Origin of the sequence: Schaalia sp. JY-X169, from assembly GCF_014069575.1 — a bacterium.
In the GTDB taxonomy this organism is placed as follows: Bacteria; Actinomycetota; Actinomycetes; order Actinomycetales; family Actinomycetaceae; genus Scrofimicrobium.
Genome location: NZ_CP059675.1, coordinates 689,227 through 746,897, shown reverse-complemented (window position 1 = coordinate 746,897; position 57,671 = coordinate 689,227). Strand labels below are relative to the sequence as shown.

Below are 57,671 nucleotides of genomic sequence, written 5' to 3'. Positions count from 1 at the left end.
GATCAAAACTGTCTCAACCTCGACGTCATCCATTCCCGCTAGCTCCGCCGCAGTCTCAAAGTTGAGGACGTCACCGGTGTAGTTCTTGACGATGTGGACCACCCCGGCGCCTCGGTCGGCAGCCTTCGTCGCCTCGACAATGGGGTCGGGAGTTGGCGAGGTGAATACGGCTCCGGGAACAGCGGCATCAAGCATTCCAAGTCCGACATAGCCTGCATGGAGGGGTTCGTGTCCTGACCCCCCACCGGAGATAACGCCTACCTTGCCGTCTGCTTTTGGCTCAGCGCGCTCAACCCAGTCGGGGTCAAAATGGACTTTTACCTGGTCGCCGTGAGCTGCCTGAAAACCCTCAAGGGTTTCGCGGACAACTGCTTTTGGATCATTGATGAGTTTCTTCATTGAGTACTCCAATTCTTGTGGGCGCGGGCTAAAGCCCGATCCCTCTCAATCTTGCCAGCCTGGAGCCCAGTCCGTAAGTCCCATGGCGCCCCCGCACGAAGTTGCGCGCCCGGAGATCTGGCCGCGCAACCGTGCACCGCACCCGCACCCCGCCCGCTGACCCGGCACCGCACCCGACCCCACCCACTGACCCAGCACCGCACCCTCAAATGTATACGTGGGGAACCAATGCGTGCCTGGGGTACGTACCCCAGAGGCGTTCTGGTTCCCCACGTATACATTTCGTGAGTGCCGCCGCCTGCCTGAGTGTTGGGAGTCGATGGATTGCTGTTTGCTTGTCGTTGAGGTTGGTACCGGCGCTACCCCGTGTCGTGAGGGAGCTACTTGAGCCATAGGGAGCCCGATAGGCCCAGCACAGCCAGGGATTACACCGTTATGCAAGCCTAACTGGCTCCGTGTGGCGTAGCAGGCTCCGTATGGCCGCACCGAGCTCCGTATGGCCGCACCGGCTCCGGAATGCGGCTCTTAGCAGAAGGGGCTGCGGGTATCCTTCCCGCCTCTACGACCGGTCACCGTTGCCGTCACTACCCACCTCAAACCGCGACATCGAATAGTATCGACACATTACACTGTTATTGGACCCGAAGCTGTCGATACTATTCGATTTCGCGGAGGCGGGGGCGGAGGCCGATGTGGGTGTGGGTCGCAGGGGCGGTGTGGGTGCCGCGCACCCGCACCCCGTTAGCGGCGCAGCAGGGCTGTGACCTCACCGACCAGCTGAATCGACCCGAATGCCACGATGCCGCGCGTCAATGTCGGATCCTGGGGTGTGTCAGCAAGTGCCGTGGCCCGATCGATACCGTCGGCTACGTTTTCAGCGACATGGACTCGGTCTGCGCCAAACACGTCCTCGGCAATCACTTTGAGATCTTCTAGATCTGCAGCCCGGTCCCCACCCATGGGAACGAGGACGATTTCGCTGAGGTCCGGCTCAATTTCAACCAGCATTTCTTCAATGGCCTTGTCTGCCATTGCTGAGAACAGACCGATCGTAACGTTGAAGCGGAAGGACTCGTCAAGAGCATCCCTCAAGGAGGCCACCCCGGCGGGGTTATGCGCTGCATCCACGACGACCGTTGGGGAGGTGCGTACCACCTCGAGGCGTCCGGGGGAACGAGCCGTCAAGAAGCCCTCCTCAACGACCTCGGCCGGAAGCACCTTACCGCCCATCATCGCCTCCGTAGCCACAAGGGCGGCCGCAGCATTATGCGCCTGATGCAGGCCGTGCAGTGGCACAAAGAGCTGCTCATAAACACCTGTTGGAGTGCGAACATCCACAATCTGCCCACCAACTCCTGGGGTGCGGCTTAGGACCTCCCAGTCACGACCTTCTAGCCAAAGTACCGAATCGGTTTCGAGGGCGCGGCGCTCGATGACCTCGAGGACTACCTCTTCCTGATGGCAGACAACGACGATCGACCTGTCCTTGATTATTTGTGCTTTCTCAAAGGCAATTTCGGTGAGGGTATTGCCCAGCCAGTTCTGGTGATCTAGCGAAATGGGGCTGATGATGACAACTCCAGCATCAATCACGTTGGTGGCATCCCAACGTCCCCCAAGCCCGACCTCCACAACGGCCGCATCCACGGGTGCGTCACCAAACCAGGCGAGTGCCATTATTGTCAGAGCCTCGAAATACGAAATCTGCGGCTGTCCCTGAGCAGCCGAAGCAGCATCAACCATGCCGATGTAGGGCTCCACATCCTTCCAAGCGGCCACGAACTCCGCCGGCGAAAGCGGCTCCCCATTGATGGCAATCCGCTCCCTCACATCCACAAGGTGCGGGGAAGTGTATGTTCCAACGCGAAGACCAAATGCATGCAGAAGCGCCGCAGCCATGCGGGTGGTCGATGTCTTGCCATTTGTTCCACCGACATGGATGGAAGGATAACTGTCCTGAGGATCCCCCAAAATATCCAGGACCTGCTGCATGCGGACCATCGACGGGTCGAAGTCATGCTCGGGGTTACGAGTCAGCAAAGAACGGTAGATTGCGTGTGCCTCACCGGTGGCGAGCGCCGCAAGCGCTACCTCATCGACCTCGCCCTCGGCTTCTTCGTCACCATCCTCATCTTCACCGAGTTCCCCCGCCAGAACAGCGTCGACCAGGTCCGGGTCTGCACCGGCCAGGAGGGTGTCGCGAACGATGGCGCGCAGAACATCGAGGTCGGCGTCACCTTCTTCCGCAACGGCATCCTCGCTACCGGGGGCGGCGTCGAGTCGTAGGTCGTCATCGTCTGCTTCGTCTTCCTCCTGGGCGGCGGCGAAGAAGGGGGCCATCTCCGGATCGATGCCCTGCGGTAACTGGAAGTCCTGCTCGTCATTAGCCATTGCGGCCACCTTCTTCTCTCTACTGCCTTGGGACATCTAGCGCTTCGAAATGGTCAGCGTCTGCTCATCACCGGCGCTGGCCGCCAGATCAATGGTGAGGGTTTCGTGCTTGATGAGGTCCTCGTGGACACCGAGGGCCTCGAGGCGGTCTTCAGGCACGGTTAGCGTGACATTGATGCGGTCTGCGATGTGCAGGCCCTCTGCCTTGCGCGTGTCCTGGATTTGTCGGATCAAGTCGCGCGCCCACCCTTCGGCTTCCAGTTCTGCGCTGACCAGTTTGTCGAGGACGACGAAGCATCCGGAGCCCAGCACCGTGGCGGCCTCGTCCCCTTCGGCTTCGACGCGCTCAACGAGGGAGAACTGGTTGCCAAACAACTCGACCGCGGCCCCGTCGACCTCCACGCTGGGGAATCGCACGCCTTCGCCCTCGTCAATCACTTCCCAGCCGCCTGTCTTTGCCGCTTGGAACAGTGCGGAAGTCTTAGGACGAACGGCGGTGGAGAACTCACGTGGGTTGAGTGTCAGGTCCTGACGCAAGACCAGGCCCGACCTATCCGGCGTCTCGAACTCCACTTCTTTGACGTTTACTTCCGAGGCGATGATGGGTGCGAAGCCCGCCAGAGCCTCGGCGTCACTGGAAACGACCCGCAGCTTCGCCAGGGGTTGGCGAACGCGGAGCTTCTCAGCCTTTCGCAGGGAGTGTGCTGCGGAGACGATCTCTTGGACTTCATCCATCCCCTCAACTAACGCCTCATCTTCCCAGGACGCAGGCAGATTCGGGTAGTCGACCAGGTGAATGGATTCGCCACCGGTGAGGCCGCGCCAGATCTCTTCCGTCACCAAAGGAAGTAGGGGTGCTGCAGCTTCGCAGAGGACGACGAGGGCGGTGTAGAGACTGTCGAAAGCGGCCTCGTCCTCGTCCCAGAACCGTTGACGCTGGGTCCGCACATACCAGTTGGTGATGACGCCGAGGTGGCCGACGATACGCGCGGAAGCTCGAGGCAAGTCGTATTCGTCCATCGCGACTCGCACCTCTTCGGTAACCTCGCGGGTGCGTGCCAGCAGGTAGCGGTCCATCTCAGGGAGCGCGGCAAATGCGGCCGCTGGATCTTCAACCTTATCCAGACGTGTCGGCGTGATGCCCGCGCCCTGGTTGGAGGCATTGCCGTACAGGGTCAGGAAGTAGTAGGCGTTCCACAGGGGTAGCAGCACCTGGCGAACCGCGTCACGGACGCCCTCTTCGGTGACGATCAGGTTGCCACCGCGCACCACTGGCGAAGCGAGCAGGAACCACCGCATCGCATCTGAGCCATAGGTGTCGAGGACGCCCTGAACGTCAGGGTAGTTGCGCAGGGACTTGCTCATCTTGCGCCCGTCGTTACCCAGGATGATGCCGTGGGAAAGTGACGTACGGAAGGCGGGCCGGTCGAAGAGCGCGGTTGCGAGGACGTGCAGCGTGTAGAACCAGCCGCGAGTCTGCCCAACGTACTCAACGATAAAGTCACCCGGGTAGTGGTTGTCGAACCACTCCCTGTTCTCAAATGGGTAGTGGACCTGAGCGAACGGCATGGAGCCCGACTCGAACCAGCAGTCCAAGACCTCGGGAACTCGGCGCATCATGGATTGACCAGTCGGATCGTCCGGGTTGGGACGTACGAGGTCGTCCACCATGGGCCGGTGCAGGTTGATCTCATCGGCTGGCACACCGAAGTCATCGGCCAACTTCTGGTAGGAACCGTAAACATCCATCCGCGGGTAGACGGGGTTGTCGGACTTCCACACGGGAATGGGGGCGCCCCAGAAACGGGTGCGGGAGATGGACCAGTCACGGGCACCTTCGAGCCACTTACCGAACTGGCCGTCTTTGAGGTGTTCGGGAACCCAGGTGATCTGCTGGTTTAGTTCAACCATGCGGTCGCGGAACTTGGTGACCTCGACGAACCACGACGATACGGCGCGGTAGATCAGGGGTTGGCGGCAGCGCCAGCAGTGCGGGTAGCTGTGCTGGTAGGAAGCCTGGCGCACCAGGATCGGACGCATCTCCTCACTCATCGACGCCAGCGGGCCGGAGCCTTCACGCAGGTCAGAGAGGATCAGACGGTTGGACTCGAAAACCTGCACGCCCACGTAATCGGGTACTTCAGTTGTGAAGCAACCTGAGTCATCAACCGGGACCACGGTCTTGATTCCGTTGGCCAGACAGACGTTCATGTCGTCTTCACCAAAGGCCGGGGCAAGGTGTACGAGGCCGGTTCCGTCCTCGGTCGTCACGAAGTCGGCCTGAAGTATCTGGAAGGCTTCGGGTCCGGGGGCCGCGTCCTCGTCAGAGTTAGCAAAGTAGGGGAACATCGGGGCGTAGCGACGACCAACCAGGTCGGCACCTTTGAAGCGGCTGACTATCAAGTCCTGCACCGAGGTCGGGAGCTCGCTTAGCTCCGAGGCTTCGGGAGCGATCTCCGGAGTAGCATCTGCGACTACCTCAATGCCGAACTCCTTGGCGTAGGACTCAGCAAGTGCCTCCGCGATCACGACAAGCTTGCCTGCAAGCGGGCCAGCCACCGGCAGTACCGTCACATAATCGACGTCGGGGCCGACAGCTATCGCCAGGTTTGAGGGCAGCGTCCACGGCGTGGTGGTCCAGATGAGGGCGACTTCGCCACTGGGACGCCCGTCCTCGCCCAAAAGCGCAACACCGACCGTGGCGGTCTGGTCGGTGCGGTCCTGATAGACGTCATCATCCATTTTGAGTTCGTGATTCGACAGCGGGGTCTCGTCGTTCCAGCAGTAGGGCAGAACGCGGTGTCCCTCGTAGATCAAGCCCTTATCGAACAGGGTCTTGAACGCCCACAGCGTCGATTCCATGTAGGTGGGGTCAAGGGTTTTGTAGTCATTGTCGAAGTCCACCCAGCGCGCCTGGCGGGTGACGTAGTCTTCCCACTCCTTCGTGTAGCGCAGAACGGAGCTCTTGCAGGCATCGTTGAATGCTTTGATGCCGATTCCGTCGGGACCCTCAATTTCAGACTTGTCGACGATGCCCAAGAGGCGTTCGGCCTCGATCTCTGCGGGGAGACCGTGAGTATCCCAGCCGAAACGACGTTCGACTCGGTGGCCCAACATGGTCTGGTAGCGACCGACCACGTCCTTGACGTAGCCGGTGAGCAGGTGCCCGTAGTGCGGGGTGCCGTTGGCAAAGGGAGGTCCGTCGTAAAAGACGAACTCATTCGAACCTTTGTTACCGGCTGCGCGATTTTCCACCGACTTCTTAAAGGTGTCGTCGGCGTCCCAATACGCGAGGGTCTCTTCCTCGACTGCTGGGAAGGAAGGTTTTGGGTTGACCTCTTGATCCCCGCGGTGGAGCGGGAAACGCTTCGTGGTGCCTTCTGATGCCATCTTCGTCCTCTTTCAAATCCACAACCGGTTCGAGGACGAAACGCCGGAGCCTTCCGCGGTACCACCTCGCTTGTGGCTACCGCTACGATCCTGGTTCTCCAGGTCAGAGGGCAACCACCGCTCATTAGGCTGTAACGGGCCACCCGTTCGGTTCTACTGGGATGGCTGACCGCGTGGCGCCACCTTTTCTTCCGAATGCTCCCCGGTGATACCCACTCCCCCGCATGCGCGGTGGTTTGGCCGGATCGATGCCCCTTCATGTTAGGCGACGCATGGCGCAGTTTGTAGCCCGGGGCGGCCGCTGAGAGCGTAATTGCTGTCACGTTTGCTTCAATCTTTGAGAGCAGTTGGTCGCAATTGGCGAGGTTCTGGTGGGACGGCTCGGCAATTTCCGTAGCTGTGCCGGGTTTTTCTGGGAACATTAGCCTTATGGTGACTGACAACCGCAAAATCTTTCCCGGAACAGAGTTCATTTCAACGGTGCTGCAGGCAGCAGATGCGAAGTCCTCGATGACAAAGCACCTGTCGCGTGTCTTCCTGATGCGTGCGGCGATGGCCGGGATCCTCATCGGTATTTTCTACCTGGCCAACTACTCCGTGATTGCTGCGTTTGTGGAGATCAGCCCGCGTGATGCCCGCCTTGGCTCAATCTTTGGTGCCGTGGTGTTTGGGTTCTGTCTTGTCTTCATCTACTACTCCAAGTCGGAACTGTTGACGTCCAACATGATGGTGACAACCATCGCCGTGTACTTCCGTCGCATGTCCGTGAGTCGCGCGGGGGTTGTGATGCTCCTGTGTTTCTTAGGTAACTTCCTAGGCGGGCTGCTTACGGCGATCATCGTCAAGTTCACGACACTCTTGGACGGGAGCGCTGGTGAACTTGTTACCGGCGCGGTTGAACACAAGCTGGCTTTCGTTTCTGGTGGGGCCAGTGGGATGGCAGATCTGTTCTTCCGCGCCATTCTTTGTAACTTTATGATCAACATCGCCATGTTGTTGATCTACAACGGGTTCGTCAAGTCCGATGGTGTGAAGGTTGCGGCCATGGTGGTATCAGTCCTGCTTTTCGCCTTCCTCGGCTTTGAGCACTCGGTGGCTAACACGGTCCTCTTTACCGTCGAAGGACTGAGGAACGGTATCGATGTCGGACTGGCACTTGGCAACGTGGGAATCGCACTGCTCGGCAACTTCGTGGGGGGTGGTCTGTTGATCGGGCTCTACTATGCCTATGCGAACGACTCTGAACGGCACCGTCGGACTCATCCGGCTTTGCGCGAAGAGTAGAAATACCTATCCACAGTGCACGGGAAGCGGAGTTTTCCCCAAGTTCACCGTTATTCCAGCAAAATGTCGGAACCTCCTCATAAGCTGAAGGCAGGAAATGAGAGGCGCGTCACCCCTCATCAGGTGTGATGGTGTGATGACCCGCTTCAGACTATTGAGGAGGACGCTCATGGCACTGCGAGCAGTGGCAACGGGAATGATTGCCGAACCTGTACTGCGCTGGACACCCCAGCAGAAGGCAGTGCTGGACCTACGGATTAACGCGACTGCTTCAGCGCGGGACAAGGCAAGTGGGCAGTGGGCCGACATTGGCGGTCCGCTGTGGGTTGGGGCAACGTTCTGGGATGATGAAGCGAAGCATCTTGCAGACATCCTCAGCAAGGGTGACCGCGTCAGCATTGAGGGGACGCTGGTTGTAGAGACGTTCCAGCGTCGGGACGGGACTGAGGGGCAGAAGCACATCATTCGTTTCCCACGCTTCCTCGGCATGATTCCCGGGCGCCGCCAGAGTGCGGAGGACGCTGGTGCATATGGCGGAGCCGCGCAAAGCCCCCAAAGCACATATGTAGACGCCGACCCACCGCAGTCGGGTCCCATACCTCGCGTCGACGGTGGCGGTCAGGGACCAGCGGAAGCTCCCTTCTAGGCGCGCTGATCGTCTCAGTCCACTGACTGCACCGGGGCGGCGGTAGCTGGGCATTCACCTCATCGCTTAGGAAGACAAGTGCTCCGCGCGGCGGCGCTAACATGAAGGCATGACAAGTAACAAGAACGAACTACGCGCCCACGTCCTCGAACCCGCACTGATGGACACCGCTGTCCGTCCCCAAGATGACTTCTACCGCTACATCAACGGAACCTGGCTGCGTGAGCACCAGATTCCTGCGGACCGGGCATCTGACGGCGCGTTCTATGCGCTGCATGACCTGTCTGAGAAGCGCTGCGATGAGATCGCTACGGACGCGGCAAAGGGCGCTCTTGAGGGTGCAGAGGCACGCCGGATCGGGATCCTCTACAAGCAGTTCATGGACCAAAAGACACTGAATAGCCTTGGGATCACGCCGATCCAGGGACTTCTCAACTCTGTTTCTGACGCGAAGAGCCACGAGGATCTGGCTCGCCTCTTGGGAAATTTGACCCGAAACGGAATCGGCGGCTACTTCAGTGTTGGCGTGTCGACAGACCTTAACGACACCACTAAGTACACGGCAAGCTTTGAACAGAGTGGGCTCGGCCTACCTGATGAGTCCTACTACCGGGAAGATGAATACCGGAACTACCGCGACAAGTACGTCCAGCACGTAGCGAAGCTGCTAACCCTGGCCGGTGTCTCGACTGAAGAGAAAGCGCCACTTGCAGCAGCCGAAGTCATGGAGTTTGAGACGGATCTTGCCGCTCACCACTGGGATGTTGTCCGCTGCCGTGAGATCGACCCGCAGAACAACCCAAAGACATGGGCCCAAGTCGTTGCAGAGAACCCTGGATTCGACTGGGAAGGATGGGACGCAGGCCTCGGCTTCCCCCTGGATGGAAAGAGCCTCAACGTTTCGCAGCCGGACTTCCTTGAAGCAGCATCAACCCTATGGAAGAACACCCACCTGCACACCCTGAAACTGTGGCTTGCCCGCGCCATCATCGATGGGTTCGGCCCCTACCTCTCAGATCCTTTCGCTGAAGAGACCTTCGACTTTTACGGACGTACCCTTGCCGGTATTGAAGAGATGCGCCCCCGTTGGAAGCGCGCACTGTCAATGATCGAAGGTGTCGTCGGTTTCGACATGGGGCGTCTCTACGTGGAGCGACACTTCCCGCCCGAGCACAAAGAACAGATGAGCCGTCTGGTCGACAATCTTCTGGATGCCTACCGTGATTCCATTCAAACACTAGATTGGATGAGCGAAATGACGAAGGAACGCGCCCTTGAGAAGCTCGACACCTTCATGCCAAAAATCGGCTACCCGGAAGAGCCACGTTCTTACGAGGGGCTGGATATCACCGCCGAGCGCACGCTGGTTGAAAACCTCATGGCATCGGCGCAGTTCGATATCGACTGGGAGCTCGCAAAACTGGGTAAGCCGGTTGACCGGACCGAATGGCTCATGACGCCACACACTGTCAACGCCTACTACTACCCGTCGATGAATGAGATTGTTTTCCCAGCCGCCATCCTCCAGCCACCATTCTTCAACCCGGAAGCTGACGACGCGGTGAACTACGCGGGAATCGGGGCCGTGATCGGCCACGAAATCGGCCACGGTTTCGACGACCAGGGCAGTCAGTTTGACGCCCAGGGTGAAGTGAATAACTGGTGGAGCGACCAGGACCGTGAAGAGTTCGAAAAGCGCACCAAAGCGCTAATCTCCCAGTACGACCAGTTCTCTCCCGAGGAGCTGGATGATGAGCAGAAGGTCAACGGAGCACTAACCATTGGTGAGAACATCGGGGACCTCGGTGGCCTGACAATCGCCTGGAAAGCCTGGAAGAAAGCCCTTGCAGAAAGTGGGGTTTCATCACCCGTAGATGCAGAGGTCATTGACGGCCTCAGCGGGCCCGAGCGCTTCTTCACGTCATGGGCGCGGATCTGGCGCGGGAAACAGCGCAATGACTACGCGGTCCAACTGCTCGCCATTGACCCGCACTCACCGGCCGAGTTCCGCTGCAATGGCGTCCTCGCGAACTTTGACGAGTTTGCAGACCACTACGAACTCTCCCCCGGCGATGCCCTGTGGATCTCGCCGGAGGACCGGGTCAAGATTTGGTAGATGCCGACCTTGACACCCCCCAAACCCAAGCACTTCAAAAGTAAGAAATAGAAAGGTACCCATGCCTGGCTTGAACCTAACCCGAGTCGAAGCCCGCGAACGCGCCGCGGTTATTACCAACGCTGAGAGCTACGAGGTCGCCCTCGACCTTACGACTGGCGACAAGACTTTCCGGTCGACCACAAAGATCACTTTTGACGCGGTGGAAGGTGGGGAGACATTCCTCGACCTGGTCGTCGACAGGATCCACACCGCATCCCTCAATGGCGAGGCGCTGAACCCGGCAGAGTACGCGGACAACCGCCTGCCTATCCGCGGCCTTAAAGCGAAGAACGTCGTTGAGATTGATGCAGATTTTATCTACATGCACACGGGTGAAGGCCTGCACCGCTCGGTTGACCCAGCCGACGGCAAGGTCTACCTCTACTCCCAGTTTGAAGTTCCAGACGCACGACGCGTCTACCCGACCTTCGAACAGCCTGACCTCAAGTCATCGTTCACTTTCACTTTGACGGTTCCGGAAGGCTGGACGACCTTCTCGGTCTCCCCCACGCCGCAACCAACCGCCCTCGACGACGGACGTCAGGTTTTCAAGTTTGCACCGACCCAACGTATCTCCACGTACATCACCGCGATTATCGCTGGACCCTACGAAGGGGAAACCAAGACGATCCGCTCCACGGATGGCCGTGAGATCGACCTCGGCGTCTACAGCCGCGCATCACTGGTGAAGTACCTGGATGCCAGCGACATCATGGACATTACCGAGGCCGGTTTTGCTTTCTTTGAGAATGCGTACGGAATTCCCTACCCATTCACGAAGTACGACCAAATCTTCGTGCCCGAATACAACGCGGGCGCCATGGAAAACGCGGGTTGTGTAACCTTCCGCGACCAGTACATTTTCCGGTCCAAGCCGACCGACTGGCAGTTGGAATCACGCTGCAACACGATCCTCCACGAGCTTGCGCACATGTGGTTCGGGGATCTTGTCACGATGGCGTGGTGGGATGACCTCTGGCTCAATGAGTCCTTCGCGGAGTACATGGCACACCTTGCAACGTCGGAAGCCACGCGTTGGAGTGACGCGTGGGTCGGCTTCCTGACTCGCAAAGAGTGGGGCTTGGCGCAAGATCAGAAGCCTTCCACACACCCGGTGAAAGCAGAGATCCGCGATCTGGCGGACGTTGAAGTTAACTTCGATGGAATCACCTACGCGAAAGGCGCAGCGGTTCTGCGCCAGATGGTTTCTTACGTAGGCCGCGACAACTTCTTCAAGGGGCTGCACCAGTATCTGACCAAGCATTCTTACAAGAACGCAACACTGTCCGACCTGATTTCTGAGTTGGAAATCGCATCCGGACGGGACATGAAGAACTGGGTCAGCGTGTGGGTTGAGGAAGCGGGTGTCACCACCCTGCGTCCTCAGATCGACGTTGACGAGGACGGAACACTGACCTCGCTCAACGTTCTTCAAGAGGCTTTCTCCCCGCAAGCGTCGCTACGTCCGCACCGCCTTGTCGTTGCGGGGTACGACTTGAACGAGGACGGAAGCAAGGTTGAGCGCGTCTTCTCCGAAGAACTTGATGTTGATGGGGCAAGCACGCTTGTTGCCAGTGCCGCCGGACTCAAGAGGCCGGCGCTGATACTCGTGAACGATGGGGACCTGGCTTACGCGAAGGTTCGCATGGATGATGATTCTCTGGCATTCGCCATTGCGAACATCTCCAAGTTTGATGACCCCCTCACCCGCAGAATCATCCTGGCATCTGCCTGGGATATGACCCGTGATGGGGAGTTCCCGGCATCGCGCTTCCTCAACCTGGTGTTTGAGGCAGCGCGTGTCGAGACGTCAATTGCGTCGCTGACTGCACTGCTTCGCCAGATCGACACCGCTGTGACCTCGTACGTGTCACCCGCTCACCGTCCTGCCCAACTTGGCGTTGTGGCTGACCGACTCCTCGAGTTGGCTCAGAATGCTGACCCGGGAACGGATGCACAAGAGATGTTTGTACTCGGTGCGACAAGGCGCGCTGTGACACACGCGCAGTACGAGCAGATTGAGCGCCTCTACAAGGGTGAGGACGTCCTCGATGGCCTGGTGCTAAGCGAGGACCTACGCTGGGCAATGCTCTTCGCCCTCGTACGTGGCGGTCTGGCTAATGAAGCGGATATCAACGCGCTACGCGAGGAAGACAACACTCTCACCGGAGAGCAGAACGCAGCCCGCGCCCGGGCGACCTTCAACTCTCCGGAAGTGCGCCTCCAAACTTGGGAAGCCGTGATGCACGACGTCTCGATCCCCAACGACACACGTTGGGCAATGGTGGCTGGGTTCTGGTCACATGTGACTACTTCCCCGGCGACCTACGCGCAATACGTGGAGAAGTTTTATGACCAGGTGGCACGAACCTGGGATGAACACACCTTCCACATTGCCTCCGGCATCGTCACCGACCTTGAACCGCTGCCGCTGGTCGGCTACCTCCCTGAGGTTGACGTAGTGGCACGCTCCCAGGACTGGTTGGATGAGCATAGGGAACGTCCTGACTCGCTGCGCCGCCTAATCGCCGAGGGTCGCGATGATGCTCAGCGCATGCTGCGCGCTCAGAAGGCGGACGCATAGGTATCCGTTTTCAAGACTCGGACTGCATGTGATAGGCAGCTCCTCGGTTTTACCGAGGAGCTGCTCACCTTTTGGGGATGCTCAAACGCCACCGTGCTACCTTAAAAACGCGTAGAGATTTCAGTGTCGAGGCTGCCGGGAGTTGGCCTTGGCGCGACATTAGTGAAACGGGGATCCCATGTCTCAGGCACAAGACATTCTTGCCGGACTAGGTGGCAACGAAAACATCGACAGTATTGAGCCCTGCATCACGCGCTTGCGCGTAGAGGTCGTCGATCCAACGTTGATTGATGAAAAGGCGCTCAAGCAGGCAGGAGCCTTCGGCGTTGTTCAGGTTGGGCAGACGGTGCAGGTTGTGGTTGGACCTATCGCTGACAACCTAGCCGATGAGATCAACGAGCTGAACTGAGCCCGGTGAGCACAGTCCTCGCCAAGTTCAGAACAGCTGAGCCAAGTTAGCGGGAGCGGCCCGGTAGGGGCATAGTCGCCATTGGAGGGCGCCTGGGACAGGATTGTTCCGGGCGCCCTCCATGCTTTTGGTAAGGGGCCCATGTAAGGCTGCCCCCCCTACTCCCCCATCGCCTCCCGCATCACAGCGAACAGATGGTTGCCTTCCTGGACTGCAAGATCCTCCATCCACACACGTCGGCCCTCGCCATCAGCGAGCGGAACACGCCAGTTTGGATACTCCGTGTTCGTTCCAGGGAGGTTCTGCGGCCGCTTCTCTCCGACTGCATCCACAAGCGCTGCCGCCACTAGCCTGGCGGGTGTCGCACAGATGTAGCGATGTAGGCCATCCATGAACTCAACGTCCGTCTCGTCCTCCGGAATCAAGCCATACTCCCGAAGGCGCACCGCCATCCGGTGTTGCTCCTCGCGATCCGCCGCGCGGACGTCCTCGACATCCTCAACGAGCAAACCAAGCTTGTCTCGAAGTGTCGTCTGAATTCCTTCAATGTATCCCTGCGTTGGGGGCAGGTCATGCGTGTTGACGGTGCCCAAAATATCCCGACGGTACTGGTCAGCGTGAAGCGGCCAACCTGACCCCTCTTTCTCGAACCACAGTACTGAGGTGCCCAAAATCCCCCGACTTGCCAGGTACTCACGCACCCACGGTTCCACCGTGCCCAGATCTTCACCAATCAAAACAGCATTGGCCCGGTGCGCCTCAAGAAGCAGGACTCCAACAGTTGCCTCGTGGTCGTAGTAGACATACGTTCCATCCGCGGGCGAGCCATCTTTAGGCAGCCACCAGAGTCGGAACAGACCAAGAATATGGTCAATCCGCAGCGCTCCAGCCAACTTCAGAGTCGTTGCGATGACAGTGCGCAACGGCTCGTAGCCGCGCACTGCAAGTTGCCGCGGGCTATAGGGAGGCTGGCTCCAACTCTGCCCCTGCTGGCTGTACATGTCGGGAGGCGCCCCCACATACATCCCTGGAGCAAACGCATCGCGATCTGCCCAGACCTCAGAACCTTCCGGATGTATACCTACTGCAAGGTCTGCCATCAACCCAATTTCCATACCGAGCTGCGTCGCGACGTGGTTACAGTCGGAAAGTTGGTCGAGGGCGATCCACTGCAGCCACTTGTGAAAGTCAATCTCCTCCTGGTGAGCTGCAGCGAATTGCGCTACAGCGGGTGCCAGAGGGCTTGAGAACTCGTCTGGCAAAGTCACGCTGCCAGTATCTTCGACAAGTGCTGACCAAAGTGCATAGTTCTCGAGTTGCTCACCACCGTCCATGCAGAAGCCCTGGAACAGTGCTTCACGATGAACCGATCGCGGCGCCGAGTAGATGATCTTGAGGGCAGCCAACTTCGCAGCCCAACACGAATCCCGGTCCAGCAGTACGTCGTCGTCCTCATTCATTACTGACGTTCGCAAGTCCTCTACGTCGTCCCGAACACCATCGGGAAGCATCGAGTACTCGGGAACAGATTCAGGACGAATGTACGAGACATTGAGCCACTGCCTCGTGACAGGTAAATAGGGAGAGTTCTCAATGGGCGCGAGTGGCTCTGCGGCATGCAGGGGATTGATTAGCAGAAACTGCGCGCCTTCACCGGCAGTAATGGCTGCTAGATCTGACAGATCAGAAGAGTCACCCACACCCCAAGATGAGTGGGACTGGATTGAGTAAGCCTGTGCGTTAACGCCCCAGAAACGCCGGTCGCCACGTAAAGCGGACGGATCAATGCGGTGTGGAACCACAATCAGCGGCGCTGAAACGGCCTCGGCCCCGTTCACCTCCGCAAAAACGGTGTGGTAACCCAGGGGGAAAGTACCTGGGATCTCAAAAGTGGCGCGCCCTCTCCACCGTCCGTCGACTTCCCTGGGTGGGACATAGCGGTCCAGCTGAGCTAGATCCCCTGTAGTGCCATCCTCAAGGCGGTACCAAACATGGACGGAATCACCATGGACCACGTGAACAGGCAGGTCACGCCAATCACCACGCCTCACCACGGTACAGATGGGGAGGGTGTCAAGCCACGGTGCGTCTTCAGTAGCGCGGATCGCCTCCACAACATCATGGTTGCTGGAGTGGGGGGAAACCGCCACACCCATCGCTTCCAAAACCCGTAGCAGGTTCCCCGGCTCAACCTGCTGCTGGGAGCCACCCCACGTCCAAAAGTACGTTGCGACCCCGTTTAGGTCTGCTAACTTCCTCACCAACTCGTGATCCACATCTGGGTTCACGTAGGCAGTTGTACTTTCCGTATCGGCATCTGGGCCGACTTCCAAAACGTCCTCGTTCATGGTCACCCTTTACTCCGGGAGATGGTCAACTCCTATAGATGATAGTCGCTTCTGATCATCCATGAACCCAAACCTGACCCTCACCTGGGAATTGTTCATCAAGTGGCAGAGCGAGAGAGAATAGACCTATGACTTCTCCCATTTCTGTTCCCCTGATCGATACGGAACCAGTTGCATCGGTTCTGCGGATTCTCAACTTATCTCCACTGGACGAGGACGTCTTTACCGCGCAGTCCCTCCCCCAGGTGCGGCGTGTCTACGGCGGTCAAGTTGTGGCCCAGGCGCTACTGGCAGCCGCGGCAACGGTCCCTGACCAGAACAGGTTGCCACACTCACTACACTCATATTTCCTCCGCGGAGGGAACCCCGATGAAGTCTTCGAGGTCTCTGTTGAGCGCCTCCGCGATGGACGTTCATTTTCCAACCGAAGAGTCGTTGCTCGCCAAGGTGAAAGAGAGATTTTCTCCATGATCACCTCTTTCCAAGCCACCGAGGACGGGCTGTCTTTTGCTTCTGTTGCCCCCGAAGTTGCCGGACCGGAAGAGCTGTCCAGCGCGCTCGAACTCTTCCGCACCATGGATCATCCCGTCGGAAAGTTCTTGGGCAAGACTGCGGCGTTTGATGTTCGCCACGTCCAGTCTTCCCTCTACACGGGAGCAGACCCATCAAGGAGCGGAGATCAGCAGTTGTGGATGAAGATTCGTTCTGATGTTGCCAGTGACACCCCGCAGGTTGTTCACCGCGCTCTACTGGCCTACGTTATCGACCAGGTAATGCTCGAACCCGCATTGAGGAGTGTTGGCCTCTCCTGGCTCACTCCGGGACTGTCGTTGGCGTCACTGGACCACGCCATGTGGTTTCACACAAATGTCAACATCAATGACTGGCTACTCTTCTGCGGTCATGTGGACTCAGTCGGTGGGGGGCGCGCCAAGGCACGCGCGGAGGTCTACAATCCGGACGGGCAGCCGATAGCAACCGCATCTCAAGAGGGAATGATTCGTGTCGCAAACCCGGACCATGGGGCCAACTCGCGTTGGGGCTTCAACTCCTAGAGAGGTCCCAAGGATCCCTGTCATCCCCAAAATAAGACACGACACCGTCCTCGGCTGCCCTGTGGAACAGGTCGATCCTTGACTCGACGTTGCGCCCATCTTGGCGGTACTTCTCACGAATTCGTGCCACCGACTTGTTCACGGTGTGAATGGAAAATGAGAGTCGTCTAGCGATCTGTTCCGCCGTCTCACCCGAGGCATAGAGAGCAAGAATCGCCGTCTCATTCTTCGTGAGATTCTCAGTAACGAAATCCCTATCTGCGTCGAGGGCGGCAGCCCAGTCCAACCCGGCACTCGGCCTCCCCTCGGACGCGGCCAAGATGGACTCAACCAGTTCGCTGGGGGGAGCAGATTTCCTCACGACTGCAAGAGCTCCCGCACCAATCGCTTCCCTCACCAGGACGGGGTTGTCTGCCGAAGTGTAAACGACAGTGGGCAAACCAAGTCGGTGCAAGTACCCCAGGGATTCGGCTGGTCTGGAGCCGTCATGCAGGCGAAGATCCAAGACAGCAACCGCTGGAAGTCTCAGCAGAGTTGGCACCTTATGCACCGAATCAGCATAGAAAAAATCGGCGCTGACTCCCGCTTCACTGAATGCGTGCTGCACACCAAGGAAAACAATCTCATGGTCGTCGATGACGACTATGGCGAGGGCGCCTGTACGCTCCCCATCAGGGATTTCCCGAGATATTTCGACCATGACCAATAATCTCACAAAGGTGCGGGGGGTTGACAATCCATGTCACCCCCCGTACCTTCGTACCCGCCCGAGTGTCTCTTAGTCCCGGGTCAGTTTGCGGTAGGTTACCGACTTCGGACGCGCAGCCTCGGCACCAAGACGCTCGACCTTGTTCTTCTCGTACGCCTCAAAGTTGCCTTCGAACCAGTACCACTGATCAGGGTTCTCCGCGGTTCCTTCCCATGCCAGGATGTGGGTTGCCACCCTGTCAAGGAACCACCGGTCGTGTGTCACGACGACAGCACAACCCGGGAACTGCTCAAGAGCGTTCTCCAGAGACGAGAGGGTTTCAACATCCAGGTCGTTTGTGGGCTCATCAAGCAGCAGGAGGTTACCACCCTGCTTGAGTGTTAGCGCCAGGTTGAGCCGGTTCCGTTCACCACCGGAGAGAACACCGGCTGGCTTCTGCTGGTCGGCACCCTTAAACCCAAATGCCGACACGTAGGCGCGGGACGGCATTTCAACATTACCGACCTGAATGTGGTCGAGGCCGTCCGAGACAACTTCCCAAAGAGGCTTGTCCGGGTCAATGCCAGCGCGATTCTGGTCGACATAAGAGATCTTGACCGTCTCGCCAATCTTGAGATCACCATCATCAAGCGGCTCAAGACCGACAATTGTCTTGAACAAAGTAGTCTTCCCAACACCGTTGGGGCCAATCACCCCGACGATGCCGTTCGGAGGCAGTGAGAATGACAAGCCATTAATGAGGACCCTGTCACCGAAACCTTTCTTGAGGTTCTTTGCCTCAATGACCGTGGAGCCAAGACGGGGGCCCGGCGGAATCTGGATCTCTTCAAAGTCAAGCTTGCGTGTCCGTTCGGCCTCAGTCGCCATCTCTTCGTAGCGCTCGAGGCGAGCCTTCTGCTTCGCCTGACGTCCCTTGGCACTTGTGCGAACCCAGTCGAGTTCGTCCTTGAGCCGCTTGGCCATCTTCTGGTCCTTCTTGCCCTGAATCTGCAGACGGCGCTGCTTCTCTTCAAGGTAAGTCGTGTAGTTCCCCTCATACGCGTAGAGGTGACCGCGGTCAATCTCAGCAATCCACTGCGCGACATGATCCAAGAAGTAGCGGTCGTGAGTAATCGCAATAACAGCACCGGGGTATTTCTGCAGGTGTTGCTCCAGCCAGAGCACTGACTCAGCATCCAAGTGGTTCGTTGGCTCATCAAGCAGAAGAAGGTCAGGAGCCTCAAGGAGGAGGCGACAGAGTGCAACGCGGCGACGCTCACCCCCGGAGAGGACGGACACAGGCGTATCCGGGGGCGGGCACCGCAGTGCATCCATGGCCTGAGACAGCTGTGAGTCAAGATCCCAGGCGTCCGCCGCGTCGATCTCCGTCTGCAGTTCACCCATCTCAGCCATCAGCGCGTCAAAGTCAGCGTCTGGGTCTGCCATCTCCTCAGAGATCTGGTTGTAGCGGTGAAGCTTGGACATGATGCCCGACACGCCCAGCTCGACGTTTTCAAGCACGGTCTTGTCTTCGTCCAACTTCGGTTCCTGCTCGAGAATCCCGACCGAGTATCCCGGTGTTAGTCGAGCCTCACCGTTCGATGGCTCATCAATGCCAGCCATAATCTTCAGAATTGAAGACTTACCCGCACCATTGGGGCCAACCATACCGATTTTGGCACCCGGCAGGAAAGCCATTGTTACATCGTCAAGGATCACCTTGTCACCGTGCGCCTTACGGGCGCGGACCATTGAGTAAATGTACTCAGCCACGACACTCCATTCATGGGGGAAGAAGACAACTTCCCCCATGGTAGGCGGACCTGCGGGTACGTGAAAGCGACCGGCTGAAGGTCACATCATGCGGCGTCAGAAATCTCTGTGGATTCGTCCTCCTCCGACTCCCCAGCGGCTAAGGCATCACCCTCCTGGATCACCTCCGGATCCGCTTGGTGTGCCACCTCCGTTTCAAGTTCGTCGTCGTTCCCCGCTTCTTCTTCGGAGTGTGGCTGGGTACTTTGAGACGGGATGATCCGGATGTCTGGCCCCTCGTCTTCGCCGGGCCGCACCGGAGCAAGACGCCGGTAGTTCGTTATCCCAAAGCCCATGTCATGTCCGGCCGTGAACGCGTTGATCGCAAGTTCCGTGCGTATCTCACCATCCTGGCCAACCCACGCATGAGCCGCGGGTCGTCCGATGACGACCAGGGGCTGCCCTTTTCGAAGAGAACTCGCCATATTCTCTGCCAGTGGACCCCACGCGCGGATGGTGTGCCATTTAGGTTCGCCATCCTCCCACTTGCCACTGTCATTCCGCCTGGCGCGGGGGATGACCATTCGGAAGCGGACGAAGCTTCGCCCTCCCCCGTCCTCGGGTCGATGCAGCGTCAGGTTGGTCCCCACACGCCCCCGCAACACCATCAGATCACTCATACTCATAGCAGCTCCCTTTCGTCCTGGCTTCCCCGTCTTTGCGGGGGCTTGTCCTAGCCGCCTTCAGTTTGGCGACAGAGGAGGAGGGCTGCCAGCGGGTCAGGAGAGATCTGGGGAAAACGCCGCAAGTGCTGAGCTGTGGAAAACTTACTCTTCGTCGCCCGCGAACGCGGCATCGGCAGCGCTGCGAACTTCCTCAGCCATGCGACGATACACACCCTTCTCTTCGATGAGGTCGTCGGGGAACAATGCTCGCCGGTAGTAGGCCAACTCAACTATCGAGTCCTGAATGTCCCCGAGCGCGCGGTGCCCTCCGTTCTTCTCAGGCGCACAAACGTATACCCGCGGGTACCAGCGCTTCGCCAACTCCTTGATTGTCGACACGTCGATGATTCGGTAGTGCATGTACTCGACCAGGTTCGGCATGTAGGCGCGGAGAAAGCGCACGTCCTGCCCGATGGAGTTGCCGGCAATCGGGGCCACGCCAGGCTGAGAGATAATCGAACTCACGTACTCAAGCACCGCGACCTCGGCATCTTTGAGCGGAATTCCGGAGTCGAACTCATTGATCAAACCCGAGTCCGTGTGCATCTGCGTGACAAAGGGGGACATCTGCGCCAGAGATGCAGCCGACGGCTTGATGACGATGTCAATGCCTTCGGCCAAGGGGTTGAGGTCGGAGTCCGTGATGATCACGGCTATCTCCACCAGTTCGTCAACCTCTGGGTCCAGACCTGTCATTTCGCAGTCTATCCAGACAATCGGGTTCTTTACGGGTTTGCTGTTGTCAGTACTCACCCCCTCACTTTACGTCGCCATATGGTCAAGGACCGCATTGTTTCAAGACCCTCCTAGACTGTCTGTGTGGAAAGCACGGAAGATACTCAGCAACACGCCCGCAGGCCCGGACATGAACGAGGGCGGAAGGACGCGGAATCATCCCCCCATGCCGTTTCTGCACGCGATGTTGATGAGGCTGCGCAACGCCTCTTGCACGTTGCACGGCTCACGGCGGTGGATGAAATCGACAGGCTCACAGAGGCAGCTGGGGTACGCGTTCTGGTAAAGCGTGAAGATCAGCAGGTTGTCCGCTCTTTCAAGCTGCGCGGCGCCTACAACCGAATGGCACAGTTGTCTGAGTCGGAACGGCAAGCGGGAGTGGTGTGTGCATCCGCTGGGAACCACGCGCAGGGTGTTGCGATGGCATGCGCCCAGCTAGGTATCCATGGCACCATCTTTCTTCCTTCCTCCACACCGCGGCAGAAACGGCGCCGCATCGCCACCATCGGTGGCCCCTGGATCACCATGCAGTTCGTGGACGGTACTTTCGACGAAACGCAGGCGGTGGCACTCGCGGCCGCTGAACGTTCCTGGAAGACCTACATCCACCCTTATGACGACCCGGCTGTTATCGCAGGTCAGGGCTCAGTTGCCAAGGAGATTGCCGAGCAGTTAGGCGACAGTCTTGCAACCGTGGTGGTACCGGTCGGAGGTGGCGGCCTCATCGCAGGTATGGCCGCGTGGCTCAGTGAGAACCGTCCTGATGTACGCGTTATTGGCGTTGAGTCCGAGGGCGCCGCTTCCACCTCAGCCGCATTGGCTGCCGGGGAGCCCGTCAAACTCCCGCAGGTCGACATGTTTGTCGACGGCACCGCCGTTGGGCTGGCGGGGTCCTGCACCTACGACCTCGTTCGTGACCTGGTTGACGAGGTCGTGGTGGTTCCCGAAGGTGCGGTCTGCACCGAAATGCTTGACCTCTACCACCTGGATGGAATCATCGCTGAACCCGCCGGCGCACTTTCAACAACTGCGATTTCTTTGGCGGCAGCGGGCCTGCTCCAAGGCCTTCCCCTCGATGGGGTCACCGTCGGCATTATTTCCGGTGGCAACAATGACTTGACTCGCTACAACGAGGTTCAAGAACGGTCCCAGGTTTATCGTAATTTGCGCCACTACTTCCTAGTGTCATTCCCGCAGAGGCCGGGCGCGCTTCGGGAGTTCCTCGATGATGTGCTTGGCCCAGAAGATGACATTCTCTACTTCGAATACACGAAGAAGAACAACCGTGAAACCGGTCCCGCCCTCGTTGGGATCGACACGGCCTCGGAATCTTCACTCACCGATCTGCGCGAGCGCATGGCGTCCTCGGACTTGAGGATCGACGAACTGGACTCAGATTCGGAGCTGTTGCGCTTCCTGGTCTAAGCCCCGCTCACGGTTCAGAAGAGGGGATCCTTGTCACCCCATGGCACAACCGCGAACCGGCGCGCCTCGGGGTTGGCGTCAAGGACACCCGCCACTGCGGTGAGGCTATCGGCCGTATCTGTGCCCGCCCTGAGGTAGCGACCCGACCATGCGTCCAGCTCGCCACGCCCAATCGCGCAGATCAGCTCAACTGTTGCTTCCACGGGCGTGAACTCCTCACGGCCAGCATGCGCTGCCATGGAAGTGGTCATGTCGGTACGCACCACTCCCGGCGCCACACCAAAGGCGCGGATTCCATGGGGCGCCCCGGCCTCGTCCACGTCCCCCACGTTGCGCAACTGTGCCGCTTTACTAGTTGTGTAGGCACTGGCAATCCCCCAGCTGTTAGCTCCGGCACCGGACACCAGGTTCACCACCCGACCGCGTACGCCTGAAGAGTCGCCCAGATTGTGATCGAGGACGGCTGAAAGAACCGCACGTTCGACGTAAAGCGTGCCGAGCAGATTCGTTTCCACAACTGCCCGCAACTGGCTCGGGTCTGCTTCCCACACAGGGACTTCGGTGTCGATGCGCCCAGCATTGTTTACCAGCAACAAGGGGACACCAACCTCGGCGATGAGACTCGTCACGGCAGTTGACACCGCCCGGTAGTCGCCCACATCTGCGGCAGCGACACTGACCCGAGAGCCTGTCGACGAGCGGATTTCAGCCGCCAGTTCAGCGAGCGCGTCCTCGTCCGTCGCGATGATGCCCAGGTTCCAACCTGACTCGGCAAGCCCGAGGGCGATCGCGCGGCCAATCCCACGGCTCGCTCCGGTAACGAATGCGGTCTGCTTGCTGGTTTTCATGATCGCTCCAATGCGTCAACCTGGAAGCACCCCCGACAGGACTCGAACCTGCAACCTACGGATTAGAAGTCCGTTGCTCTATCCATTGAGCTACGGGGGCTAGTGGGTTAGAAACCCGCTACAGAGGATAGTACTCAAACACGTCTTCGTGCCAACTGGTCGAAGTAGATGAGGCGAGTTCCCCACAGGGATCCCGTGGGATCAGGCTTCTCCGCCTCGGAGGGAGAAGGCTTTCCGTGTCCCCTTCCGCCCCCCCTGTCAGAACCAGGTAGCCACCCCCTGCGAGTGCCGCGAAGACCGCAGCACGGCCTACTAAACGCAACACGACATCTTTTGTTTCATGGGCGCGTAGAATTTGCCACCCATTGGCACGAGCATGGGCCCGAAGGGCGCGGTCCGGGTTGACTGCGACGGGGTGGCCAACGGTGGAGAGCATCGGAATGTCGTTGGCCGAGTCCGAGTAAGCCCACGACTGGCTCAGGTCTAGATTGTTCTCCGCTGCCACCTCGAGGACAGCAACGACCTTCTCTTCACCGTGAACGATTTTCCCGTCAAGTTCGCCAATCAGGTAGCCATCAGCAACCTTGATCTTGGTGCCGATACCTCCGACTGCCCCGATCTGTCTGGCAATCTCCTCAGCTATCAGCCACGGCGTGGCTGAAATGAGGTAGACCGTGTGGCCAGCAGCGACGTGTGCTTTCAAGAGTTCGTATGTTGCCCTGTAAACCTTGGGAACGAAGTACTTCTCAAAAATGTCCTCGCCTAGGCGCTGCATGTCTTCAACAGAGTTACCTGCTACCAGCTGTGCGGCTCTGGAAGAAAAACTGCCGATCTTGTCCGTGTTCTCCCCAAACAGAATGAACTTGAAGGACTCCTTTGCAGCAAATCCCAAATCCCGGAAACCAAAAAGCGAGCGGCGAAACATCTCTTTCGCGGCCCAGTAGGCACTGGCGCCACGAACCAGCGTTTCATCGACATCAAAGAATGCTCCTATTCGGGAAGGTTCAATCTCTGCCTCAGCGTGGATTGCTTCGCGAAGTGTCGCTCGAACCCCGGGAACTTCTTCCTGCGGACGGTTACTCATAGCTCCATCTTACGGATGGTCGTCAAGAGATGTCCCCAATGCAAGAGATTCGGCGTTATCCCCAGATTGAGATTTCTGAGATGTGCCGACTGTATTTAGTTGGAAACGTAGGTGTTCAGCCAGTCATCAGGTCGCAACCGCGGCAGTTGGCCGGCTCATATCCGTCAATTCCAATGAAAGGTCCTCCCTTGAGAAAACTGACTATTGCAGCGATGGGAATCGCTGCCGTCCTAATGGGTGCATCCAACGTCGCCGCATCTGCCGCTCCCCCTCCCCCTTTGATTCCAGACGGAGCAACCGGGAGCATCAGCGTCCACAAGTACGCTCAGCCCACTCGCTATATAGCGGACAATCAGGGCATGCAACTGCCTCCTGGCGACCTGGAAGGCTTAGCCCCGTTGGAAGGCGCAAAGTTCACGATTGAACAGGTCGCAGGTATTGATTTGAAAACCAATGCCGGTTGGAAGAAAGCTCAATCACTTGTCGACACCTTCGACCCGTTCAACCCCGGTGCGATCACGCAGAACGGTCACGGCCTGGTCAACAAGAAGGAGGCAACCACCAACGCTTCGGGACTTGCATCATTCAAGAGTCTCCCGGTTGGTCTGTATCTTGTTCAAGAGAGCCAGGCTCCAACCGTTCCAGCCAATTCTGCGGTCACTAAGTCAATGCCATTCTTGATCTCAGTTCCTCTCACGGACCCACAGGATCGTCAGAACTGGGTCTTTGACGTCCACGCCTACCCGAAGAACACCATTAGTCGTGTCACAAAGACCGTGAATGACGGCTCCGCATACGCCCTCGGACAGGCGATAAGATTCACGATCGATTCCACCATTCCCGGCGGATCCGCAACTACCAAGTACGTCGTCAAGGACCACCTAGATCCGAAGCTGACCTACCGATCCACAACGGTGACGATCGATGGCCAAGCGACCACGGATTTCAATGCCACACATGACAAAGGCCTTGTTACCGTCACTCTCGGAGCCACCGCAAGGAAGGCAGCTTTTGACGCGCTTGTCGGCAACCCCAATGCAAAGGTGTCAGTCACACATGAGGCCATTGTGGCGGCTTCTGGGGAGATCTCTAACCAAGCGGAGCTGACCTTCCAGCGTGAGGGCGAACCGGAAACAGAGGTTCCCTCCACTGTGATCGAAACCAAGTTTGGAGGGATCAACGTCCTCAAGCACAATCGCGAAGGCAAGTTCTTGAGCGGAGCAATCTTTGAGGTTCGGGCTTCTCACACCAAAGACTTTGCGACTGCGACCGCGGTATCAGTCAACGGAAAGAGCCAGTGGGCCACAGGAGCTGATGGAAGAGTCACTGTTGATGGCTTGCGCTACTCAAACTGGGCGAACGGGGCAACTGTGGCGGAAGGATCGCCAGACCACAACTTTTACTGGCTCGTAGAAAAGCAGGCGCCGGTCGGCTATGAGCTACTTCCCGAACCCATTCCATTTACTGTCACCGCCCCAGTTGCCTCCGCGGCAACGGTAGACGTCGTCAACAGCCCGCACAACGCAGGCGGAGAGCTACCCAAGACAGGTGCCGAGGGGTCAGCTGCTCTTCTGGTCGGTGGACTCGCACTGATAGGCATAGGCGGCGGAGCTCTGATGCTGTCTCGCTCAAGGCGGAACTCCGACAAGGCATGAACCTTGCCGGCTCCCATGTAAAGCAACGATGAACTCCCACAGAGCTCGACGAAGCCAACCCGGCCGCACAGCCGCCAAGGTCCTCTCTTTGGTAGTGCTCGTGGCCGGGTTGGCTGTGCTGATGTATCCAGCCGTCTCCAAATGGCACGCAGCCTCAACCCATACGCAGGCAGTAGCTGAGTACGCATTCCTCCAACCTGACTCAGCCTTTGCCCAGTTCGAAACTGCACGCCAAGCCAATGAGGTGCGGGATCTCGAAACCGCGGGTCAAGCATTGGTTGTCGTCGGTAGCGACGTTCGTGCCCGGGTGCAGGTTCCGGCCGTCAAGATTGACCTACCCGTTTACGCGACCTCCTCGCCCGAAGACCTCCTGCGGGGAGCAGGCATCCTTGAAGGTAGCTCACTTCCTGTAGGTGGGGCGGGCACCCATGCCGCGATCACTGCGCACTCAGGAATGGTTACCGCCTCCATGTTCGACCATCTCGGCGAAGTCGCACTTGGGGACCACATCTACGTTGGGGTACTTGGGCAGACCCTGGCTTACACCGTCACCGAACGGGTCGTCGACACCCCTCGGGACGGTAGAGCTCGGATACAACCACAAACTGGCAAAGACCTTCTAACCCTGATCACCTGTACTCCCTACGGCATTAATACACATCGACTCTTGGTTACCGCGGAGCGCGACCTGGCCGAAGAGATGCAATTTGCTTCAAGTGCCTCCTCCGCGGCACAACCGGCACAGGTCGATTCCGACCGCCGCATTAACGCTGTCCTAGTGGCGACTGCATTGTTCCCATGCACCCTCGCAGCCTCCGCCCTCGTCATCAGAAACAAGACGAGGAAGCGAAGAAACGCTACGAGGCTGCGGCCCCGCCACCGATCGCCCACCCGTCGGCATCGAGCAGGTGCTCCAGGGTCAGCGCGTTAGTGGGCGCGTGGCCCGCGGCGGTGTTGTCAAAGTACACGTAGCAGTCCCGACCCACCTCAAGAAGGGGGCGCAGACGCGCCGCCCATGCCTCTAGATCGGCCTCGGAGTAGTTGGAGTAGTAGATGCGCGGGCTTCCGTGTAGCCGGACATAGGTGAAGTCCGCAGTAACTTCGTCGAAGAAGGGATGTTTACCGGCCGAATCAGCCATGACTAATGCGGCATTGTGGCGACTCAGAATCTCGATTGCCTCCGTCGCCTCGAAACTGGCGTTACGAGGTTCGACTGCATACCGGATGAGCTGGTCGCGAACCTCTGTAGGGATCTCCGGAGGGGTTTCCGCAAGCGCTGCGGCGTCCCCAAGGGTCTTCGGAAGGGCGTCGAGGAAGCCCTCGAGAACGGAGGCGTCAAATCCTAGTGAGGGCGGCAGCTGCCAGAGCACGGGCCCCAGACTCTCCCCCAGCTCAAGTACGCCCGAGCCGAAAAACTGGCCAATGGCACCCTCGGCGTCGTACTTCTTCCATCCCCCAACTATCACCCAGAGCAGACGCCGCAGCAACATATCGGACTGAGTAGGGGTCACCGGGTACGCTGGATCCCACTCACCTTCCCGATCTGAAGGAACGCTCGTGGAGAACGAACAAGATAGGCCGGAAGAGGCGCCTACCACCGTTGATGCTTGGGAACAGCGTTACGCCGACAGACCTCAAGTCTGGTCGGGGCGTGTCAATGCAGCCCTGGAAGAAGTGGCGCGGACGCTGCCCCCAGGAACAGCCCTCGACATTGGCTCCGGTGAGGGCGGCGATGTTATTTGGCTAGCAAGCCGCGGCTGGCGAGCCACAGGCCTTGACGCATCAAAGACCGCGGTGGAGCGTGCCTTGGCTGCAGCGCGAACCCATGGCCTCAGTGACGGTAGCGCCCGATTCGTTGCATCCGACCTCACCGACATTGATGAGGTTGTGGGATCAGAGCGCTTCAACCTGGTGACAATGTCGTTCATGCAGTCACCCGCATCACTGACGCGCAGGGACATCCTCAAAGTCGTGGCACCGCTGGTGGCGGTCGGAGGGTTGTTGCTCCTCACCTCTCACGCGGAGCCCCCACCGTGGTCAAGTGGTCGGGGACCCAGGGTTTACCCGCAGCCTGCAGAGGAAGAAGCTGCCGTCAGGGCAGTGGTACCAGGCGTCGCTTGGGAAACCCTCGAGGCCGACATCCGCACTCGGGTCCACTCCCATGCCGGTAGAGAGCCTGCCGAGCTCCGAGACACCGTGGTGCTGATGCGGCGGCTCACCGGTCGATCCTAGGCCCCGCCCCCACACTCGCCTACGGCATCATCGCGTTACTCACACTGATCACCATGGAGCCCTTATTCCGAGGGGGTTCAGCACGCTGGAAGCTCGGGCCATCTGCTTGGGACCAAACCCGTCCTCGTCTTCGTTGACGGCAACCCTGCACCGGAGTCCTGCAAGGCAACACACACTTCCGTTGACGACCTCAACTCTTCGATGAGGAAAGCTGGAGCCCCAACCCCCACCGACGTGAAATGTATCGTTCTGGAACCCAATGGGACCTACTCGGTTATCCGAGCAGGGAGTGAGTTCAATGTCGACATGTTCTCAGACGTTGTGGGAGCGGAGCGTCTCTCAGGACAAAACTAAAGCCCCGGCGGAGTTGGTCCTTGGCCTTCATTCAGCTCAACTCGCCGTGGTGATTCTTAGGCGCCAACGCGCTCCCCCTCGAACGTCTTTACGCGGTGAGAGCGGGAAACGCCCACTTGCCCGAGAGGATTTCCTGATGCGGGCGGTAGAGGCGGACGAGGTAGTTCCAACCCTCAGTGATCGGTATCGCGTTCGGCGTGCCTGGTGGATAGTCGCCGAATCGGATCGTGATCCGCCCGTCGGGATCACGGGTACCGGTGATGTTATTGACCGTGTACGCATCTGCCTTGTTGGGTTCGAAGAATCCGTCCGCGTTGTACACAGACACCGACCAGAACCCGTCGACCGGGACCTGCCCGACCGTCAGCTCGTATTGCCCTAAAGGCAAGCGGGGGTCGACGCCGATGTAGCTGGCCTCCTCACTAGGTAGGCCACCCCAGCCTGCGGCGGTGCCAATGAGGTGGCGGACCGGATCCACTTGATCGGGCGTGCCGAACATCCGATCAAAGCCACTAAGGTTGCGGGCAAGCGACAAGAGCGCTTCGCGAGTCTCATCAAACGAGGCCCTGTCGTAGTCGGGCATCTCGAAGGGGAGATCCGAACCGCAATCCAGCCCGACCTGGTCCTGCAATGACACGACGGCCCGCACATCGGCGGTATCGGTCGGATCAACGAGGATGCGCAAAGCGATCACCGCATACCGAGTTCCGTCTTCCGGGGTACTCAGAGCGTGTGTACCCTCGTCATGGAACACATCGGTAACGTAGTGCCGTTCACTTACGATCATCGCCGAAAGGTAGCGATCACCGTGCTCGGGGATAGTCAGTGTTGCCCCGCCTTCCAGGTCGATGACGGCGAAGCTGTAGAGCGTGTCGCGGTTCAATCTGATCACTGCCTGCGCATTGATCGATGCCGGTTCACGGTTGTGGGTGAACTGGTTCACGCCTCCCGAAACGTGTTGCAGATCATGCATCATGCGGTGCGTCTCAGCGATTGCAAAGTTATCAACGTTAACCAAGGCACTCATGTGTCCATCATCTCATCCGCCCGATTCCACAAGTCAAGCCCTACGGATGGGATCGGTGCTCAGCTCGGCACTGCCAATGTCTTGCGGCTTGGCAAAGACATCCGCCCGATTCCCTGGTGCCGCGATGATCTTGATAGCCAACTCCCGATGGGACTGCTGCATAAGGAGGTGACAGTTGTTGCTGGCTGCTCTTGCATTGTGCTGGCACCTCAACCGAGGACTACCACAACGGCTGGAGTCGACGCTCGACCATTGGCAACCAAACACCCGCAGAGTACAAGCTGTGACACATGAAGCTACAAGCCGTGTCCTCGATTCTCACAAACAGGCTGCATAGATCCCGGAGCAGTTGAAGCACATGAATCAGCTCGTTCACGGTTCTTAAGTCATATCTGGGGCCCTGAGTCCCCTGCTCGCCTCTACCATCAACTACAGCCCGATTCGCCTTGCCAGCCCCTCCCCACTCCGCGAGATCGCTTAACTCCGCCACTTTCGGACGCGATCACAGTGTTATATGGCGGAATTATGCGATCTCACGGGGCGGGGATGCGTGGAGGCCGGTATCCCACCTCTTACCGGCAAAGCTAAAGCCCCCACCGAGGTGGAGGCTTCTGCTGTTGGTACGCCATCAGGGACTCGAACCCTGGACCCACAGATTAAGAGTCTGTTGCTCTAGCCAACTGAGCTAATGGCGCCTGGTAAAACCATGCCGCATCGGCCGTATCCAACCCTTGCGACGAATGAAAACTCTAGTGGATTCAGGGTCCCTTGAGCAAGTTTGAAAGGTCTTCCCGGCATGTGAGCCTGCTCCTACGCGGGAGCCGGGGCAGATAAGCTCTCTAGTGCTACCAAACCGCAACTTCAGGGGGACCCGTGCCGAACGCATCATCAAAAGCTGTCAGATGGACCAGCCCGGCCACAGGCATCGCCATCCTCTTCTTCGCGATAGTCGGCCTGATCTCCTCGATTGCGTTGGTCCAGTCGGAGCTTGAAGTGCTCCAAGACCCCGAAGCCAATCTGCTGTGTGATGTGAACCCTCTGATTGGCTGTTCATCATCATTGTTATCACCGCAGGCCCACCTCCTGGTTATCCCCAATGCAGCAGTGGGGCTGATGGCCTTCGGCGCACTGGCCGCCCTCGGCGCCGTCCTTACCTTCAAAGGATCCCTCCCCCGGCTGGTGTGGTGGGGAATGTCTGCTGGCGTCCTCGCCGGGGTCGGTTTCGTGGCGTTCTTCCTGCATGCCTCCGTCGCCGTCTTCCGGGCGCTGTGCCCTTACTGCATGCTGACGTGGGTGGCCGTCCTCGCCCTCGTCCCCATTATCCTGGGCGGCGCGCTGGCATCCGGGTCTTTCGGCGACAGGTCCATCTCTTCGGGTAAGACAACCCTGAAGTACTCCTGGGCAATCGCCCTGGTCCTCTACCTCATTGTCATCCTGGTCATCGTTGTGACCATGTCCGACAAGATTGGCTACCTTTTCTAGGACCCTAGAACGTCCTCGAAGAAGACATCACCATTGGCAGGTGTTTGGTGTGTCCCAGTTTGCGGAGCACCTCGCGGAGGGCATGAGCGGCCTCGTCCAAATCGACAGCGTCAGCCGCCCGCGCTCCCTTCAGAGACGCGGCACCCTCGGATGTCGCTGGGATGACGTGTACGTGCGTGTGCGGCACCTCGAAACCGGCGATGATCACCACGGTTCGCGGAACGCTGAACGTGACTTCCTGTGCCTTACCGATTATCTGCGCTACTCGCATGACGTGGTCGAGGACGCCCGGCTCTAGGTCCGTCCATTTGTCGACCGGCTGGCGGGGGATGACGAGGACGTGTCCGGGGGCCACCGGTTCGATCGTCAAGATCGCCACGCAAGTATCGTCGGCCCACACAAACCGTCCGGGAATCTGGCCATCAACAATCATTTCGAAAACAGTGCTCATGGAGACATTGTCCCCCATTGATGACCGCGGCGACAGAGATGTCGGCGCCCTGCGCTACCCTAGATTCTGGCAATACTCAGGAGGAAGTAACGATGGCTGACAGTTTGCGCACCACTTCGGGGACGGATGTACCCCAGTTCCGCTATGACGCAAAAATGGCGGGAGAAATAGAGAAGAAGTGGCAGGGTATTTGGGCACGCGACGGCGTCTTCAATGCCGACAACCCGACCGGCGATCTTGCGGGTCCTCGGGCAGAGCTTGAGCCGTGGTTTGTCATGGATATGTTCCCCTACCCTTCGGGTTCGGGTCTTCATGTCGGTCATCCTCTGGGATACATTGCGACCGATATTTTGGCGCGGTATCAGCGCATGAATCAGAAGAATGTCCTCTATACCCTGGGTTTTGACGCATTCGGGCTCCCTGCGGAGCAGTACGCGATTGAAACGGGCCAGCACCCACGTGTCACGACCGAGCATGCGATGGAGATTTTCACGCGCCAGTTGGGGCGCCTGGGCCTCTCGCATGACAAGCGCCGCGGGTTCGCAACCATTGATGACGACTATGTGAAGTGGACGCAGTGGATCTTCCTGCAGATCTACAACTCCTGGTTTGACCCGGATATGCCCAACGGGGAAGGTTCCCTTGGCAAAGCACGCCCAGTCTCTGAGCTGGTGGAACAGTTTGCACGGGGTGAGCGCGCCGTTCCAGGCGGTCGCGCTTGGGCGGATTTGGACGAGGGCGAGCGGAGTGACGTTATGTCCGGCTACCGCCTCGCTTACCTGTCGGAGTCACCGGTGAACTGGTGCCCGGGCCTGGGCACCGTCCTCGCCAATGAAGAAGTGACTTCAGAGGGCCGCTCGGAGCGCGGCAACTTCCCAGTGTTCACCCGTAAGCTACGCCAGTGGAACATGCGTATCACGGCCTACTCGGATCGTCTGACTGAGGCGCTCAGTGAGATTGATTGGCCTGAGAAGGTGCGGCTGATGCAGCGCCACTGGATCGGCAAGTCCCGCGGAGCCACCGTGACCTTCCAGGTTCCCGGCGCAGACGATCTGCAGGTGTTCACGACGCGACCCGACACACTGTTTGGCGCCACCTTCATGGTGGTTTCCCCCGAGCACCCCCTGCTGGACAACGGGGTTGTGCCAACCGAATGGCCCGATGGGACCCGGGAGGCGTGGACTGGTGGATACGCTAGTCCGACCGAGGCCGTGTCAACCTATCGCGCACAGGCGGCAGCCAAGACGGATATGGAACGTCAGGCAGAGGCCGGGGAAAAGACGGGTGTCTTCACGGGCATCTACGCCACCAACCCGGTCAACGACACTCCCGTACCGGTGTTCGTAGCCGACTACGTGCTGATGGGCTACGGGACTGGCGCCATCATGGCCGTTCCTGCCCATGATGACCGTGACTTCGCGTTTGCCAAGGCATTTGACATTGACATCATCCAAACCATTGACCCCGCCGGGGTTGAGGGTATCGAAGTTCCGGACGACTTCAGCATTGAAGAGTCAGCTTGGACCGGTGACGGCCTCATCATCAACTCTGAGCGCGGCGACTTCTCTATCAACGGCCTCGGAAAAGAAGCCGCAATCGACAAGATGATTGACTGGCTTGGGGCTCGGGAGATCGGTGAGGCAACAGTTACGTTCCGCCTCCGCGATTGGTTGTTCTCACGCCAGCGCTACTGGGGTGAGCCCTTCCCGGTTGTCTATGACGAGGACGGACGGGCACATGCACTCCCCGAAGACCAACTGCCTGTCTTGCTGCCCCACCTGGATGATTTCTCCCCCAAGACCTACGACGCAGACGATGCGGATTCTTCACCGGAGACTCCACTGACCCGCGCCGAGGATTGGCTGAACGTTGAGATTGATCTGGGCGATGGCGTCAAGAGTTACCGTCGTGACACGAACACCATGCCGAACTGGGCGGGCTCGTGCTACTACGAACTACGCTATGTCGACCCACATGACAGTGAACATCTGATTGAGGCCATCAACGACTCTTACTGGATGGGTCCACGTGACGGCAAGCCTGCGGGAGGCGTCGACCTCTACGTTGGCGGTGTGGAACACGCAGTCTTGCACCTCCTGTACGCGCGGTTCTGGCAGAAAGCGCTGTTTGATCTGGGATACGTCACGGCCCCCGAACCATTCCACAAGCTCTTCAACCAGGGCTACATCCTGGCCTACGCATACAAGGATTCCCGCGGGGTCTATGTCCCAGCCGAAGAGGTTGAGGGAGACGAACGGTCCGGATTCACATACAACGGCGAACCCGTGGAGCGCGAGTACGGCAAGATGGGCAAGTCACTGAAGAACTCTGTGACTCCCGATGAGATGTGCGACCGCTATGGTGCCGATTCCTTCCGGCTCTTTGAAATGTCCATGGCTCCCCTCGATTTGTCGCGCCCCTGGGAGACCCGTGCGGTCACCGGGTCCCTGCGTTTCCTGCAACGCCTGTGGCGAAACGTGGTCAGTGAGGAAACGGGTGAGGTCACGGTCTCGGATGCTCAGGCGGATGAGGAGACACGGAGGCTGCTCGCGCGCACCATCAGTGAGGTCACCGAAGAGTACGACAACATGCGCATCAACACGGCGATCGCCCGCATGATCGTCCTCAACAACCACCTCACCAGCCTGGATCAGGTGCCACGTGAGGTTGTTGAACCGTTGGTGCTGATGGTTGCCCCCGTCGCGCCTCATGTTGCTGAAGAGCTGTGGCAGCGCCTCGGTCATGACACTCCACTGGCCCAGCATGATTTCCCGGTGGTTCAGGACGAATCACTGCTGGTCGAAGATACCGTTACTTGCATTGTGCAGGTCAATGGGAAGCTGCGCGCCCGGATCGACGTGCCGGCGGACATACCCGAAGACAAACTTGTGGAACTTGCCCGGGAGCTTTCACCCGTGCAACGCACACTTGGCGACCAGGAGCCGATGCGAACCATCGTGCGTGCACCGAAACTGGTCAACTTCGTGGCACCCCCCAAGAAGTAGCTTCAGTTGCCAGAGGGTCATTCGATTCGCCGCCTCGCTCTCGCATTCAGCGAGTGGTTCGTCGGTCATGCCTGTGATACCTCGTCGCCTCAGGGGCGCTTCACTCATGGGGCGGAGCGCCTCAACGGCATGACCATGCTCGACGCCCAGTCTGTGGGAAAGCACCTTTTCCTCGAGTTCGGATCAGGCCACGAGGCGACATCCGAGATGGCTCGCGGACCACTCTGGTTGCACGTGCATCTCGGTTTGTATGGTTCCTGGCGTTTCTACGGTAGCCCCGGCACGAGCGTCACGCCATCCATTGGAGCTCCCCGGACACTGGACTCCCTCGTCGCAGAGAATGACATGCACGAGGACGCGGGCGGCGACGCATTCGAAATGGTGCGACTCGCTTCCGAGGTGGGACCTAGATCGAATGAAGCAATCCGCCTCAGCGAGGACTTTGGGATCGATAGTGGCCACTGGTCTCCCCCACCGCCCCGTGGCGCAGTCCGCCTCCGCATTGCTACCGGGACCGTCGCTGCTGACTTGACCGGACCCACGCAGTGCGAGGTCCTCGATGCGGCGGGAGTTGAGGTGGTTCTGGGAAGGTTGGGTCCAGATCCCCTCGATGATGAGTCTCCCGCGGAGAGATTGCGTTCGGAGTTTGTAGGCCGGGTGCGCGGTAGTCGGCGCCCCGTTGGGGAACTGGTCATGGACCAGTCGGTTGTTGCCGGAGTTGGAAACATCTACCGCGCCGAAGGTTTGTTCCGGGGTGGCATCTCTCCCTTCCGTCGCGGCAACAACGTCTCAGAGAAACGACTGCGTAATCTGTGGGATGACTTCGTGGTGCTCCTCGATGATGGGGTACGCCGCGGCAACATCTACACGATGATCCCCGACTGGCACTCCACGGAAGTAGTAGTCGAGGACGATGAGGCTGAGAAGTGGTTTGTCTACAAGAGGGCCGGGCAGCAGTGCCTAGTGTGCGGCACGCCCGTCCGCACCCGCGTCATGCAGGGCAGGAACCTGTTCTGGTGTCCCTCCTGCCAGCGCTAACCAGAACGCATTAACCAACTTCAGCGAAGCCGAGGCTGCGGTACATGTGCAGTGCTTCCGGGGAACGTCGCATGTCGAGCTGCAGGGCGAGATCGTCATACCCCCAGTCCCCAACCCGAGAAGCTAGCTCGTTGACAAGTGCGCTACCAATACCTTGTCGTCGCCATTTTGGATCAACAATAAGATCCACAACGAACGGACCCCTTGGAACACCATCGAGTGGCGAATCCAGCACGCCGAAGATTGCTCCCACAAGCTCACCGTTGACCCACGCCCCAACGAAGGAATCGTCCCGCGGCATGCCGAAGGCGCCGTCAAAGTACATGCGCATCTCATCGGTTGCTTCCCAAAGGCTCTCAGCAGTGCCCGGGTTGCCGTAAGCGCTCACGGAAAGGGCCGCAAGCGCAGGAATGTCATAGAAGGTCAGGGTTGCGATTTCCAGCCCTTCCCGGCGCGACCCATCCTGGATCTCACGAGGGTCCGCTTTAAGTGTGAGTTCGCTCATGCTTCAAGGTTAGTTCAAACACCCAAGAATCTGGCGGTTTTCACGCGTTGCGGCGCCGCCGACTCCAGGAAGTAGAGGATGCCGCCACTCTGACTTAGTGCGTGCAGCCCATCCTGTTAGGGTGTTTTTCCCCGACCAACCTGGCTGGAACCCCGACAGCAACCTTGCCGTCTGGGACGTCGCGGACCACGACTGCATTGGCACCAATCTTGGCATCCGCACCGATGTTTACCGGACCAAGAATCTTCGCTCCAGCGCCAAGTACTGCACGATCCCCCACTGTGGGGTGACGTTTCCCTGGTTCAGTTGAAGTACCACCGAGGGTGACCTGGTGGTAGATGAGGACATCCTCACCGACCTCGGCGGTCTCCCCAATCACCACGCCTTCGGCATGGTCGATAAAGAGGCGGCGTCCCAGGGTCGCGGCTGGGTGGATATCGACCCCCGTGAAGAAGCGCGTAGAGTTTTGGATCACTCGCGCAGGGAAGCGCAGTCCCTGGTTCCACGCTGCATGTGCAACGCGATATCCCCAGACTGCGTGCAGTCCCGGATATGTCAGTGCCACTTCCCAGGGGTTCTGTGCCGCTGGGTCACGCTCCATGGCAGCCTGAAGGTCTTCGCGGAAGACCCCCAGGGCTCGTTGAACTACACCGCGCATTCTCTCCGCCTCAGTCTTACGTCGGGCCCTACGCCGGTCTGGTTAATCCATGTACTGCTCGTAGAGTTTGGTGCTCAAGTAGCGCTCTCCGCCATCGGGGAGCACCACAACAATAGTCTTACCAGCATTTTCCGGACGACTCGCAACTTCCTTGGCCGCAACTAGAGCAGCGCCCGAAGAGATACCTACCAAGAGTCCCTCCTCGCTCGCGGCTTCCCGACTTGCGACAAGGGATGCATCGCCCTCGACATCGATAACCTCTGAAATGACGGACTGGTCCAAGATTGACGGGATGAAGTTGGCTCCAATGCCCTGGATGATGTGCGGTCCCGCTGTTCCTTGGGTGAGGAGGGGTGAGTCGACTGGCTCAACCGCGACGATCTGGATTTCCGGGTTCCGACTCTTCAGAACCTGGCCAACGCCGGTCACTGTTCCACCGGTACCAATTCCAGCAACAACAACATCCACGTTGCCGTCCGTGTCTCTCCAGATCTCTTCCGCGGTTGTCTCAACGTGTGCCTGCACATTTGCAGCATTGTCGAACTGTCGAGCGAGGACGGAACCCGGGTGGCTCTTCACATACTCTTCGGCTCCGGCGACTGCACCCTTCATCCCGAGTGGAGGGTCTGTCAACACCAGCTCAGCACCGTAGGCACGCAAGATTGCCCGGCGTTCCTTACTCATTGATGCGGGCATGAAGAGGACAACCTTGTACCCCTTTGCCGCACCGACCATGGCGAGGGCGATCCCCGTGTTTCCTGAGGTTCCTTCAACGATTGTCCCGCCTGGCTTGAGTTCTCCTGAGTCCTCAGCTGCTTCGATGATCTGTCGCGCTATACGGTCCTTCACTGAGCCGGCGGGGTTGAAGTATTCCATCTTGGCAAGAACCTCAACGCCTTCCGGCATGGTGCGGTTGAGGCGGACCAGTGGCGTGTTGCCGATTGTTGAGTCAATCGAAGGGTGAATCGTTGCCATGAGGGGTCCTCTTTTCATTTCGAAAGCAGCAGGTCACGTAAATGCTAGTGGCCGATTGGCTCGCCGACTAGGGACGAGCCAAATGTGGACGCTCTTTACAGCTCAGAGCAGAACTTCTAGGAAGCGATCGGCACGTCGCTTGACCTTGCCTTTACCGCCGGTCTGTTGAGCGATAAACGGTTCGACTTCGCCCTCCTCATTCTGTGGCACGGAGAAGTCAATGCTGACAATCTCTCCCCACGTCACCTTCTCTACGGTCCATCCGCGGCTCCGCAACTCTGCTTCCGCGCGACCGGCAAGAAACGGGTCCAGAGCCACAGAGAAGGAGGGGCAGTTCTCAATTTTGGCCAACTGCGCATTTTGGATCGCGGCTTGGGTGGAACCGGAGTACGCCCGGACCAGACCTCCTGTACCAAGCAGTGTGCCGCCAAAATAGCGGGTCACGACAGCCACAACATTGGTCAGACCAGCACCTCGGAGAGCATCAAGTATTGGTGCCCCCGCCGTCCCGTTCGGTTCTCCATCATCTGAGAACCTCATCTGTGGGGTCGCCCCGTCTGACTGCAAAATGAAAGCCGAACAATGGTGTCGGGCATCCGGGAACTGTCTACGGCGCGCAGAGATGACTTCACGCGCAGCAGCTTCAGAAGCCGCTGGACAGAGGAACGCGATGAAACGCGATCTCTTGATGTCCTGCTCAACCTCACTGCTGGTCCCGGTGGCCACTGTTAGCATTACCCCATCTTCGCACTTCTCCCCGGGACTAACCTCACATCCAGATCCACCGCTTCAAACTGGCTTAAGCGCGGCAAATCGTGGCAGACTTGAGCAGTTCAGTAGCGACGCTACCAGGCGTCCGCGTGCCCAAAGCCATCCGGCAAACTAATCTACTTGGGCCGAAGCAGACCACTAGAACCCGGAAGGAGCGACTTAGCTATGGCAGTTCCAAAGCGAAAAATGTCGCGATCGAATACCCGCACCCGCCGCTCAGCTTGGAAAGCCAAGATGAGTGCGCTACAGACGATTAAGGTTGGGGGCCGCGAAGTTCGCATCCCTCGTCGTTTGGCCAAGGCATACCAGAATGGTCTTCTGGATGCTGAGGATCTGGGCTAGGTATCCGACACTCCTGCCTCGTCTAGAGGTGTCTCGACCGCGTCTGACAGACAGAATAGAAAGACTTAAAAATGAGTGGAAATATTATTCAGCAAGCAGGCGAGAAGCTGCGCATGGCGATGGGTGTCTTCGGACTCCTCTCCCTCGCCGCAGGTATCGCAATTATGGTTTGGCCAACAAAGACGGCCCTTATCGTTACCGGCATTTTTGCCGTTTACGTAATTGTCGCAGGGCTGGTTTACGTCGGTGCAGGTGCCTTCTCCCAGGGAATGGCCTTCGGAGCCCGCATCTGGCGCATCCTTCTCGGTGCACTGTTCGTCATCTCGGGTGTAGTCGCACTTACAAGCCTCAAGAGCACAGCGGCGTTCTTCTTCGTGTTCATGGCCATCATGATTGGCGTGACCTGGATTTACGAGGGCTTTGTGGCCTTCGCACGTTTGGGCCAGTCGGCATCTAAGGGTTGGACTGCTTTCTACGCAGTGGTCTCCATCCTGGCGGGCCTAGTCATCGTGTTCTCCCCGATCTACTCGACTATCGCCCTGTGGTGGGTTATCGGCCTGTCGGCAATCGTCTACGGCATTGTCCAGATCATTCACTCTTTCACGCGTCACTAAGTCTTCCCGCCTCTCATAAGGCAAAATGGAGACGGATGCATTAGCAGGTGCTCCCCGGTGGTTGCCCAGCGAAGCTGGTTCGCCACCGGGGAGCATTTTGTTTGGCGTGCTCTATGGCTTCGCGGGCTGCCAGACTGTCTTGAGTCGGTGGGTTGTTGTTTGCTTGTTGTTGAGGTTGTTACCCGCGCTACCACATGTCATAAGGGAGCTACTTGAGCCATACGGAGCGGGTTTGGCTTGCATAACGGCGTGATTCATGGGCAAATTGGGCCGAACCAGCTCCGCGTGACGTAACAGTTATAACTCTCCACTTCTCAACCCAAACTCACAGGCAGTCCGACACACACGGCTCTGTCCCCCGCGCGCCACATCTGGCGTTATCCACAACTCCTTCGTGCACGGGCTGCTTCAATCTTCTTTCCCGCCTACCTTGGGTTGTCACAACCGTTGCCGCCACGGTGGCGGCTACGCCCAAGATGAGGAAGAAGCAGGGATGTCCAACGAAAACCATCGTCCACCCATACTCGCGCGTGCAGTAACAGCCGCGTCCGTACTGATCATCGCCCTGTCCGCAGCAACTACCGCGTCAGCCATCTCCCCGCCCTATTCGGAGGGCGGGGCGAGTGGTGAATCCTCCGGGCCTAGCCAACAGGTTGCCCCAGAAGAAGCACCTGAATCTGCGGATGATGTCCCAGGGGCGATCTCTCAACCCGTAGAGGCCCCTCGAGAGCACAAGGATGACCCCACACACTCAGATGCAATCACGGAGCAAGATCCCGATACGGGCCAGGAAATCGTAACCCGCTCTGGAATAACCCACTGGGAAGAGCGGTCCACCCCTGACCCGCGCTTGATGTCCCGTGCGACCGCACCTGACATTCTCACCGTGTCAATCGCACCGACCTCCGGCAGTGTTGGCTCGATACCGAACCCACGGATTCGCATAGATTTTAGCGTCCCACTCGGCGCTAAGGTCGGCGATTCATATGATGTGGATCTCAGCGCTCCATGGATCTATGCCACGACTAGCACAACTGAAATCAAAGATGCAGTTGGGACCGTGTTCGCGGTCGCGCAACCCAAGAACTTCGAGCAGAAGGGAAAACTCGGGCGCTGGCGGCTAACAATCACGCTAACTGAGCAGGTAGAGACGCACTCTAACGTAAAAGGTTTTATAGACTTGCAGCTGGCATACTACCTCAACCGGAGCGCTTTCAGTGGCCCAATTATTGCCACCAGCAACGGAGTTGAACTTGCGAGAACTGCTGGGAACTGGTCTATTCCTGCCTCAGGTCAGCAGCTTGAGGGCGCGGCCCTCAACGGTGGGGCTTTTGTCAACGGGAAGCCGGCCGTACAACCTGGGATCCGCATCAACTACAACCGAATTCCTGCCTCGGGGTGGAAAGTAACGATATCCAACCTATCGGCGGGCCTAAGCCCCTCCTGCAACGGACAGGTCCAAGTGCAGACCGCTGATACCAATGGCTGGCTCATCGATACTGCCGGGATGGCACAAGTAGACACCTGCACGGCGTCGACCCAAGTTTTCACCATCACTCAAAGCATGGCCCAAGCACTTGGTGCCTCTGGGACCATGCCAGTTAACCTCCGGACGTATATGTACGGAGAGAAGCAAAGAACTTCCTACTCCCTACGAATGACATCGAACGTTCCTGTCAACGGTGCCTCATCATGGGATCTGACCGCAGCTACCGGCGAAGGCTCCGCATCTAGCGCTGACTATCTTTCCCTCACCACGTCCAAAACAGCGGAAGTGAACTCTTCGAGCCGAAACGATAGTGCCGCCATCGGGGACACCATCTCGTACACCATCACAACCACCCCGGGAAAAGATAACGACCGGGCAATCTCGAATGTCATCACCACCGACCATCTTCCAGAGGGTCTCAAGTTCATCTCAGCCAATAACAATGGAACGTTTGATGCTGCGAAACGTACCGTTACCTGGGGGCCTCGCTTTCTTTCATCCACAGGTAGGTTCATTGACGTTGTCAATGTCGAGGTGATGTCCACGCAGAATGCAGGCTCCTTGACCAATCGGGTTTCAAATGCGGGCGACCGGGTATGCGGAGAAGCCGATGCGCAATCTGTCTGCAGTGCGGAGGTGACAACTCCACTCGCCAAGCCATCGTTCGCGTTTACTAAGGCTTCAGAGGCAGTTGATTCCAACGGGAACGGATGGAAGGGAGACGAGGGGGACAACATCAAATACACCTTCACGGCAAAGAACACAGGGGAAGTTCCCCTCTCATCCGCGAAACTCACCGACAAGATGTTGGGAATCTCAGACCGCGAGTGTCTAGTTGCTCCGCTAGCTCCCGGGGCTTCCACCCAGTGTGTGGGCGAGTTCTTCCACACCATCACCAAGAAGGATGTTGACGCTGGAAAAGTCACGAACCAAGCAACCCTCTGCGTCGATCCAAAACTGGGTTTGGCTTGTGAGGATGAAAGCACAACAACCACCACGATCGGACCCGCATTCAGCTTCAGCAAATCCGTAGCCACAATCACCGATGCCAACGGAAAGCAGATTGAGACAGGCAAGGCGTCCAAGGGGGATAAGATCCTCTTCCAGTTTGAGGTGACAAACACAGGAAATGTTGACCTGACAAGTGCGTTTGTGACTGACCCACTGCTGGGGGTCTCGAAAGTCCCTTGTCTCAGTGCCAGCGCTCCGCTTAAGCCAGCCCAGAAGGTCACGTGCCCGACTCATCCAAAATTCACTTACGTGGTGAATGATGGCGATGTGGCTGCGGGGAAAGTGCGCAACGTCGCAGTTGGATCTGTACCTGGCCTACCGGATCAAGAACGGGAAACATCCACACCGGTTCTTCCCGACCCACTAAGCCCCAATCTGCCACAGACAGGGGCGACAGGCTCCATTGCTCTGTTCTCCCTCGGGGGGATTCTCATAGCCGTGGGAGCAAGCACCGTGGCACTGCAGTACCGATACTCCAGCCGCCAACCACTTCATAGAAGAGGAACGCCCTCGCACTAGGGCTACGCCAAGCCAAAGGAAGAACCTCTCGACATTGGATGGGCGACCCCACATCGGGAACTACGACCTCGATGTGGGGCGCGGGTCGCAAATCTCACAGCCAGGCGTGATTGAGTCGTGATTCTGTTTGCTTCTGCGCATAACCTATGGATATGAAGTTTCTAAACGGACAAGCGCATTCCAACGACCTAACCTATGACGATGTCTTCCTCGTGCCCTCTCGATCCGATGTCGTCTCTCGTTTCGATGTTGACCTTGCCAGCGATGATGGAACAGGAACGACAATCCCGCTCGTCGTCGCGAACATGACGGCAGTATCCGGACGTCGAATGGCGGAGACAGTGGCGCGGCGTGGCGCGATGGCGGTGATCCCTCAGGATATTCCGCTGGAGATAGTTGCGGATGTGCTCAGTAGCGTCAAAGACACCGACCCCGTCGTCGAATCCGCAATAGTCGTTTCCCCGGACATGCCTGTCAGTGCGGTCCTAAGCCTTATTCCTAAACGCTCACACGATGCCGCAATCGTGGTCGAGGACGGGAAGCCCATTGGCATCATCACCACCAAAGACTGCAGAGGCGTCGACATGTACGCACAGGCAAGGCAAGTAATGACGCCGAACCCTGTCGTCCTTGATTACTCCCACGTCTCACACTCACCCGAGGCACTTAGCGATCTATACGCAAAGCTAGACTCCCAACGCTTGCACTTTGCGCCAGTTGTGAATCACGGAAAGCTGGTCGGTATCCTCTCCTCGAAGGGCATTGTGCGCTCCAGTGTCTACGCACCCACGCTCGACAACACCGGGAAACTGCGTGTTGCCGCCGCAGTTGGAATAAACGGCGATGTTGAAGGAAAGGCCAAGGCACTCCTCGAAGCAGGAGTCGACACCCTGGTTGTGGACACAGCTCACGGCCACCAAGTCAAGATGCTTGACGCGGTCAGGCGAGTCCGCTCTCTGAGCCCAGATGTTCCTGTGGTGGCGGGCAACGTTGTTACAGGTGCGGGAGCCGAGGACCTCATTGCTGCAGGAGCTGACATCGTCAAAGTTGGCGTAGGGCCGGGAGCAATGTGCACCACACGCATGCAGACCGGGGTTGGCCGACCACAGTTTTCCGCAGTGTTGGAGACAGCCAAGGCAGCACACGCCCTCGGAAAACACGTCTGGGCTGACGGAGGGGTTCGCCACCCAAGAGATGTCGCCCTCGCGATCGCAGCCGGAGCCAGCCAGGTCATGATCGGGTCGTGGTTTGCCGGCACCCATGAGTCTCCCGGCGACCTCCATACTGACGGTCAAGGCCGTTTGTACAAAGAGAGTTTCGGCATGGCATCAGCACGCGCTGTCGCTGCACGCACTGCAGCATCCGGATCGTTTGACCGCGCACGCAAATCACTCTACGAAGAAGGTATTTCTTCATCACGCATGTACCTGGATCCTCGACGCCCCGGCGTCGAAGACCTGATCGATGAGATCACGTCCGGGGTTCGCTCCGCATGCACATACGCCGGTGCGCGTGACCTTGAAGAGTTTGCCGAACGGGCAGTCATAGGTGTACAAACGGCTGCCGGCTACCAGGAAGGACGTCCACTTCCGACCAGTTGGCAGTGATCGTAGAGACTCGGCACGAGTATGACGGATCCAATACTCTGGGACCATGGACCCGTTTACATGCATTTGCATATACTGGGGGTTATCGATAAGACTTTGGCACCTAGATAGATGGAGAGCGACATGCAATTTGGAGTCTTCTCAGTTGGCGACGTGACCCGCGACCCTGTTTCCGGACACACACCCAGCGAGCATGAGCGCATCAAGGCTCTGACCAACCTCGCCGTCAAGACCGAGGAGATCGGCCTCGACGTCTTCGCTATCGGCGAGCACCACAACCCGCCATTTGCAATCTCTTCACCTACGACCTTCCTTGCAAACATTGGCGCCCGCACCAGGACCTTACAGCTGTCGACTGCGACAACGCTGATCACAACGAATGACCCTGTGCGCATTGCTGAAGAGTACGCACTTCTTCAGCACCTTGTCGATGGCAGGCTCGACCTCATGCTCGGACGAGGCAACACGGCCCCCGTTTACCCTTGGTTCGGACAAGACATCCGACAGGGACTGCCACTCGCCCTCGAGAACTACAACCTGCTTCACCGCCTCTGGAACGAAGACGTCGTGGATTGGGAAGGCAAGTTCCGCACGGGACTCCAAGGGTTTACGTCGATCCCTCGCCCCATGGATGACGTGGCGCCGTTTGTTTGGCACGGCTCTATCCGCACGCCAGAGATCGCGGAGCAGGCCGCCTACTACGGAGACGGGTACTTCGCTAACGGAATCTTCTGGCCAATGTCGCACTTCAGACGGCTAATCAACCTCTACCGCAACCGCTACGCACACTATGGGCATGGTAGACCCGAGGACGCCATCGTCGGAGTTGGTGCGCAGGTCTACGTTGCGAAGACAAGCCAAGCGGCATTCCGAGGGTTCCAACCCTACTTTGATGCCTCGCCCGTCTACAGCGGTGGCGCGGCACTGGAAGACGTTGCTGCACAAACCCCGTTGCTGGTTGGAAGCCCCCAGCAGATAATCGACCGCGTGCTGGGCTTGCGTGAGTACTTTGGCGACTACCAGCGCCAGATGTTCCTAATTGATCACGGACTCCCGGAGAAGGAAGCCCTCGAACAGCTGGATCTCATTGGTTCTGAGATTCTGCCGGTCCTCAGGAAGGAAACCGCTGCCGCAACGCCCGCGGGCACCCCGGAGGCACCAACACATGCCTCATTAGTGAAGGAAAAATATGGAGACGCGGAACCACGTCAGCCACGCCCCAACCCCAACCGTGGCGACAATGTGACGGGCACGTCTCCCTACCAAGACAGTGACCCCTCCGTGAAGGTAACACTCCCGCGCCTTTAGTATCGTGTCCACGATGACGGAGCGTCATTCCTCCTCGTCTTGGACATCAAACGACTCCAAAACAATCAAAGCCAAGGAGAGTGTGATCGGCATGAAAAGCGCCAACCCGATCCAGGTCGCCCTCGTCAGCGCCGGATCTTCAGAAAGCTCGTCTACAACCGCCCTCGTTCGCCAGATAGGCGCGGCAGTTAGGGAAATGTTAGAGAACGAGGGCGCCCTCGTCGAGGTCCACCTCGTGAACCTAAGGGAAGTCGGAAGAGATCTGGGGATCGGACTGGCGACCGGAATGATCTCAGATGATCTGCGCGCCGACCTCCAAATTGTTGAAGAGGCCGACGCCGTCGTGGCAGGAACACCCGTCTACAAGGCCGGCATGTCCGGGCTTTTTAAGTCTTTCTGGGATCTCGCTGCAGATGACGCCGTCCTTGCAACCCCCGTTGTCTTGGCGGCAACGGCAGGCACGCCACGCCATGGCCTAGTGCCTGATGCCGAAATGCGCTCACTCTTTGCCTACCTCCGCGCCCTGACAGTTCCAACATCAGTGTTCGTTGCGACTGAAGACTCCGCATACCCTTCTGCTGTCAAAAAGAGGGTCGAGAGGGCTGCAACCGAACTTGCTACCCTCGCCGCACTGAACGTGAAGCGCGCCCTACGCAACCAGGAGAAGTCAGAGTACCGCCGCACCTTCCCCGATCACCAGGTCACAACAGAGTCTGTGGATGCGGGCATTGACTTTGACTCGGATCTGATGCGGCTCGCTGCGGGCGGAGCCTAGCGGAACCATTTGGTGTACCCCCACCTCATCCTGCGCTGCCTAGCAAATCCACGTAGATTTGTGCGAGACACACCGGTAGCGCTCCGATCAGTCATCGGATGAGGGAGAAGACAAGTGGCCTCTGGCACCCTGGAAGAATCCACCACTCAAAGCAAGGGAACCGGCTCAGTCACCACGATGGGAGCAACCGCCATCGGCGTAGGCGGGATGATGGGTGCCGGCCTATACACGCTGCTGGGACTCGCTGCGAGCATAGCCGGAGCATGGGTACCGCTGGCGTTTATTGTCGGCGGTGCGGTTGCAGCATTCTCCGTCTACTCCTACTCGAAGCTCGGCGCAGTATTCCCCAGCTGAGGAGGGGCTGGGGAGTTCCTGATTAGATGCTTCGGAGAGAACACCCTGTCGGGCGGGCTCAATGTTTTCCAGTTCCTGGGTTGGGTCATAGCGATGGCGCTGTACGCGGTCGGCTTCGGGGGCTACGCGGCGGAAGTCCTCGCCTGGCACATGCCCGACTGGGGCGCGAAAGCGCTCGGCATAGGACTAGTGCTAATGATCATCGGAGTGAACTTTGTTGGTTCACGACCGGGGGCGACGCGCATTGGACGGGTATCTTCTTCGCTGCCGGCCTCCTCTACGTGACGTACGAGGGGTTTGGTGTCGTCACAAACTCCGCCGCCGACATGCGTAACCCAAAGAAGCAGTTACCTCGAGCCATGTACACGGCCCTCTTCGCGGTAATCGCCATATACGTAGTGGTTAGCACCTTGGTGGTGGTCCTCATGTCCGTCTCAGAAATGGAGAAGCACCAGGGACACGTCCTCGCCATCGCAGGGCAAGCAGTCATGGGAAAGACTGGCTTCATTCTGCTCGGATCTGCAGCGATGCTTGCGACGGCATCAGCGGTCAACGCAACACTCTTCGGAGATGCAAACCTTGGATTCGACATGTCAAAGAATAAGGAGCTCCCCGGCTTAGTTGGCAAAGGCATCTGGCGTGGTGGAACATGGGCCAGAAAAGGCTGGGCCGGACGCTGGCAACCCTAACGACACGCCCAAACCCCCGAGTTTAGACACCAATAATGGCCGCATCCCCACAGAAAACAGCCCCAAAAGACACACCAAATGTCCTATAGCCCCTAAATCCCGCGCCAGGGCCAACTGAAGATCCGGCTTAAACGACAAGGCCCTCTGATCAAGATTCTCACTTGGCCAGAGGGCCCTTCTAGTAGCGGGGGCCAGATTTGAACTGACGACCTCTGGGTTATGAGCCCAGCGAGCTACCGAGCTGCTCCACCCCGCGTCGGCTAGTACAGTCTACGCAGTGCCAACTGCTGGGGCAACCGACCCTAGCGTGTTCTCCCTCATAGTCCCCACCTGCGCAAATGCCTCAGCAGCAAGAGGGGGACCCGGGCCGCCCCGAGTCCCCCTCCATACATGCCAGGCTCAACCACGTAGGTGAACCCTCAGCGTGCGAATCAACGCGTCTGGTCTAGTTACCGTCCTCCGTTGCTACTTCTGCATCCTCACCAAGGGTGCCCAAACCAGTGCTATCTTCACCCGGAGTGAAGGTAGCACTGTCCTCACCGGTGCCCGCAGCTGCTCCGTCAACCAGTTCCTGCAGACGAATCAGTTCCTCCAGTGCAGCATTCAGCGCATCCTGAGCCTTCCCGTACGCTGCCCAGTTACCCGCCTTCATCGCCTCATCGGCAGCCACCATGGCATCCCGAGCACTCATGATCGCGGCGTTCAATGCTTCATCGCCTTCGAGAGGCGCCTCCCCTTCGTCACCGTCGGGCGTTGTTGGCGCCACGTCCTCGTCCCCGGTCACTGCTTGAGCGTCGCCCCCGAAGGTTTGGTCTAGCGCTTCGTTCAGTGTCCTAGCGAAGCCCACCTGGTCACCAAATGAAGTGAGTACATAGCGCAGAACCGGATACGAGGTCGATCCTGTCGACTGAACATAGACGGGCTGCACGTAGAGCAAGCCACCACCGACTGGAAGTGTCAGCAGATTACCCCGGATGACCGAAGATCCCTGCTGACTCAGCAGGTTCAACTGAGTCGCCACCTGCTGGTCGGTGTTGAAGTTGTTCTGTACCTGACCTGGTCCTGGAACCGTGGTCGAGGACGGCAGCGCCATGAGCCGCAACTTCCCATACCCATCGCGCACCTCACCCGGAGTGTCGCCCGTCTCAGAATCGACCGCTAGGAAGCCGGCCATCGCGGCACGTCTAGATTCACCACCACCTGCTGGAACATAGACCGAGGTCAACGAGAATTCTGCACTGTCTTGACCCGGCATCTGCATTGTCAGGTAGTAGGGCGGCTGCAACATTGTGCTGCTGGTTGAACCTTCAGCGGTCGAGGCCGTGGGATCTTCCGAAAGCCTCCAACGGTCACCACCGGTGTAGAACTCAGCAGCCTCTGTGACGTGGTACGTCTCAAGCAATGAACGCTGGACCTTGAACATGTCCTCTGGGTAGCGGAAGTGCGACATCAGATCGCCCGAAACCTCAGACATATCTTGAATCATGCCCGGGTAGACGCCCTTCCAGGACTCTAGAATCGGGTCAGTATCATCCCAGGTAAACAGTTGAACCGAACCGTCGTATGCATCAACAACTGCCTTCACTGAGTTGCGCATGTAGTTCACAGTGTCTGAAACGAGCAGCGACGACATATCTGCCGTACGCGAATCGGTCGTCGCCGCTGACAGGGAAACACGCTCTGAGTAGGGATAGTTTGCCGAAGTCGTGTATGCGTCAACAATCCACACGAGGCGCTTGGGCGTCGACTCGTCCTCATCCATGTCAACGACTGCCGGGTAAGCCTTCTTCTCAAGGGTCAAGTACGGAGCAACCTTTGAGACTCGCTGAAGTGGGTCACGTTCGTAAAGAATCTGTGACTCAGAGTTGGTCTGCTGGGAGAAGAAGATGTCGGTGGAGCCAAACTTGATTGCGTAGAGCAGCTTGTTCCATGGGTTACCCACCGAAGGTCCGCCATCCCCCGTAAAGGTTGACTGAACCTGACCGGATGGTGCGTTGTCGTCGGGATAGTCCAACTCTTGCGGAGCTGCTCCCTCAGGTGCGCCGACAATCGAGTACTCGGGTGAGTTCTGTGAGAAGTAGACCCTGGGTTCGTAATCCCCCATCTCACCAACCGACGGAATCGAAGATTCCCAGAACGCCGGCGTGCCGTCGGCACGAACCGTGTTGCCATATGCGGCAACCACGCCGTACCCGTGGGTATAGACAGTGTGAAGGTTGACCCATGTCTGCTGCTCGGTTTGCAGGCCTCCCTGATTGAGGTCGCGCACAGCGATAACCGTGTCGCGGCGCTCATCATCGATCGTGTAACGATCAACCGATAGCTTGGAATCAAACGTGTAATAGGGGCGTGACTGCTGCAGCTGGCGAACCGTCGGCGAAATTATCATCGGGTCAAGCAAACGAATCTGCGAAGTCGCCTCTGCATCATCACGCAGCTGCCCCGGAGAAACATCCGTCTTTGCTGCGTATGTCTGATACTCGACCTCGTCCAGTCCATATGCTGCCAGCGTCGCGTCAATGTTGCGCTGGATGTATGGGGTTTCCATCTGTCGCGCGTTTGGCGTCACCCGGAACTGTTGGACGAGGGCGGGATACGCGCCACCAACCACGAGGGCGGAAACAACAGTCACGGCCACACCAACCGCCGGCAACTTCCACGTTCCGCGGAATGCTGCCACAAGGAAGAGCACGGCGACCAGAAGTGAGATTACCGCAAGGATCATCTGTGCCGGCAGAACCGCGTGAACATCACGATAGAGAGCCCCATCAACGATGTCACCAGTTCCCAATACCAGGGAGTAAATCCCCACCCAGTAACGCAATGCGACTATCAGCGAGAGGACCGCGCCGAGAATTCCGATCTGCATTCTGGCACTGGACATCATCTTAAAGCGAGGCGAGAAGGATATGCCTCCGTAGAGGTAGCCGATGATGATGACGGCAAGGAGAGACACAACAGCCGTGTTGAGCAAGAAACTCAGAATAGTGTCAAGAATCGGTAGCGTGAAGACATAGAAGCCAATGTCAAGGTTGAACTGAGGATCAGTTACCCCGAATGGCGTGCGGTTGAACCACACCATGAAGGTTTGCCACTGCGTCGCCATTCCGGCGGCAGTCATTAGTGCGATTAACGCCGGAAGACCCCAAAAAATGGCCTTGCGGAAAGGCTCCAAAGCCTTCTGGTATTCACGAAGTGTGGACCCGCTCTGACCGCCCAGACGGGAGGGTCGCGTACGGTATGCCCAAGTCACAACGGCAGTGATCGCCGCGAACTGGACCGCGAAGGTCACCAAGAACAGAACCGCCGCTGCCCCCCAACGTGTCCACAGCACCCTCGCTGCATTGAGCTGGTCGAACCACAGAACCTCTGTCCACACGCGTGACGCAACATAGATGATGACGGCAAGAAGAATAATGATGCCAAAAGTGATCACAAGAGGGCTGCGGAGAGCGGCCTTCGTCGTAGGACCTTCGCCCGACCGACCCTCTGGTTCCTTCTTAGGCTCTCGGGATGGCTCCGGCGTTGCTGTCGGGAAGAAAGTCACCGCTGTCCTCTCTGGGGCCCGCACATTCCTCGGAACCCACTGATGATTTGGGGACATTCTACCCTTGAGCGCCGACATCAAAGACGAGCGGCTACTATTGCCGCCATGAGCGAAATCCACGGAGCACCACAAGCGGACCCCACGCAGCACACCCTCGATCAGGTCCCCATGTCCCTCCCCACTCCACGTGCCGCGGCCCTGCGGAAGGTAACTGAAGAGATTGAGGTCGGCGCGGCAAGCCTGGGATGGGACCGACCCCCGGCGCTCTACGCCCTGGTTCCAACCAAACAGTTGCTCGCAACCGACGATGTTCCCGAGGACGTCTTGGCGAGCCTTAGAGAAGCCTGGGACGGCACAGCGGCGCACCTTTCAGCCATTCTCCAAGACTCTATACCCAACGATGAGCTGGAAGAAGTTCTTCCCAAGTTGGCGTGGCCGGAGTCTGTTTTCGGTTCGGCACTCACCGTTGAACGAATTATCGTTCCCCCCTCGGTCGAGGACGAGGCTCCCGACGACCCGCAGGAAGCCCTCGATTTCATTAGCAATCACCCGGCCCGGACTGACGTGCGACTCACAATCGGAATCACACGCGAGGGCGATTCATGGTGCGCTGTGCGAGCCCGCACGTTCGATGATACCGAGCGGGTTGGTAAGGGTGAAAACCTAGTGCCCGCCTTGGTTGAGGCACTGCGGATGGGTTTCAACCCCGACGTTCAGGACGCATAACCGCGCCGTAGCCATCAGCTGCACGTGGGCAGGGAGTCCCCATCGCCATCAGCAATAGCTTGAACTGCAGCAACACCTTCGCTGAGGGTCTCAACCGGCACGACGCGTAAGCCATTGGGCTCCCGCCCCTGCGCCTCCGCACAGTTACCGTCCGGGATCAGGAACCACTGCGAACCATCCCGTTTTGCACCGTACATTTTCTGCACCACACCACCAATCGGCACAACGTTGCCAACGAAGTCCAGCGCGCCCGTGGCAGCAATGGACTCTCCACCGGTGATCCCACCGGGAGTCAACTGGTCAACGATGCCGAGGGCGAAGACCAGCCCCGCCGAAGGACCACCGATTCGCTCAAGATGTATTGACACGTCGATGGGCATCTCTGTATCGGCCCCAAGGTAGACCCCCATTCGGGATCCCTGAGGCGCATTGTCACCGCTGTCGTCCCCGTCCTCGTCCCCATCAGATCTGTCGCCCTCGTCCTCCGATGTCTGCGGGGCCGCGGTGACGATGTCAACTTTATGGATTTCCCCGTCGCGAAGCACAGTCACACCGATCGTTGAGTTTGCGGGAGTGTTCTCCATGAGGACAAACGGGACCGACGGAGAGTTCACCTCATGCACGACCCCGTCGGGGGTCTGCAACGAAACGAGTACGTCTCCCTCCAGCAACTGCCCATCGGCTCCACTACCCGGAACGGTGCCAGCCACCGTCATGGTGGTCTCCATTGGAATACCCAAGTAGTCCATGGCAGCAATGGCTGAGGCCGAATGTGAAGACTCCATTTGCACGGCACCCGCCTCCGCAACGTCCTCGGCGGTTGTCTCAGGCGCGTAAAGGTCAGAGTATGGAATCACCGCAGTGCTGGGACTGAACCATGCCCTCACGACGTCGCCGACGCGCACGGTGGTACCGGGACCACCCAGCGAGGAAACGGTGACCATTCGCAGTTGCCCTTCGTCAGGGACCTTCTCACGAACCACGTGCTTTGTGTAGTCACCGGACTGTGAAAACTCAAGAACGGGAGTGTCAGCCTGACTTCCCAAGACATTCACAGTGGGGCCGGCATCTTGAATCACGTAACCAACCGGTATCAACGAAACAGCCATGACGAGAGCCGCCGCAACTAAGACAGCGAAAAGGACCCTGGTCCAACGCGTCACCAACCGGTCGCGCCTGGTCGTTGTTGAAGGGGTGTGCACTGATTCCATAGGGTTTATTGTGCACTGATTCAACCTCGGCGACATTCGGCCGAAGGCGTAAGGCTCACAACGTGAGGAAAGCTAAACTTGACCTATGGATCAGAACCCAGACTTCCGTCCTGAAGATAGCGACGACCCACTCAGAGCGTTTTTGGAGTCCCTGCTGGGCCCGGGGGCCGCAGGCGACGCACTTGAGGCGATGAGGCTTCAGGGCTTTGATCTAAGTGCCCTACCAGGTATGGACTCTCCCCAGGCCATTTCTCAAGCCATGGGTCAGATGCGTTTCCTCATGAACGCTTCCTCCGACCCTGTGAACTGGCGCATGGTTGAAGAAATGTCACGCCAGCAGGTTTTCCAGTCCGGCGACCCCCGCCTTTCAGCCGCTCAGGCACAAACTGTGCGACAAGCACTTACGGTCGCCGATCTGTGGCTTGATCCAGTCACCAGCTTTGCAGTCAAAGGTGTCACCCGTGATGCTTGGACCAAGGTGGAGTGGGTTGACCAGACGCTGCCAGCCTGGAAGAAGATCTGCAATCCCGTTGCTGAGAACGCTTCGCGCGCCATGGCCGACGCTATGGCATCACAAATGGGCGCAGGCGATTTAGACCGCGACGACCAAATGGCGGGGCTGGCCCAATCTTTATCTTCGATGCTCCCAAAGATGGCCGCAATGGCATTTGCCTCGCAGATTGGTAGTGCCCTGACCGAGATGGCAAAGGAAGCGCTTGGCACCACCGACTCCGGTCTTCCTCTCACAGAGGGTGACGTCACCGCCCTCGTCCCCACCAATATCTCCGCATTCGCTGATGGTCTTGACATCGGATATCAGGAAGTCCTCCAGTTTGCGGCAGTCCGAGAGTGTGCGCATGCACGGCTCTTTGCATCGGTTCCCTGGTTGAAGCACGACCTGCAAGTTGCTATTGAAAGGTATGCAAGGGAGATTTCCCTTGACCAAGACGCAATCATCGAGGCTGCACAGTCGATTGATCCCTCGAACCCAGAGTCGCTGCAAGTAGCCATGAGCGGGGGCATTTTCGCGGCAGAACCCACCGAGTCACAACTGCAAGCACAGCAAAGACTCGAAACGCTGGTGGCACTCATCGAAGGGTGGGTGGAGGTCACGACCGCAGCCGCGATCGCCCCCTACCTCCCCCACGGACCCCAACTTCAGGAAATGATGCGTCGGCGCCGTGTTACCGGGTCATCCGGAGAGCACCTGCTTCACCAGCTGGTCGGCCTTGAGCTCCGCCCTCGCCAAACGCGCAGTGCAGCAACCATTTTCCGTAGACTCACGGACGAAGGCGGGCCGGAAGCACGCGACGATGTCTGGGCTCACCCAGACCGCGTTCCAACATCTGCTCAACTCGCAAATCCCGACACGTTTTTTGAGGATCTTCCAACAGACCCAGAGCTCAGCGACTTGGATGAGCAACTGTCAGCGCTCCTTTCGGGAACACTGGGCTTTGACGAATCCGTGCCCAAAGAAATGCGCGGATCGGCCCCTGAGGTGGGCGACGGTTCTGACACCGAGCCAGAGGACCTCTAGAGCGTCCCCAGTTCTGTTATCCGCAGGGTTGTCCACAGGTTTCAAATCCAATGCACGTGGAGGCTGCGATTGGTACACAGTTGAGAAAGTCATTTCTGAACCTGTGAAACCAAGGACGGTACATCCATGAGGCTTCTGCGCCCTCACACATTTGTTGGCGAAATCGAACCGGGAAAGCTTCAGGTGGGGTCTGCTCCACCAAGGACCGTGGTCTTCTCTGCTCTCTCACCTGCAGAGTCTGCATGGATCAAGAGTCTGTCCAGAATAGAGACTGCAGTCCCACCTGGAACCCAAACATCTGCTCTCACACATCGGGCTCCAGACCGTGTCTCGCGCCCAGCACACGACACCAGTTCGCTGACGCCCCGCCAGAAGGAAATGCTGGTCATGTTGGACGCCGTCGGACTGTTAGAGGACGGGGCAAACCCTCTGGGTGAACTGCGAGTACGTGTTTCCGGGCTCGACAGGGTTGGTGCCCGCGTTGCTGCGCTCCTCGCTGAAGAGGGAGTTCGCGAGCTGGAGTTGCGCGACCGCCGCGCTGTTGACCGCGTTATGCCACCCGCGTTCACGGAGAAACAGCTGGGGCGAACAAAACAGACCGTGTTGTCTCGGCACCTTCGCGAACGCTACCCCGGACTGCGAATAACGGGACTTACTCTGCCTGATCTTGCAATAGTGTGCAGCAGCAGTGTTTGGGACCATGGGACCCTGGGTCGGCTCCTGTCCAGCGACACTCCCCACCTGCCAATTGTCCAACGTGACCGGGAAGTGCAAGTCGGTCCCCTCATGGTTCCCGGCGTAACTGGTTGCGCACTGTGCGCAGACTTGAGCATTCAGGACTCATTCCCGCTGTGGGCTAAGTCGTCCCTAGCTCTCGCAACTGCACCCCAGCCAATTACCGCTGACCATCTTTGTATGACCGCAGCCGGGTTAGCGGTGACGCTGATTCATGCTGCAGCAACCGGGGCCACACCCATTGGTGCATCTGGTCCGGCCGGGCTGGGAGGGGTGTCGCACTCATTGACTGTAGGCCCCAGCGGCGTAGAGGTTCGGGAATGGTACCCACACAGGGGTTGTTCGTGCAGACGGGGACCGATCAGTCAAGGGGTGGCTCAGGTCGCCTGATACTACCCGGGGAGGTAATCCTTCACGATGCGAAGGATCGGGGTTCCGTATGCTTCAAGCTTCACAGCCCCGATTCCGCGCAATGCCCCCAACTGGCGGAGCGTCCTTGGTTTCGCTGTTGCCACGTCTCTGAGAGTGGCATCCGCAACAACCGTAAATGCCGGCTTACCGCTCTCACGTGTCACGCCAAGTCGCCACTGGCGCAAACTCTCAAACAACTCCCTTGTACTCTGATCTGCCTCTGCTAAGAACTGGGCATTTATATCGCCGGACTTTGTGCGTGTGTTCAGTTTGTTGCCGGGTTTAGACGCAGTCCACCTTCCACGGGCCGTTTCTTCCCTGGGCCACATCTTGGTCAAGAAACGGCTCACCGTGCGTTTACCTTTGCGATCTGCAGATCGAGCCTGCGAGTAGCTAAGGCTCAAGTGGATCCGCGCCCTGGTAACACCGACGTAAAGGAGCCGCCTCTCTTCTTCGATTCCGCCGGGCGTGTCCGCCATTGAAATCGGCATCAGCCCCTCCGAAAGCCCTGCGAGGAAAACCGCGTCCCACTCCAAACCTTTTGCAGCATGAAGCGTTGAGAGGACCACACCCTCAACCGTCGGCGACGCTTTCGCGGCGGCACGCTCTTCCAGCTCAGAGACGAACTGTTCTGGCGTCTGCTGCGGATTGCGGCGCGCCATGTCTAACAGGGCATCCAGGTTGGCCCATCGTTCCCGCACAGCCCCGGCACTGGTGGGCGGTGTCGGTTGCCAGCCCAGTGTCCCAACCACTTCGGCGACCATGTCAGGAAGAGACTCAGTTTCCTGTCCGGCGAGGGCGCGCACCCGTGCTTGTTGACGCAGAAGCAGCACGGCCCTCTTCACTTCCTCACGATCAAAGAACCGTGCTCCACCCTTGACTTGGAAGGCGAGACCGACATCTGCAAGGGCTTCCTCAAATGCCTCAGACTGCGCATTGACCCTGTAGAGGACCGCAATATCCGAAAGTGGAACTCCCGATTGGTGAAGCTCCTTGATGCTCTGAGCGATGCCCCGCGCCTCTGCAACGTCGTGATCATAGCGTTCGAAGGAGACCGCGGGCCCCATGGGCCGTTGTGCCTGCAGGCGAACCGCGCCGGGCAGCCCAAGGGTAGTTGCACGACCATCCATCCCCTTCGCGGAGGCGACGACTTGGTTTGCTAGTGCGACAACCTGGGGGGTAGAACGATAGTCACGGACCAGCTCAATCACTCTGGCACCCCTCATACGCTTCGGGAACTCCTCAAGGTATTTGGAGCTGGCGCCCGTGAATGAGTAAATGGTCTGTGCGACATCACCGACGACGCACAGGTCTGTCCTCTCCCCTCTCCACAGGTCAAGCAAGTGTTGCTGCACGGGGGAAACGTCTTGGTACTCATCAACCACGAAGCTTCGATAGCGTGAGTGGACTGCCCGCGCAACGTCTTCACGTTCCTCCAAGAGTCCACACTGCAACAGCAACACGTCCTCGAAATCAATGGCGTTACGATCTGCTTTAGCCTGTTCGTAGGCCTCATAGAGACGCGGAAAGTCATCTACAGTCAGGTCTGCGGGCGGGGTTCGTAGGTTTGCCTTTGCGAAGTCCGCATAGCCGTCAGGCGTCACCATCGACACCTTGGCCCACTCGAGTTCAGCGGCGAGGTCGCGAACCACAAGCTTGTCAGCACGAATCCCTACCCTGCTTGCGGCAGCCGCCACCACGGAAGCTTTGTGCGGCATCAGGTTTGGAAGTGGTCCGCCGCTGACGCGGGGCCAAAAGTATGCCAACTGCTTGAGTGCTGCACCGTGGAAAGTCATCGCTTGAGCTCTCCCAGCACCCAGAGCCCGCAACCTCGAGGACATTTCTGCTGCGGCCTTCGCAGTGAATGTAACTGCGAGAACAGTGTTGGGATCAACCGCGCCAACAGCACTTCCGTAGGCAATTCGGTAGGTGATTGCACGGGTCTTCCCCGTACCGGCCCCCGCGCGCACGCAGAGCGGGCCAGACACCTGGAGTGCCGCCTCACGTTGCTGGGGGTCAAGCGCATCCAAGAGCTCTTCTGGTGAGCGCAATGTCGTCACGTTCCTTACTTCCTCAACATGTCGAGTCTGGCTCACGGGAGTTCCCCCCGCATCCACAGGCCGATGACAGTATGTGCGACCGCCGCCGGTCCGGGTAGCAGGACTTCTTTGCTTGCGACTGCTTTCTTCAGCTCATCCCTCGTAAAGAATCGGGCATGGTCGATTTCAATTTGATCTGGAACTGGCGTGGTCACCATGGTCTTGGCAGTGTAGGCCAGCATCAACGACCGAGGGCGGGGCCACGGTTGCGAGCCAAGATACCGCAGCCCGAAGATTTCTATCCCAACTTCCTCACGAAGCTCTCTTGGAACCGTACGTTCCGCACTTTCACCAGCGTCGACATAGCCCGCGGGTAGGGACATTCGGCCCGCAGGCCAAAGAACATTGTGAGCAAGCAGCAGGCGATCTTCCACATCGACAACGGCAACAATCACGGCCGGGTCCGTCCTTGGATACTCAACGCGTCCGCATTCCTTACAGTGCGCGCTCCAGCCAGCCGAACCGGGGGTCAGGGGGCTTCCGCAGTTCGGGCAGAACTTTGTGGAGCGATGCCAGGCAAGCAGAGCTGTAGCCTGGGTGACCAGTAGTGACGCCGAGTAGTCCTCAAGTTCGGCGGCAAAGGCGATCAGGTCCAACCAGCGAACTTCCTCCGGCAGGAGGGA

Annotated in this window: 47 protein-coding genes and 3 tRNA genes (2 of these 50 only partly in view); 26 read left to right on the top strand and 24 right to left on the bottom strand. The window is 58.5% G+C overall.

The features are described 5' to 3' along the window. The 3 genes from dhaK to ileS form a co-directional block, all read right to left on the bottom strand. Positions 1-399 carry the beginning of a dihydroxyacetone kinase subunit DhaK gene (dhaK, locus tag H2O65_RS03305; RefSeq protein WP_182142175.1) on the bottom strand. The gene continues 597 nt to the left of window position 1, outside the view, so 399 of the gene's 996 nt are visible here — the first part of the coding sequence; its start codon is at positions 397-399; its stop codon lies off the left edge, out of view. Positions 400-1,140: 741 nt separating this feature from the next. After that, entirely contained in the window at positions 1,141-2,790 is a 1,650-nt protein-coding gene (locus tag H2O65_RS03300) for a folylpolyglutamate synthase/dihydrofolate synthase family protein (protein ID WP_182142174.1), read from the bottom strand. A gap of 36 nt (positions 2,791-2,826) precedes the next feature. Next, positions 2,827-6,180: an isoleucine--tRNA ligase gene (gene ileS, locus H2O65_RS03295; RefSeq protein WP_182142173.1), complete on the bottom strand. Its 3,354-nt coding sequence runs from the start codon at positions 6,178-6,180 to the stop codon at positions 2,827-2,829. A gap of 429 nt (positions 6,181-6,609) precedes the next feature. Here ileS and H2O65_RS03290 point away from each other — a divergent pair, with 429 nt between their 5' ends. The 5 genes from H2O65_RS03290 to H2O65_RS03270 all read left to right on the top strand — a co-directional run bounded on the left by H2O65_RS03290 (position 6,610) and on the right by H2O65_RS03270 (position 13,261). Further along, complete coding sequence (locus H2O65_RS03290; protein ID WP_182142172.1) at positions 6,610-7,464, top strand: formate/nitrite transporter family protein; 855 nt, start codon at positions 6,610-6,612, stop codon at positions 7,462-7,464. 169 nt (positions 7,465-7,633) lie between these two features. Then, positions 7,634-8,110, top strand: a complete 477-nt coding sequence (locus H2O65_RS03285; protein WP_182142171.1) for a single-stranded DNA-binding protein — start codon at positions 7,634-7,636, stop codon at positions 8,108-8,110. A 109-nt stretch (positions 8,111-8,219) separates the two neighbouring features. Continuing rightward, positions 8,220-10,226, top strand: coding sequence for a M13 family metallopeptidase (locus H2O65_RS03280; RefSeq protein ID WP_182142170.1), 2,007 nt, complete (start codon positions 8,220-8,222; stop codon positions 10,224-10,226). 61 nt (positions 10,227-10,287) lie between these two features. Next, complete coding sequence (gene pepN / locus H2O65_RS03275) at positions 10,288-12,852, top strand: aminopeptidase N (RefSeq protein ID WP_182142169.1); 2,565 nt, start codon at positions 10,288-10,290, stop codon at positions 12,850-12,852. A gap of 178 nt (positions 12,853-13,030) precedes the next feature. Beyond that, complete coding sequence (locus tag H2O65_RS03270; protein ID WP_182142168.1) at positions 13,031-13,261, top strand: PTS transporter subunit EIIB; 231 nt, start codon at positions 13,031-13,033, stop codon at positions 13,259-13,261. A gap of 158 nt (positions 13,262-13,419) precedes the next feature. Here the strand turns inward: H2O65_RS03270 and malQ are convergent, their stop codons facing one another. Beyond that, complete coding sequence (gene malQ, locus H2O65_RS03265; RefSeq protein WP_182142167.1) at positions 13,420-15,609, bottom strand: 4-alpha-glucanotransferase; 2,190 nt, start codon at positions 15,607-15,609, stop codon at positions 13,420-13,422. A gap of 128 nt (positions 15,610-15,737) precedes the next feature. Between malQ and H2O65_RS03260 the strand changes: the two genes are divergently transcribed. Beyond that, positions 15,738-16,664, top strand: a complete 927-nt coding sequence (locus H2O65_RS03260) for an acyl-CoA thioesterase II (protein ID WP_182142166.1) — start codon at positions 15,738-15,740, stop codon at positions 16,662-16,664. Here the strand turns inward: H2O65_RS03260 and H2O65_RS03255 are convergent. From H2O65_RS03255 to orn, 4 genes are all read right to left on the bottom strand, one after another. Continuing rightward, the gene (locus H2O65_RS03255; RefSeq protein WP_182142165.1) at positions 16,654-17,364 is read right to left on the bottom strand and encodes a DNA-binding response regulator; all 711 of its coding nucleotides are present in this window, start codon (positions 17,362-17,364) and stop codon (positions 16,654-16,656) included. The two genes, H2O65_RS03260 and H2O65_RS03255, sit on opposite strands and share 11 nt — an antisense overlap. 78 nt (positions 17,365-17,442) lie before the next feature. Next, positions 17,443-19,125: an energy-dependent translational throttle protein EttA gene (gene ettA, locus H2O65_RS03250; RefSeq protein WP_182142164.1), complete on the bottom strand. Its 1,683-nt coding sequence runs from the start codon at positions 19,123-19,125 to the stop codon at positions 17,443-17,445. An 86-nt stretch (positions 19,126-19,211) separates the two neighbouring features. Next, positions 19,212-19,790 (bottom strand): single-stranded DNA-binding protein, encoded by a 579-nt coding sequence (locus tag H2O65_RS03245; protein ID WP_182142163.1) that lies wholly within the window; start codon positions 19,788-19,790, stop codon positions 19,212-19,214. Between the two features lie 141 nt (positions 19,791-19,931). Continuing rightward, a complete protein-coding gene (gene orn / locus H2O65_RS03240) occupies positions 19,932-20,582 on the bottom strand; it encodes an oligoribonuclease (protein WP_259349571.1) in 651 nt (216 codons plus the stop codon). A 66-nt stretch (positions 20,583-20,648) separates the two neighbouring features. On the opposite strand from orn, the gene ilvA reads away from it, so the two are divergent. Then, on the top strand, positions 20,649-21,989 hold the full coding sequence (ilvA, locus tag H2O65_RS03235) for a threonine ammonia-lyase IlvA (RefSeq protein WP_182142162.1): 1,341 nt from the start codon (positions 20,649-20,651) through the stop codon (positions 21,987-21,989). A gap of 14 nt (positions 21,990-22,003) precedes the next feature. On the opposite strand, the gene H2O65_RS03230 is transcribed toward ilvA, so the two are convergent. The 3 genes from H2O65_RS03230 to H2O65_RS03220 all read right to left on the bottom strand — a co-directional run bounded on the left by H2O65_RS03230 (position 22,004) and on the right by H2O65_RS03220 (position 23,921). Further along, positions 22,004-22,837 carry an SDR family oxidoreductase gene (locus H2O65_RS03230; protein ID WP_182142161.1) on the bottom strand — a complete coding sequence of 278 codons (834 nt, stop codon included), beginning with the start codon at positions 22,835-22,837 and terminating at the stop codon, positions 22,004-22,006. Between the two features lie 27 nt (positions 22,838-22,864). Next, positions 22,865-22,937, bottom strand: a tRNA-Arg gene (locus H2O65_RS03225). An 18-nt stretch (positions 22,938-22,955) separates the two neighbouring features. Next, positions 22,956-23,921, bottom strand: a complete 966-nt coding sequence (locus H2O65_RS03220) for an HAD family phosphatase (protein ID WP_182142160.1) — start codon at positions 23,919-23,921, stop codon at positions 22,956-22,958. A gap of 188 nt (positions 23,922-24,109) precedes the next feature. Here H2O65_RS03220 and H2O65_RS03215 point away from each other — a divergent pair, with 188 nt between their 5' ends. Then, positions 24,110-25,576, top strand: coding sequence for a SpaH/EbpB family LPXTG-anchored major pilin (locus H2O65_RS03215; protein WP_182142159.1), 1,467 nt, complete (start codon positions 24,110-24,112; stop codon positions 25,574-25,576). A 28-nt stretch (positions 25,577-25,604) separates the two neighbouring features. After that, positions 25,605-26,507 (top strand): class C sortase, encoded by a 903-nt coding sequence (locus H2O65_RS03210; protein ID WP_182142158.1) that lies wholly within the window; start codon positions 25,605-25,607, stop codon positions 26,505-26,507. Here the strand turns inward: H2O65_RS03210 and H2O65_RS03205 are convergent. Next, positions 26,434-27,087 (bottom strand): DUF72 domain-containing protein, encoded by a 654-nt coding sequence (locus tag H2O65_RS03205; RefSeq protein ID WP_182142157.1) that lies wholly within the window; start codon positions 27,085-27,087, stop codon positions 26,434-26,436. The two genes, H2O65_RS03210 and H2O65_RS03205, sit on opposite strands and share 74 nt — an antisense overlap. A gap of 46 nt (positions 27,088-27,133) precedes the next feature. On the opposite strand from H2O65_RS03205, the gene H2O65_RS03200 reads away from it, so the two are divergent. Further along, complete coding sequence (locus H2O65_RS03200; RefSeq protein ID WP_182142156.1) at positions 27,134-27,808, top strand: bifunctional 2-polyprenyl-6-hydroxyphenol methylase/3-demethylubiquinol 3-O-methyltransferase UbiG; 675 nt, start codon at positions 27,134-27,136, stop codon at positions 27,806-27,808. 102 nt (positions 27,809-27,910) lie between these two features. Continuing rightward, positions 27,911-28,162 (top strand): YetF domain-containing protein, encoded by a 252-nt coding sequence (locus H2O65_RS10635; protein WP_182142631.1) that lies wholly within the window; start codon positions 27,911-27,913, stop codon positions 28,160-28,162. Between the two features lie 88 nt (positions 28,163-28,250). On the opposite strand, the gene H2O65_RS03190 is transcribed toward H2O65_RS10635, so the two are convergent. Both H2O65_RS03190 and H2O65_RS03185 read right to left on the bottom strand, forming a co-directional pair. Continuing rightward, entirely contained in the window at positions 28,251-29,189 is a 939-nt protein-coding gene (locus H2O65_RS03190; RefSeq protein WP_182142155.1) for a DUF1214 domain-containing protein, read from the bottom strand. A gap of 618 nt (positions 29,190-29,807) precedes the next feature. Then, a tRNA-Lys gene (locus H2O65_RS03185) sits at positions 29,808-29,884 on the bottom strand. 178 nt (positions 29,885-30,062) lie between these two features. Between H2O65_RS03185 and H2O65_RS03180 the strand changes: the two genes are divergently transcribed. Continuing rightward, positions 30,063-30,671, top strand: a complete 609-nt coding sequence (locus H2O65_RS03180) for a vitamin K epoxide reductase family protein (protein ID WP_182142154.1) — start codon at positions 30,063-30,065, stop codon at positions 30,669-30,671. Positions 30,672-30,675: 4 nt separating this feature from the next. Here the strand turns inward: H2O65_RS03180 and H2O65_RS03175 are convergent, their stop codons facing one another. Continuing rightward, entirely contained in the window at positions 30,676-31,122 is a 447-nt protein-coding gene (locus H2O65_RS03175; RefSeq protein ID WP_182142153.1) for an HIT family protein, read from the bottom strand. A gap of 92 nt (positions 31,123-31,214) precedes the next feature. Between H2O65_RS03175 and leuS the strand changes: the two genes are divergently transcribed. Beyond that, positions 31,215-34,127 carry a leucine--tRNA ligase gene (leuS, locus tag H2O65_RS03170; RefSeq protein ID WP_182142152.1) on the top strand — a complete coding sequence of 971 codons (2,913 nt, stop codon included), beginning with the start codon at positions 31,215-31,217 and terminating at the stop codon, positions 34,125-34,127. 6 nt (positions 34,128-34,133) lie between these two features. Further along, the gene (locus H2O65_RS03165) at positions 34,134-35,165 is read left to right on the top strand and encodes an Fpg/Nei family DNA glycosylase (RefSeq protein WP_182142151.1); all 1,032 of its coding nucleotides are present in this window, start codon (positions 34,134-34,136) and stop codon (positions 35,163-35,165) included. 10 nt (positions 35,166-35,175) lie between these two features. Here H2O65_RS03165 and H2O65_RS03160 read toward each other — a convergent pair whose 3' ends face one another. The 4 genes from H2O65_RS03160 to H2O65_RS03145 form a co-directional block, all read right to left on the bottom strand. Then, complete coding sequence (locus H2O65_RS03160; RefSeq protein ID WP_182142150.1) at positions 35,176-35,670, bottom strand: GNAT family N-acetyltransferase; 495 nt, start codon at positions 35,668-35,670, stop codon at positions 35,176-35,178. Between the two features lie 94 nt (positions 35,671-35,764). Continuing rightward, entirely contained in the window at positions 35,765-36,328 is a 564-nt protein-coding gene (cysE, locus tag H2O65_RS03155) for a serine O-acetyltransferase (RefSeq protein WP_182142149.1), read from the bottom strand. Between the two features lie 42 nt (positions 36,329-36,370). Beyond that, positions 36,371-37,303, bottom strand: coding sequence for a cysteine synthase A (gene cysK, locus H2O65_RS03150; RefSeq protein ID WP_182142148.1), 933 nt, complete (start codon positions 37,301-37,303; stop codon positions 36,371-36,373). A gap of 102 nt (positions 37,304-37,405) precedes the next feature. Further along, positions 37,406-38,038 (bottom strand): YigZ family protein, encoded by a 633-nt coding sequence (locus H2O65_RS03145; protein ID WP_182142147.1) that lies wholly within the window; start codon positions 38,036-38,038, stop codon positions 37,406-37,408. 201 nt (positions 38,039-38,239) lie between these two features. Between H2O65_RS03145 and rpmF the strand changes: the two genes are divergently transcribed. The 9 genes from rpmF (at position 38,240) to H2O65_RS03105 (ending at position 46,782) form a co-directional block, all read left to right on the top strand. After that, positions 38,240-38,416 carry a 50S ribosomal protein L32 gene (gene rpmF, locus H2O65_RS03140; RefSeq protein ID WP_182142146.1) on the top strand — a complete coding sequence of 59 codons (177 nt, stop codon included), beginning with the start codon at positions 38,240-38,242 and terminating at the stop codon, positions 38,414-38,416. 71 nt (positions 38,417-38,487) lie between these two features. Continuing rightward, entirely contained in the window at positions 38,488-39,030 is a 543-nt protein-coding gene (locus H2O65_RS03135) for an HdeD family acid-resistance protein (protein ID WP_182142145.1), read from the top strand. Positions 39,031-39,523: 493 nt separating this feature from the next. Beyond that, positions 39,524-42,049: an Ig-like domain-containing protein gene (locus tag H2O65_RS03130; protein WP_182142144.1), complete on the top strand. Its 2,526-nt coding sequence runs from the start codon at positions 39,524-39,526 to the stop codon at positions 42,047-42,049. A gap of 152 nt (positions 42,050-42,201) precedes the next feature. Continuing rightward, the gene (locus H2O65_RS03125; protein ID WP_182142143.1) at positions 42,202-43,656 is read left to right on the top strand and encodes a GuaB1 family IMP dehydrogenase-related protein; all 1,455 of its coding nucleotides are present in this window, start codon (positions 42,202-42,204) and stop codon (positions 43,654-43,656) included. Between the two features lie 123 nt (positions 43,657-43,779). Beyond that, positions 43,780-44,964 carry a CE1758 family FMN-dependent luciferase-like monooxygenase gene (locus tag H2O65_RS03120; RefSeq protein WP_182142142.1) on the top strand — a complete coding sequence of 395 codons (1,185 nt, stop codon included), beginning with the start codon at positions 43,780-43,782 and terminating at the stop codon, positions 44,962-44,964. A 91-nt stretch (positions 44,965-45,055) separates the two neighbouring features. Further along, positions 45,056-45,739: a CE1759 family FMN reductase gene (locus tag H2O65_RS03115; protein ID WP_182142141.1), complete on the top strand. Its 684-nt coding sequence runs from the start codon at positions 45,056-45,058 to the stop codon at positions 45,737-45,739. Between the two features lie 114 nt (positions 45,740-45,853). Continuing rightward, positions 45,854-46,093, top strand: a complete 240-nt coding sequence (locus tag H2O65_RS03110) for a hypothetical protein (protein ID WP_182142140.1) — start codon at positions 45,854-45,856, stop codon at positions 46,091-46,093. A 93-nt stretch (positions 46,094-46,186) separates the two neighbouring features. Continuing rightward, complete coding sequence (locus H2O65_RS10455) at positions 46,187-46,378, top strand: hypothetical protein (RefSeq protein ID WP_259349621.1); 192 nt, start codon at positions 46,187-46,189, stop codon at positions 46,376-46,378. Further along, positions 46,348-46,782, top strand: a complete 435-nt coding sequence (locus H2O65_RS03105) for an amino acid permease (protein ID WP_259349603.1) — start codon at positions 46,348-46,350, stop codon at positions 46,780-46,782. The genes H2O65_RS10455 and H2O65_RS03105 overlap by 31 nt, the downstream gene beginning before the upstream one ends. A 182-nt stretch (positions 46,783-46,964) precedes the next feature. On the opposite strand, the gene H2O65_RS03100 is transcribed toward H2O65_RS03105, so the two are convergent. After that, positions 46,965-47,038, bottom strand: a tRNA-Met gene (locus H2O65_RS03100). Positions 47,039-47,227: 189 nt separating this feature from the next. Continuing rightward, positions 47,228-50,329: a UPF0182 family protein gene (locus tag H2O65_RS03095; protein ID WP_259349570.1), complete on the bottom strand. Its 3,102-nt coding sequence runs from the start codon at positions 50,327-50,329 to the stop codon at positions 47,228-47,230. A gap of 105 nt (positions 50,330-50,434) precedes the next feature. Here H2O65_RS03095 and H2O65_RS03090 point away from each other — a divergent pair, with 105 nt between their 5' ends. Next, entirely contained in the window at positions 50,435-51,055 is a 621-nt protein-coding gene (locus H2O65_RS03090; RefSeq protein ID WP_310649239.1) for a PPA1309 family protein, read from the top strand. A gap of 14 nt (positions 51,056-51,069) precedes the next feature. Here the strand turns inward: H2O65_RS03090 and H2O65_RS03085 are convergent, their stop codons facing one another. After that, positions 51,070-52,266: a PDZ domain-containing protein gene (locus H2O65_RS03085; protein ID WP_182142137.1), complete on the bottom strand. Its 1,197-nt coding sequence runs from the start codon at positions 52,264-52,266 to the stop codon at positions 51,070-51,072. An 85-nt stretch (positions 52,267-52,351) separates the two neighbouring features. Between H2O65_RS03085 and H2O65_RS03080 the strand changes: the two genes are divergently transcribed. Together H2O65_RS03080 and H2O65_RS03075 are read left to right on the top strand one after the other, a co-directional pair. Next, positions 52,352-53,803, top strand: a complete 1,452-nt coding sequence (locus H2O65_RS03080; RefSeq protein ID WP_182142136.1) for a zinc-dependent metalloprotease — start codon at positions 52,352-52,354, stop codon at positions 53,801-53,803. 126 nt (positions 53,804-53,929) lie between these two features. Continuing rightward, positions 53,930-54,928, top strand: a complete 999-nt coding sequence (locus H2O65_RS03075; protein WP_182142135.1) for a hypothetical protein — start codon at positions 53,930-53,932, stop codon at positions 54,926-54,928. A gap of 2 nt (positions 54,929-54,930) precedes the next feature. Here H2O65_RS03075 and H2O65_RS03070 read toward each other — a convergent pair whose 3' ends face one another. Beyond that, positions 54,931-57,045, bottom strand: coding sequence for an ATP-dependent helicase (locus tag H2O65_RS03070; protein WP_259349569.1), 2,115 nt, complete (start codon positions 57,043-57,045; stop codon positions 54,931-54,933). Then, positions 57,042-57,671, bottom strand: the 3' portion of a protein-coding gene (gene nudC / locus H2O65_RS03065; RefSeq protein ID WP_182142134.1) for an NAD(+) diphosphatase. 309 nt of this gene lie beyond the right edge of the window; 630 of the gene's 939 nt are visible here — the last part of the coding sequence; its start codon lies off the right edge, out of view; its stop codon occupies positions 57,042-57,044. The genes H2O65_RS03070 and nudC overlap by 4 nt, the downstream gene beginning before the upstream one ends.

Bases quoted from the DNA above. Each gene is read 5' to 3' on its own strand.
- H2O65_RS03085 (WP_182142137.1), bottom strand. From the start codon at position 52,266: ATGGAATCAGTGCACACCCCTTCAACAACGACCAGGCGCGACCGGTTG.
- H2O65_RS03130 (WP_182142144.1), top strand. From the start codon at position 39,524: ATGTCCAACGAAAACCATCGTCCACCCATACTCGCGCGTGCAGTAACA.
- H2O65_RS03115 (WP_182142141.1), top strand. From the start codon at position 45,056: ATGAAAAGCGCCAACCCGATCCAGGTCGCCCTCGTCAGCGCCGGATCT.
- H2O65_RS03160 (WP_182142150.1), bottom strand. From the start codon at position 35,670: ATGAGCGAACTCACACTTAAAGCGGACCCTCGTGAGATCCAGGATGGG.
- H2O65_RS03260 (WP_182142166.1), top strand. From the start codon at position 15,738: ATGACTTCTCCCATTTCTGTTCCCCTGATCGATACGGAACCAGTTGCA.
- leuS (WP_182142152.1), top strand. From the start codon at position 31,215: ATGGCTGACAGTTTGCGCACCACTTCGGGGACGGATGTACCCCAGTTC.
- malQ (WP_182142167.1), bottom strand. From the start codon at position 15,609: ATGAACGAGGACGTTTTGGAAGTCGGCCCAGATGCCGATACGGAAAGT.
- H2O65_RS03285 (WP_182142171.1), top strand. From the start codon at position 7,634: ATGGCACTGCGAGCAGTGGCAACGGGAATGATTGCCGAACCTGTACTG.
- rpmF (WP_182142146.1), top strand. From the start codon at position 38,240: ATGGCAGTTCCAAAGCGAAAAATGTCGCGATCGAATACCCGCACCCGC.
- H2O65_RS03120 (WP_182142142.1), top strand. From the start codon at position 43,780: ATGCAATTTGGAGTCTTCTCAGTTGGCGACGTGACCCGCGACCCTGTT.
- H2O65_RS10455 (WP_259349621.1), top strand. From the start codon at position 46,187: ATGGCGCTGTACGCGGTCGGCTTCGGGGGCTACGCGGCGGAAGTCCTC.
- pepN (WP_182142169.1), top strand. From the start codon at position 10,288: ATGCCTGGCTTGAACCTAACCCGAGTCGAAGCCCGCGAACGCGCCGCG.
- H2O65_RS03175 (WP_182142153.1), bottom strand. From the start codon at position 31,122: ATGAGCACTGTTTTCGAAATGATTGTTGATGGCCAGATTCCCGGACGG.
- H2O65_RS03080 (WP_182142136.1), top strand. From the start codon at position 52,352: ATGGATCAGAACCCAGACTTCCGTCCTGAAGATAGCGACGACCCACTC.
- H2O65_RS03290 (WP_182142172.1), top strand. From the start codon at position 6,610: ATGGTGACTGACAACCGCAAAATCTTTCCCGGAACAGAGTTCATTTCA.
- H2O65_RS03135 (WP_182142145.1), top strand. From the start codon at position 38,488: ATGAGTGGAAATATTATTCAGCAAGCAGGCGAGAAGCTGCGCATGGCG.
- ileS (WP_182142173.1), bottom strand. From the start codon at position 6,180: ATGGCATCAGAAGGCACCACGAAGCGTTTCCCGCTCCACCGCGGGGAT.
- H2O65_RS03210 (WP_182142158.1), top strand. From the start codon at position 25,605: ATGAACTCCCACAGAGCTCGACGAAGCCAACCCGGCCGCACAGCCGCC.
- H2O65_RS03125 (WP_182142143.1), top strand. From the start codon at position 42,202: ATGAAGTTTCTAAACGGACAAGCGCATTCCAACGACCTAACCTATGAC.
- H2O65_RS03280 (WP_182142170.1), top strand. From the start codon at position 8,220: ATGACAAGTAACAAGAACGAACTACGCGCCCACGTCCTCGAACCCGCA.
- H2O65_RS03220 (WP_182142160.1), bottom strand. From the start codon at position 23,921: ATGAGTAACCGTCCGCAGGAAGAAGTTCCCGGGGTTCGAGCGACACTT.
- H2O65_RS03300 (WP_182142174.1), bottom strand. From the start codon at position 2,790: ATGGCTAATGACGAGCAGGACTTCCAGTTACCGCAGGGCATCGATCCG.
- H2O65_RS03245 (WP_182142163.1), bottom strand. From the start codon at position 19,790: ATGAGTATGAGTGATCTGATGGTGTTGCGGGGGCGTGTGGGGACCAAC.
- H2O65_RS03145 (WP_182142147.1), bottom strand. From the start codon at position 38,038: ATGCTAACAGTGGCCACCGGGACCAGCAGTGAGGTTGAGCAGGACATC.
- H2O65_RS03190 (WP_182142155.1), bottom strand. From the start codon at position 29,189: ATGAGTGCCTTGGTTAACGTTGATAACTTTGCAATCGCTGAGACGCAC.
- H2O65_RS03270 (WP_182142168.1), top strand. From the start codon at position 13,031: ATGTCTCAGGCACAAGACATTCTTGCCGGACTAGGTGGCAACGAAAAC.
- H2O65_RS03090 (WP_310649239.1), top strand. From the start codon at position 50,435: ATGAGCGAAATCCACGGAGCACCACAAGCGGACCCCACGCAGCACACC.
- H2O65_RS03075 (WP_182142135.1), top strand. From the start codon at position 53,930: ATGAGGCTTCTGCGCCCTCACACATTTGTTGGCGAAATCGAACCGGGA.
- cysK (WP_182142148.1), bottom strand. From the start codon at position 37,303: ATGGCAACGATTCACCCTTCGATTGACTCAACAATCGGCAACACGCCA.
- cysE (WP_182142149.1), bottom strand. From the start codon at position 36,328: ATGCGCGGTGTAGTTCAACGAGCCCTGGGGGTCTTCCGCGAAGACCTT.
- H2O65_RS03255 (WP_182142165.1), bottom strand. From the start codon at position 17,364: ATGGTCGAAATATCTCGGGAAATCCCTGATGGGGAGCGTACAGGCGCC.
- H2O65_RS03230 (WP_182142161.1), bottom strand. From the start codon at position 22,837: ATGAAAACCAGCAAGCAGACCGCATTCGTTACCGGAGCGAGCCGTGGG.